At 65.2% G+C, this 57,671-nt stretch carries 44 protein-coding genes (1 of these 44 running past the window's edge); 32 read left to right on the forward strand and 12 right to left on the reverse strand.

The features are described from left to right. Positions 1-161 precede the first annotated feature (161 nt). Together GGR62_RS18805 and GGR62_RS18810 are read left to right on the forward strand one after the other, a co-directional pair. A complete protein-coding gene (locus GGR62_RS18805; protein ID WP_184409361.1) occupies positions 162-851 on the forward strand; it encodes a hypothetical protein in 690 nt (229 codons plus the stop codon). Positions 852-1,288: 437 nt separating this feature from the next. Further along, positions 1,289-1,894, forward strand: a complete 606-nt coding sequence (locus tag GGR62_RS18810; RefSeq protein ID WP_260306303.1) for a DUF4142 domain-containing protein — start codon at positions 1,289-1,291, stop codon at positions 1,892-1,894. A gap of 173 nt (positions 1,895-2,067) precedes the next feature. Here GGR62_RS18810 and GGR62_RS18815 read toward each other — a convergent pair whose 3' ends face one another. Then, positions 2,068-2,943 carry a hypothetical protein gene (locus tag GGR62_RS18815; protein WP_184409363.1) on the reverse strand — a complete coding sequence of 292 codons (876 nt, stop codon included), beginning with the start codon at positions 2,941-2,943 and terminating at the stop codon, positions 2,068-2,070. 365 nt (positions 2,944-3,308) lie between these two features. Here GGR62_RS18815 and GGR62_RS18820 point away from each other — a divergent pair, with 365 nt between their 5' ends. From GGR62_RS18820 to GGR62_RS18845, 6 genes are all read left to right on the forward strand, one after another. Further along, on the forward strand, positions 3,309-6,425 hold the full coding sequence (locus GGR62_RS18820) for a maltotransferase domain-containing protein (RefSeq protein WP_184409364.1): 3,117 nt from the start codon (positions 3,309-3,311) through the stop codon (positions 6,423-6,425). Continuing rightward, the gene (gene treS, locus GGR62_RS18825; RefSeq protein WP_184409365.1) at positions 6,422-9,772 is read left to right on the forward strand and encodes a maltose alpha-D-glucosyltransferase; all 3,351 of its coding nucleotides are present in this window, start codon (positions 6,422-6,424) and stop codon (positions 9,770-9,772) included. The genes GGR62_RS18820 and treS overlap by 4 nt, the downstream gene beginning before the upstream one ends. Positions 9,773-9,783: 11 nt before the next feature. Continuing rightward, a complete protein-coding gene (glgB, locus tag GGR62_RS18830; protein WP_221229384.1) occupies positions 9,784-11,967 on the forward strand; it encodes a 1,4-alpha-glucan branching protein GlgB in 2,184 nt (727 codons plus the stop codon). A gap of 178 nt (positions 11,968-12,145) precedes the next feature. Continuing rightward, entirely contained in the window at positions 12,146-12,640 is a 495-nt protein-coding gene (locus tag GGR62_RS18835) for a metallophosphoesterase family protein (RefSeq protein ID WP_184409367.1), read from the forward strand. A 231-nt stretch (positions 12,641-12,871) separates the two neighbouring features. Beyond that, positions 12,872-13,414, forward strand: a complete 543-nt coding sequence (locus GGR62_RS18840) for a hypothetical protein (RefSeq protein ID WP_184409368.1) — start codon at positions 12,872-12,874, stop codon at positions 13,412-13,414. 502 nt (positions 13,415-13,916) lie between these two features. Next, positions 13,917-14,282, forward strand: coding sequence for a hypothetical protein (locus GGR62_RS18845; protein WP_184409369.1), 366 nt, complete (start codon positions 13,917-13,919; stop codon positions 14,280-14,282). Positions 14,283-14,313: 31 nt separating this feature from the next. On the opposite strand, the gene GGR62_RS18850 is transcribed toward GGR62_RS18845, so the two are convergent. Together GGR62_RS18850 and GGR62_RS18855 are read right to left on the reverse strand one after the other, a co-directional pair. Then, complete coding sequence (locus GGR62_RS18850) at positions 14,314-15,936, reverse strand: carboxylesterase family protein (protein ID WP_184409370.1); 1,623 nt, start codon at positions 15,934-15,936, stop codon at positions 14,314-14,316. Continuing rightward, entirely contained in the window at positions 15,933-17,003 is a 1,071-nt protein-coding gene (locus GGR62_RS18855) for an alpha/beta hydrolase (protein ID WP_184409371.1), read from the reverse strand. Before GGR62_RS18855 ends, GGR62_RS18850 begins: the two co-directional genes overlap by 4 nt. A gap of 140 nt (positions 17,004-17,143) precedes the next feature. On the opposite strand from GGR62_RS18855, the gene GGR62_RS18860 reads away from it, so the two are divergent. From GGR62_RS18860 to GGR62_RS18905, 10 genes are all read left to right on the forward strand, one after another. After that, the gene (locus tag GGR62_RS18860) at positions 17,144-17,965 is read left to right on the forward strand and encodes a 2-keto-4-pentenoate hydratase (RefSeq protein WP_184409372.1); all 822 of its coding nucleotides are present in this window, start codon (positions 17,144-17,146) and stop codon (positions 17,963-17,965) included. Between the two features lie 37 nt (positions 17,966-18,002). Continuing rightward, a complete protein-coding gene (locus GGR62_RS18865) occupies positions 18,003-19,001 on the forward strand; it encodes a TRAP transporter substrate-binding protein (protein ID WP_184409373.1) in 999 nt (332 codons plus the stop codon). Positions 19,002-19,011: 10 nt separating this feature from the next. Beyond that, positions 19,012-19,533, forward strand: coding sequence for a TRAP transporter small permease (locus GGR62_RS18870; RefSeq protein ID WP_184409374.1), 522 nt, complete (start codon positions 19,012-19,014; stop codon positions 19,531-19,533). Next, entirely contained in the window at positions 19,533-20,816 is a 1,284-nt protein-coding gene (locus GGR62_RS18875; RefSeq protein ID WP_047695038.1) for a TRAP transporter large permease, read from the forward strand. The genes GGR62_RS18870 and GGR62_RS18875 overlap by 1 nt, the downstream gene beginning before the upstream one ends. A 234-nt stretch (positions 20,817-21,050) precedes the next feature. After that, a complete protein-coding gene (locus GGR62_RS18880) occupies positions 21,051-22,634 on the forward strand; it encodes a family 43 glycosylhydrolase (protein WP_184409375.1) in 1,584 nt (527 codons plus the stop codon). A 140-nt stretch (positions 22,635-22,774) separates the two neighbouring features. After that, positions 22,775-23,833, forward strand: a complete 1,059-nt coding sequence (locus GGR62_RS18885) for a LacI family DNA-binding transcriptional regulator (RefSeq protein WP_184409376.1) — start codon at positions 22,775-22,777, stop codon at positions 23,831-23,833. A gap of 394 nt (positions 23,834-24,227) precedes the next feature. Continuing rightward, the gene (gene kduI / locus GGR62_RS18890) at positions 24,228-25,082 is read left to right on the forward strand and encodes a 5-dehydro-4-deoxy-D-glucuronate isomerase (RefSeq protein WP_184409377.1); all 855 of its coding nucleotides are present in this window, start codon (positions 24,228-24,230) and stop codon (positions 25,080-25,082) included. 182 nt (positions 25,083-25,264) lie between these two features. Beyond that, positions 25,265-26,020 (forward strand): 2-dehydro-3-deoxy-D-gluconate 5-dehydrogenase KduD, encoded by a 756-nt coding sequence (gene kduD, locus GGR62_RS18895; protein ID WP_184409378.1) that lies wholly within the window; start codon positions 25,265-25,267, stop codon positions 26,018-26,020. A gap of 308 nt (positions 26,021-26,328) precedes the next feature. Further along, positions 26,329-26,985: an RpiB/LacA/LacB family sugar-phosphate isomerase gene (locus tag GGR62_RS18900; RefSeq protein ID WP_184409379.1), complete on the forward strand. Its 657-nt coding sequence runs from the start codon at positions 26,329-26,331 to the stop codon at positions 26,983-26,985. 793 nt (positions 26,986-27,778) lie between these two features. Then, positions 27,779-28,897 (forward strand): GDSL-type esterase/lipase family protein, encoded by a 1,119-nt coding sequence (locus tag GGR62_RS18905; protein WP_184409380.1) that lies wholly within the window; start codon positions 27,779-27,781, stop codon positions 28,895-28,897. 463 nt (positions 28,898-29,360) lie between these two features. On the opposite strand, the gene GGR62_RS18910 is transcribed toward GGR62_RS18905, so the two are convergent. After that, on the reverse strand, positions 29,361-30,005 hold the full coding sequence (locus tag GGR62_RS18910; protein WP_184409381.1) for a DUF4375 domain-containing protein: 645 nt from the start codon (positions 30,003-30,005) through the stop codon (positions 29,361-29,363). Between the two features lie 220 nt (positions 30,006-30,225). Continuing rightward, positions 30,226-31,116: a phenylalanine 4-monooxygenase gene (gene phhA, locus GGR62_RS18915; protein ID WP_184409382.1), complete on the reverse strand. Its 891-nt coding sequence runs from the start codon at positions 31,114-31,116 to the stop codon at positions 30,226-30,228. Positions 31,117-31,243: 127 nt separating this feature from the next. Between phhA and GGR62_RS18920 the strand changes: the two genes are divergently transcribed. Further along, the gene (locus GGR62_RS18920; protein WP_184409383.1) at positions 31,244-31,726 is read left to right on the forward strand and encodes an Lrp/AsnC family transcriptional regulator; all 483 of its coding nucleotides are present in this window, start codon (positions 31,244-31,246) and stop codon (positions 31,724-31,726) included. A gap of 224 nt (positions 31,727-31,950) precedes the next feature. Continuing rightward, the gene (locus tag GGR62_RS18925; RefSeq protein WP_184409384.1) at positions 31,951-34,164 is read left to right on the forward strand and encodes a TonB-dependent siderophore receptor; all 2,214 of its coding nucleotides are present in this window, start codon (positions 31,951-31,953) and stop codon (positions 34,162-34,164) included. Between the two features lie 309 nt (positions 34,165-34,473). Here the strand turns inward: GGR62_RS18925 and GGR62_RS18930 are convergent, their stop codons facing one another. The 3 genes from GGR62_RS18930 to GGR62_RS18940 all read right to left on the reverse strand — a co-directional run bounded on the left by GGR62_RS18930 (position 34,474) and on the right by GGR62_RS18940 (position 38,344). After that, positions 34,474-35,511, reverse strand: a complete 1,038-nt coding sequence (locus GGR62_RS18930; protein ID WP_184409385.1) for a patatin-like phospholipase family protein — start codon at positions 35,509-35,511, stop codon at positions 34,474-34,476. A 606-nt stretch (positions 35,512-36,117) separates the two neighbouring features. Then, complete coding sequence (locus tag GGR62_RS18935; RefSeq protein ID WP_184409386.1) at positions 36,118-37,128, reverse strand: TIGR00266 family protein; 1,011 nt, start codon at positions 37,126-37,128, stop codon at positions 36,118-36,120. Between the two features lie 370 nt (positions 37,129-37,498). Next, positions 37,499-38,344 carry an ATP-binding cassette domain-containing protein gene (locus tag GGR62_RS18940; protein WP_184409387.1) on the reverse strand — a complete coding sequence of 282 codons (846 nt, stop codon included), beginning with the start codon at positions 38,342-38,344 and terminating at the stop codon, positions 37,499-37,501. A gap of 156 nt (positions 38,345-38,500) precedes the next feature. On the opposite strand from GGR62_RS18940, the gene GGR62_RS18945 reads away from it, so the two are divergent. Genes GGR62_RS18945 through GGR62_RS18960 form a run of 4 tightly spaced genes read left to right on the forward strand, consistent with a single transcriptional unit; the run spans position 38,501 to position 42,346 of the window. Further along, entirely contained in the window at positions 38,501-39,706 is a 1,206-nt protein-coding gene (locus tag GGR62_RS18945) for a fatty acid desaturase (RefSeq protein ID WP_184409388.1), read from the forward strand. A gap of 49 nt (positions 39,707-39,755) precedes the next feature. Further along, complete coding sequence (locus GGR62_RS18950) at positions 39,756-40,091, forward strand: calcium-dependent protein kinase 21 (protein WP_184409405.1); 336 nt, start codon at positions 39,756-39,758, stop codon at positions 40,089-40,091. 48 nt (positions 40,092-40,139) lie between these two features. Then, positions 40,140-40,877, forward strand: coding sequence for an ATP-binding cassette domain-containing protein (locus GGR62_RS18955; protein ID WP_184409389.1), 738 nt, complete (start codon positions 40,140-40,142; stop codon positions 40,875-40,877). Beyond that, a complete protein-coding gene (locus GGR62_RS18960; protein WP_184409390.1) occupies positions 40,874-42,346 on the forward strand; it encodes a glycine betaine ABC transporter substrate-binding protein in 1,473 nt (490 codons plus the stop codon). Before GGR62_RS18955 ends, GGR62_RS18960 begins: the two co-directional genes overlap by 4 nt. A gap of 206 nt (positions 42,347-42,552) precedes the next feature. Here GGR62_RS18960 and GGR62_RS18965 read toward each other — a convergent pair whose 3' ends face one another. Next, a complete protein-coding gene (locus GGR62_RS18965) occupies positions 42,553-43,734 on the reverse strand; it encodes an aminotransferase class V-fold PLP-dependent enzyme (RefSeq protein ID WP_184409391.1) in 1,182 nt (393 codons plus the stop codon). Between the two features lie 65 nt (positions 43,735-43,799). On the opposite strand from GGR62_RS18965, the gene egtB reads away from it, so the two are divergent. Together egtB and egtD are read left to right on the forward strand one after the other, a co-directional pair. Continuing rightward, on the forward strand, positions 43,800-45,089 hold the full coding sequence (gene egtB, locus GGR62_RS18970; RefSeq protein WP_184409392.1) for an ergothioneine biosynthesis protein EgtB: 1,290 nt from the start codon (positions 43,800-43,802) through the stop codon (positions 45,087-45,089). Next, on the forward strand, positions 45,086-46,072 hold the full coding sequence (gene egtD, locus GGR62_RS18975) for an L-histidine N(alpha)-methyltransferase (protein WP_184409393.1): 987 nt from the start codon (positions 45,086-45,088) through the stop codon (positions 46,070-46,072). Before egtB ends, egtD begins: the two co-directional genes overlap by 4 nt. Before the next feature lie 47 nt (positions 46,073-46,119). Here egtD and GGR62_RS18980 read toward each other — a convergent pair whose 3' ends face one another. From GGR62_RS18980 to GGR62_RS18990, 3 genes are all read right to left on the reverse strand, one after another. Then, on the reverse strand, positions 46,120-47,439 hold the full coding sequence (locus tag GGR62_RS18980; protein WP_326520276.1) for a type II toxin-antitoxin system HipA family toxin: 1,320 nt from the start codon (positions 47,437-47,439) through the stop codon (positions 46,120-46,122). Between the two features lie 3 nt (positions 47,440-47,442). Beyond that, positions 47,443-47,703 carry a helix-turn-helix transcriptional regulator gene (locus GGR62_RS18985; protein WP_184409394.1) on the reverse strand — a complete coding sequence of 87 codons (261 nt, stop codon included), beginning with the start codon at positions 47,701-47,703 and terminating at the stop codon, positions 47,443-47,445. A 136-nt stretch (positions 47,704-47,839) separates the two neighbouring features. Beyond that, a complete protein-coding gene (locus tag GGR62_RS18990) occupies positions 47,840-51,547 on the reverse strand; it encodes an indolepyruvate ferredoxin oxidoreductase family protein (protein WP_184409395.1) in 3,708 nt (1,235 codons plus the stop codon). Positions 51,548-51,707: 160 nt separating this feature from the next. Between GGR62_RS18990 and GGR62_RS18995 the strand changes: the two genes are divergently transcribed. From GGR62_RS18995 to GGR62_RS19020, 6 genes are all read left to right on the forward strand, one after another. Further along, positions 51,708-52,346: a tetratricopeptide repeat protein gene (locus GGR62_RS18995; protein ID WP_184409396.1), complete on the forward strand. Its 639-nt coding sequence runs from the start codon at positions 51,708-51,710 to the stop codon at positions 52,344-52,346. 592 nt (positions 52,347-52,938) lie between these two features. Further along, a complete protein-coding gene (locus GGR62_RS19000) occupies positions 52,939-53,856 on the forward strand; it encodes an AEC family transporter (protein WP_184409397.1) in 918 nt (305 codons plus the stop codon). 283 nt (positions 53,857-54,139) lie between these two features. Further along, positions 54,140-54,772, forward strand: a complete 633-nt coding sequence (locus GGR62_RS19005) for a ParA family protein (protein WP_184409398.1) — start codon at positions 54,140-54,142, stop codon at positions 54,770-54,772. Positions 54,773-54,787: 15 nt separating this feature from the next. Beyond that, the gene (locus GGR62_RS19010) at positions 54,788-55,264 is read left to right on the forward strand and encodes a histidine phosphatase family protein (protein WP_184409399.1); all 477 of its coding nucleotides are present in this window, start codon (positions 54,788-54,790) and stop codon (positions 55,262-55,264) included. A gap of 3 nt (positions 55,265-55,267) precedes the next feature. Further along, a complete protein-coding gene (locus tag GGR62_RS19015; protein ID WP_184409400.1) occupies positions 55,268-55,840 on the forward strand; it encodes a YceI family protein in 573 nt (190 codons plus the stop codon). Then, positions 55,837-57,671: the 5' portion of a phospholipase D family protein gene (locus GGR62_RS19020; RefSeq protein ID WP_184409401.1), read on the forward strand. It continues 181 nt past the right edge of the window; the window shows 1,835 of its 2,016 coding nt (coding positions 1-1,835); the start codon lies at positions 55,837-55,839; the stop codon falls past the right edge of the window. Before GGR62_RS19015 ends, GGR62_RS19020 begins: the two co-directional genes overlap by 4 nt.

Consider the following 57,671-nt stretch of genomic DNA (forward strand, 5'->3'; position numbering starts at 1 on the left):
CCTCAGCGTCACCGAACGTCAGTTGCATGGATCACTCCTCAACATGAGGCGGGTAGTGTCGCGTATCTGTGGTGCGTTGTTCAGAGGTTCCTTAGGTGCGCCCACGTCGAATCGCGGATACTTTAATCTCTGAAGACATCTTCCCTTTCGTTGGAGGCTCCATGGGTTTGGAGATATCTGTTGGTTTGATTGCCGATCTCCGAGAGAGCGATCCGGAGAGTGCAGAAGAGTTCGCACAGGTTTTCTCGAACGTCGGGCGCGTACTGAAAGTGCATGGGTTGCCTCAGCACGTCGAGCCTTTGATGTGTGAATCACGGAGTTGGGGCATGTTTGGATATGCCGGATTGCACTACCTCAGGCGCATTGCTGCGCATCTGGATGCTGGATTGCCATTGCCACCGCCGGGGCAAGGAGGCGGCGCAAGTGATCCGCTGCTTCAGGCCTACGGCGAAGACGTACTGGGCAAGAAGCCGGCACTGATGCAACGACTATTCAATAAGCCCCCCCGGTTTGCTAGGTCGTTCGATCATCTGATCGTGCACAGCGATGCAGAAGGTTTCTATCTGCCGCAGGATTTTCCGAATGTGCTGTTTGCCGATGAGGCGCAAGTTCCAGGCGGTATACTTGGTTCCACGCCCAGGCTGTTGGCGGAGCTGGAGCGTCTGGCGCAGGTTATTGGCGTGCCTGAAAGTCTTCAGTCCGACTCGGAAGACCTCTGGGAAGCGGTGGACGCACACGGTGAAGGCGAAGCGCGCTGGCAGAAGTATGGAATCGAAAGTTACTCCTGCGTGGTCCTGCGCGAGGCGTGCAGAAAGAGTCTGGAGTCCGGCGCGGCCATCGTTTTTCATTGATCCTCTATGACGTCGACGGCTGCCGTTGAGGGTCAAACAATCGCCTCCGAAAAAAGATGCCAAGCCGCTACCGGGTGCGCCTAACGCGCTTTCATACGCCTCGGCGCGCTGCCGGTGATGGTCAGACCCTGCCTTTTCACGTGTAAGAGGCACAGGCTTGTACAGCGTGAACGCGTGACCACAGCCGCGCTTGTTTGATTTTCGTCAATTCCACCGACACATGAAATTCGCAGTGGGGGTGCTTGACTGCATCGGTCAAGAATCGTTGCGGAGTTGCGCATGAGTGCAGTCACGGTAGGAAAGGTCGGCCAGGCATCGGGTAGGCATCGGGTAGGCATGGGTCGGTCTGGACGGAAGTTGGACTGGTGTGTCGTGACCGAGCCAGGCAGATGCTGCTGTCTCCAATCGATAGGGAGTGGAGCATGAAACAGTCACTGTTGGTCCTGTCCATCGTCGCGGCACTGGCGCTCGCTGGCTGCAAGCCGAATGCCGACAAGGAGGCCGCAGCGCCTGCCGCGTCCACCGAGCCGACGCCGATCGGTGGCGCGGCGACCCCGACCACGCCGCCTGTCGGCGAAGCCAGCCCGGCGCCGGAAGGCGCGGCGCGCGCGAGTTCCGGAGACGACATCGCCCTTGGCTTGCTCGGGGCGGTGGACAACCACGAGATCGCCGCAGCGAAGCAGGCGCAGGACAAAAAGGTCACCGGCGCGGTGCTGGAGTACGCGAAGATGATGGAGAAAGAGCACACCGAGAACCTGGAAAAGACCAAGGCGCTGGGAACGCTGGCCGAAACCCCGGACGTCAAGAAGCTCGAGAGCAAGGGCGAGCAGGACCTGTCCGCGCTGGGGCAGAAGTCCGGCAAGGACTACGCGGCGGCCTACATCGATGCAATGATCGCCGGGCACAAGGATGCGCTGCAGCTGATCGAGACGCAGATGATGACAGTGGCGTCGACCGAGCCGGTCAAGCAGCACCTGACCGAGACCAAGACGCACGTCGAGCAGCACCTGGCGAAGGCGGAAGAGATCAAGAAGGCGATGTGAGCGTGGGCGTGGCAGATCGCCGGCCTGCCACGTCTGGTCTGCAAGCGGCGAGTGAGTGCGACGTCGCCATTTTGAGCTTCAGGGACCTGCGCGGACGTCGACCAAACGTTCTGTGGCGATGCGTTCGAGTCCACGTCGCATTGCCGTAAACGCGATGGCAATCGACTTTCCGCTCAGCGGCACCGATCGAAGGTTCTGACGCGCGTTTGCTCTGCAATGATCAGGCGATCTTCCATCTGGCTCAGGATGAAGACTGCAGGAACGTCCTTCTTCGGCGCGTTGGCAGACGCGGTAATGATGCGCCATGTCCAGGGTGTGCGTGCCAGCAGCATGACCGCGTTGGGCCAGAGGTCTTCGCCCTTGCCGGTCATGTGATCCCAGCCGAACTGGATGAGGTGCTTGGGGTCGGCTGTCTCGGTGTCGCGGCAGGCGATCCCTGCGGTGACCCAGGCGCCTCGCAGCTGCTCGGGGAAATGGGCCCTGGGTACATGTGATTCGTAGCTGCCAGCGTCGGTAATGCGCGTCAACGCGCCTGGCTTCCAGGTGTACGTCCAGCTGTAGTGGCCGGGGGCGGGACAGCGCTGCGACCCGTCCGGATTGGGTTGTTCCCGTTTGCAGATCGGCGAGTTTTCCTGCACGACGAACACGACCTCGATGCGATTGCCTTGGACTGCAAGAGTCATCACTTCGCCAGGAATCTGCTCGCTGGCGTCTGGCGTGTAACCGGTCTTGCGTGCCCTGGTTTCCCATTCGTCGATCGGAGCGCTGACGTTGGGTACCTTCCTGGGTGGGTGCTTGCGCAATACATCGATGCTGTTGGGGCAGTCGGAAGTGGAACCCGAGCAATACGAAGAACTCAGATAGACGATCTCATCGACTCCATCCTTGTCCAGGTCGACAACCTGCACGAAGCCGGCGTAGTCCTCCTTGACGATGTCGTCGTTGGCGCTGACATCTTGCCAAAGCCCTACGATGTCTCCGGCACGGCTCGGGCTCAGCCTCTGATCCTTTGCCGTTGCAACTGTGGCGATGGCCAGCAGCGCCGCCATGACGTAGCTCCGCATCGTTGCTCTCCCTGCAGGTTGAGGCCATAGCCTACAACCCTTGGGAGTTGGCCAGCGCTGCCTGAGCCCTCACCACAGCCGCGCTTGTTTGATTTTCGTCAATTCCACCGACACATGAAATTCGCAGTGGGGGTGCTTGACTGCATCGGTCAAGAATCGTTGCGGAGTTGCGCATGAGTGCAGTCACGGTAGAAAGGGTCGACCAGGCCTTGAGTAGGCAGGGGTCGATCCGGACGGGAGTTGGGCTGGTGCGTCGTGAACGAGCGCCGGTGGATTTGCGGGGTGGGTCGACCCGCGTCGTCTCCTTCGTCACGGTGCGTGCGCGCGCCGTAGTCTGCTGAGGGGGCGCCATGCGGATCTGTGTTCTCAATGAGGCAACCGGCGAGCAGGCCGGGCTAGAGCAGCGCTGCAAGTCGGCGCGTGAGGCGGGCTTTGACCATGTCGTGCTCGCGCCGCCGTTTGCACGCGACGCGGAAGGCCGGCTGAGCGAGGTCGCCACCACCTGCGAGGAAGACGCGCAGCGTCTGCGCGATGCCGTTCAGGCCGCGCACCGGGCCGGCGTGAAGCTGCTTATCGATCTGCGCCTGGATGAAGTGGGTGGCACGAGCGCGGTGGTGCGCGAGAACCCGCAGTGGTTTCGTGCGCGCAGCACGGCGGTGCCGGACCCGCGTCAGCCGCGCGCTACCCCGGAAGTGGCCGAAGCCCGCTTCAGCTACGCGCAGGAAGGTGCGGCGCTGGTGGAGTGGTGGAGCGCGCGCTTGCTGGCATGGGTGGAGCAGGGTGTTGGCGGCTTTCGCCTGTTGCAGCCGCAGCACGTGCCGGTGCAGCGCTGGCGCGAGTTGATTGCACGCGTGCATGCGCAGGCGCCGGAGGCGGTATTTGCGGCGTGGACGCCGGGCCTGGGGCTGGAGGCGTTGCAACAGTTGAGCGGTGCCGGTTTCGATGCGGCGTTTTCTTCGCTTGCGTGGTGGGATGGCCGTGGGAGCTGGTTCTTCGACGAAGACACTGCGCTGCGGGCGATGGCATCGCAGATCGTGGCGGTGCTGGATGCGCCCGATGGCAAGCGCGCGGCAGCCCCGGAGCAGCACTGGCAGTTGGCCTTGGCATTGGGCGGCGCCTGGTTGCTGGACGAGGCGCATCTGCACGCGTTGCCGTTGTCGATCCGCGCACCCGCTGGGGTGCCGGCCAGTAACGCCGGTCTGCGGTTGCGTCCGCTACTGCGTGAAGCCACCGGCCTGACGGCAGTGGCGGTGGAACCGCTGGGCGGGTTGCCGTCGTTGCTGCTGCTTAATGGCGATGCCAACCACGTGGTGCCGGTGCCTGCGTCGGATTTGTTGCGCTTGCTTGGCGATGCCGAAGCGCTGGTGGGCGGAGATGGCAGCACGCTCTCCGGCACGACGCTGGAAGCATTGGAGCCGGGCGAGGTGCGGGTGTATCGCAGTGTGCCGGCCCGGCATGTGCTGGCAGTGCCGCGCATGCGCCCGCGTGCGCAGACCGCCGCGGCCTGGCCGCGGGTGTGCATCGAGTCGGTGACGCCGTCGGTCGATAACGGCCGTTTCCCCGTCAAGCGCACGGTGGGCGACCGCATCTGCGTGGAAGCCGATGCGTTCTGCGATGGGCACGATCGCATCGCAGTCGCAGTGCTGTGGCGCCCGGCCGATGCCAAGAGTTGGGCCAGCGCGCCGATGCGTGCGCTCGGCAACGACCGCTGGCGTGCAGAGTTCCCGCTCGAGCGCATCGGCACCTATGAGTTCCGTGTGGAAGGCTGGCGCGATGTCTTCGCCACCTTGCATGCGGATCTTGAAAAGAAGCGCGCCGCCGACACGGTGTTGCCGGTGGACGTGCAGGAAGCAGTGGCCGTGGTGCAAGCCGCACATGCGCGCAGCGACGGGGCGTTGGCCGAGCGGCTGCAGGCCATCCTGACCCGCATCGGCGCGCAGAGCGAGCCGTTGCAGCAGTTGGCGATCGTGCTGGAGCCGGACACCGCGCAGGCAATGGCATTGGCCGACGACAAGCCGTTCCGCTCCGAAACTCCGGTGACGTTCCGGGTGGAGTCGGAGCGGCGCGCGGCACATTTCGCCAGCTGGTACGAGTTGTTCCCGCGCTCGCAAAGCGGCGATGTGCAGCGCCACGGTACCTTCGACGATGTGATCGGGCGGCTGGCGCATATCCGCGCGATGCACTTCGACGTGCTGTACATGCCGCCGATCCACCCGATCGGCGCGAAGAACCGCAAGGGCCGCAACAACTCGGTCACTGCGGTCGATGGCGAGCCAGGCAGCCCGTATGCGATCGGTGCGGACGATGGCGGGCACACCGATGTGCATGCCGAGCTCGGTGGACTCGACGGTTTCCGCCGGCTGATCCAGGCCGCGCGCGCGCACGGGTTGGAAGTGGCGCTGGATTTCGCCATCCAGTGCGCGCCGGATCACCCGTGGTTGCGCGAGCACAAGGACTGGTTCACCTGGCGCGCGGATGGCTCGATCCCGTATGCGGAGAATCCGCCGAAGAAATACCAGGACATCGTCAATGTCGACTTCTACGCCAGCGGCGCGGTGCCGGAGTTGTGGAACACGCTGCGCGACGCGGTGCTGTTCTGGGTCAACGAGGGCGTCACGCTGTTCCGCGTGGACAACCCGCATACCAAGCCGTTCCCGTTCTGGGAATGGTTGATTGCCGATATCCGTGGGCGTCGGCCGGACGTGGTGTTCCTGTCCGAGGCGTTTACCCGGCCGAAGATGATGTATCGCCTGGCCAAGTGCGGCTTTTCGCAGTCGTACACCTACTTCACCTGGCGCAACCACAAGCACGAGCTGCGGGAGTACCTGGAAGAGTTGAACCAGGGCGTGCCGCGCGACTGTTTCCGCCCGCATTTCTTCGTCAATACGCCGGACATCAACCCGTTGTTCCTGCAGACCGGTGGGCGGAACGGGCATCTGATCCGTGCTGCGTTGGCGACGACGCTGTCGGGCCTATGGGGCATGTACCAGGGCTTTGAGCTGTGCGAAGCCACGCCGCTGGCGCCGGGCAAGGAAGAGTATCTGGACTCGGAGAAATTCCAGCTGCGTGCCTGGCCCGAGCGCGCGCCCGGCGACATCGTCGATGAGATCACCCGCTTCAACCAGCTGCGCCGCATGCATCCGGAATTGCAGTCGCATCTGGGTACGCGCTTCTATCAGGCGCACAACGATCAGGTGCTGTACTTCGGCAAGTTCCTGGATGCCGGATATCTGTCGCGCAGCCGCAGCATGGTATTGGTGGCCATCAATCTGGACCCCCACGCGGCGCAGGATGCCGCCATCGAAATTCCGCTGTGGGAGTTGGGCCTGCCCGATCACGCCAGTGTGGCGGTGGACGACCTGTGGGACGGCCATCGCTTCACATGGCATGGAAAACAGCAACACATCCGCTTAGAGGCGACGCGGCCGTTCGCGTTATGGCGCATCCGCGCAGGAGAGGTCGCATGAATGCAGTCCCATCGTTACAAGCCGACGCGGAACAGTCCGCGGTGGTCGCAGATCAGCTCTGGTACAAGGACGCGATCATTTATCAGGTGCACGTCAAGTCGTTCTTCGACTCCAACGACGATGGCATCGGTGATTTTCCGGGGCTGATCTCCAAGCTGGATTACATTGCCGAACTCGGCGTGGACACCATCTGGCTGCTGCCGTTCTACCCCAGCCCGCGCCGCGACGATGGTTACGACATCGCCGAATACATGGCGGTGCATCCGGACTACGGCACCATCGCCGACTTCGAGCAGTTGGTCGCGCAAGCGCATGCGCGCGGCATCCGCGTGGTCACCGAGCTGGTGATCAACCACACCTCCGATCAGCATGCATGGTTCCAGCGTGCGCGCAATGCGCCAGCCGGCTCGCCGGAGCGCGACTTCTACGTGTGGTCGGACACCGACCAGGAATACGAAGGCACGCGGATCATCTTCTGCGATACCGAAAAGTCCAACTGGACGTGGGATCCGGTGGCCGGGCAGTACTTCTGGCACCGCTTCTATTCGCATCAGCCGGACCTCAACTTCGACAACCCCGCCGTGCTGGAAGCGGTGCTGGAAGTGATGCGTTTCTGGCTGGATCGCGGCGTGGACGGCCTGCGTCTGGATGCGGTGCCCTACCTGATCGAGCGCTCCGGCACCTCCAACGAAAACCTGCCCGAGACCCACGCGATCCTGCGCAAGATCCGCGCCACGCTGGATGCCGAATACCCTGACCGCATGCTGCTGGCCGAAGCCAACATGTGGCCGGAAGACACCCAGCAGTACTTCGGCCAGAACGCCGACGAATGCCATATGGCATTCCACTTCCCGCTGATGCCGCGCATGTACATGGCGATCGCGCGCGAAGACCGCTTCCCCATCACCGACATCATGCGCCAGACCCCGGAGATTCCGGAAAGCTGCCAGTGGGCGATTTTCCTGCGTAACCATGATGAGTTGACGCTGGAAATGGTCACCGACTCGGAACGCGATTACCTGTGGCAGACCTACGCCTCCGATCGCCGAGCACGCATCAATCTGGGCATCCGTCGCCGTCTGGCGCCGCTGCTGGAGCGCGACCGCCGCCGGATCGAATTGATGACCTCCTTGTTGCTGACCATGCCCGGCACGCCGGTGCTGTATTACGGCGATGAGATCGGCATGGGCGACAACATCCATCTGGGTGACCGCGATGGCGTGCGCACCCCGATGCAGTGGTCGATCGACCGCAATGGCGGCTTCTCGCGCGCCGATCCCGCGCAGTTGGTGCTGCCGCCGGTGATGGACCCGCTGTACGGCTTTCAGGCGGTGAATGTGGAAGCGCAGATCCGCGACCAGCATTCGCTGCTGACCTGGACCCGCCGCGTGCTCAGCGTGCGCAAGCGCTACCAGGCGTTCGGCCGCGGCACGCTGCGCTTTTTGTACCCGGGCAATCGCCGCATGCTGGCGTACCTGCGCTGCTATCAGGACGAAACCGTGCTGTGCGTGGCGAACCTGTCGCACACGCTGCAGGCGGTGGAGCTGGATCTGTCCGAGTTCGATGGCCGCGTGCCGGTGGACATCATTGGCGGCGGCAGCTTCCCGCCGATCGGCCGGCTGACCTATCTGCTCACGGTGCCGCCGTTCGGGTTCTACGCGTTCCAGCTGGTCAGCGAAGGCACCTTGCCGGACTGGCACGTGCCCAGCCCGGTGCCATTGCCGGATTACCGCACGCTGGTATTGCGCAGCGATACCGACGAGGCCAACGCGCTGCTGCCGCATCTGCCCACGCTGGAAGCGGAAATCCTGCCGGCCTGGTTGTCGGCACGGCGCTGGTTCTCGGCCAAGGATCAGGCGCTGAAGCACGTGCGTATCTCGCGTCGCACCCCGTTGCCGGGCGATGAGCCGATGAGCCTGCTGGAGCTGGAAGTGGAGCTGGAAGATGGCCGCCACGAGAGCTACATGCTGCCGATCGGCATCGTGTGGGAGCGCGACCAGCCCAGCACCCTGGCCGAGCAGTTGGCACTGGCGCGGGTGCGTCAGGGCCGCGAGGTGGGCTATCTCACCGATGCGTTCGCGCTCAAGCCGATGGTGTGCGGGGTGATCGATGCGTTGCGCAGCAACGCATCGCTGGAATTCCGCGATGGCGACGATGCCTCGCAACAAGGCCAGGTGCGCTTCGAAGCGACCCCGGCGCTGGCCACGCTGGAGATTCCGCAAGACCCGGAGATCCGCTGGTTGTCGGCCGAACAAAGCAATAGCTCGCTGGTGGTCGCCGACAAGGCGGTGTTCAAGCTGCTGCGGCATGTGGCCAACGGCGCCAACCCGGAGATCGAGATCGGGCGTCGCTTGACCGAGATGGGCTACGCCAACGCCGCGCCGTTGCTGGGCAGCGTCAGCCGCATCGACGCGCAGGGCACCATCACCACCATTGCGCTGCTGCAGGGCTTCATCCGCAATCAGGGTGATGCGTGGCGCTGGACGCTGGACCATCTGGCACGCAGTTTCGACGAGTACGCCACCGCGCAGACCGACGAATCGCGCGCCGAAGTCATTGCCGGTTACGACCCGTTCGCTGCGGTGGTCGGCAAGCGCCTGGCCGAGCTGCATGACGCCTTGTCGCGCGAGACCGACGATGCCGACTTCGCCCCGCAGCGCATCGACCCGACCGCCGCCAACGATGTGGTGGCCGGCGTCGCGCGTCAGGTCGAACAGATGTGGGAGACGGTCAATGCGCGTCTGGCCAGCAGCGACGATCCGGTCGAACGCGAAGCGCTGGACGCGGTACTGGCGCAACGCCCGCAGCTGGAGGCCTTGCTCGCCCAGGCACCGGGCGTGCTGGCCGATTCGTTGCTGACGCGGGTGCACGGCGACTTCCACCTGGGCCAGATCCTGGTGGCCTTCGACGATGTGGTGTTGATCGACTTCGAAGGCGAGCCGGCCAGACCCTTGTCCGAACGCCGCGCCAAGGCCAGCCCGTTGCGCGATGTGGCCGGTTTCCTGCGTTCGCTCGACTACGCCAGCGAAGTGTCGGCACGCGGCGAAGAGGGGACGGCCGCGCGCGCGGGCGTGGGTGTGGATACGCATCTGGACGAATTTCTGGCCCAGTTCCGCCGTCGCTCCACGGAAGCCTTCCTGGACGCCTACCATGCCGTGCTCGATGCCAGTGTGCATCCATGGATTGCGCCGGCCGCGTTCAATGCCGCCACCTTGTTGTTCCTGGTGGAGAAGGCCTGTTACGAAGTGCGCTACGAAGCCGCCAACCGCCCTGGCTGGTTGATGGTGCCGGTGGAAGGGTTGCGCCGTATCCTGCACCGCGCGCGCGCTGGTGCGGGAGACACATGATGAGTGGAGTGATGACAGCAGTGAGCAATCGATGGGATCCCGGCGCGACCCGCGCCCTGGCCGAGGCACGCCATGGCGATGCATTCGCCCTCCTGGGCGCGCACCCGACCGACAGCGGTCGGGTGTTGCGGACCTATCAACCAGGCGCCGACTACGTCAACGCAGTACTCGACGATGGCCAGGTCATCGCACTGGACGCCGGCCCGGAACCGGGCCTGTTTGCCGGCGACTTGCCGGCCCAGGGCGGGTATCGGCTGCGTATCGGCTGGCCCGGTGGCGAGCAGGACACCGCAGATGCCTACGCCTTCGGACCGCAGCTGAGCGACTTTGATCTGCACCTGATCAGCGAAGGCCATCATCTGCAACTGGCCGATGCCCTCGGCGCCAATGTGATCGACATCGATGGCGTGCACGGCACGCGTTTTGCGGTGTGGGCGCCCAATGCCACACGCGTGGCGGTGGTCGGCGACTTCAATAGCTGGGACGCGCGCCGCCACCCGATGCGGTTGCGGCATCAGTCCGGCGTATGGGAACTGTTCGTGCCCGATGTCGGTCCCGGAGCGCATTACAAGTATCAGCTGCGCGGCCCGCACGGACAGGAGCTGCCGGCCAAGGCCGACCCGGTGGCGCGCCGCGCAGAGCTGGCGCCGGGTACCGCCTCGATCGTGGCCGACCCTACGCCGCATCAATGGAGCGATGACGGCTGGATGGCCACGCGTGCGCGACGCCAGGCGCACGACGCACCGATGAGCATCTACGAGATCCACGCCGGCTCCTGGCTACGCGAGGAAGGGGTGGACCTGGATTGGGATGGCCTGGCCGATCGCCTGATTCCGTACGTGGCCGATATGGGCTTCACCCATGTCGAGCTGATGCCGGTGACCGAGCATCCGTTCGGTGGCTCATGGGGCTATCAGCCGCTGGGCCTGTTCGCACCGACCGCGCGCTTCGGCTCGCCGGATGGCTTCGCCCGCTTCGTCGATCGTTGCCACCGCGAAGGTATCGGCGTGATCGTCGATTGGGTGCCGGCGCATTTCCCCACCGATGCGCACGGGTTGGCGCATTTCGATGGCACCGCGTTGTACGAACATGCCGACCCGCGCGAAGGCTTCCACCGCGACTGGAATACCTTGATCTACAACCACGGGCGGCGTGAAGTGTCCGGGTTCCTGATTGCCAGCGCGCTGGAGTTCCTGCAGCGTTTCCATGTCGATGGCCTGCGCGTGGATGCGGTGGCCTCGATGCTGTACCGCGACTACAGCCGCAATGCCGGCGAGTGGGTGCCCAATATCCACGGCGGACGCGAGAACTACGAAACCATCGCCTTCCTGCGCCGGCTCAACGAAGTGGTGCGCGAGCACACGCCGGGCGCCGTGATGATTGCCGAGGAATCCACCGCATTCCCCGGTGTCACCGCCGATGTGGCGCATGGCGGCCTGGGCTTCCACTACAAGTGGAACATGGGCTGGATGCACGACACCCTGCATTATGCCGCGCTGGATCCGATCTATCGCCGTTACCACCACGGCGAGCTGACCTTCAGCATGGTCTACGCGTATTCGGAGCGCTTCGTGCTGCCGATCTCGCATGACGAGGTGGTGCACGGCAAAGGCTCGTTGCTGGGCCGCATGCCCGGCGACGATTGGCAGCGCTTCGCCAACCTGCGTGCCTATCTGGGTTTCATGTTTACCCATCCGGGACGCAAGTTGCTGTTCATGGGCTGCGAATTCGGCCAACCCACTGAGTGGAATCACGATGGCGGCATTCCCTGGCATCTGCTCGACGATGCGCGCCATCGCGGTGTGCAGACGCTGGTGCGCGACTTGAATCGCTTGTACGTCGAGTATCCCGCACTGCATGCCTACGACGACGATCCGTCCGGGTTCGCCTGGGTGGTTGGCGATGATGCCGGCAATAGCGTGCTGGCGTTCCTGCGCAAGGGCAAACGTGGCGATGCACCGGTGCTGGTGGTGATCAATTTCACCCCGGTCGTACAGCATGGGTATCGCATCGGCGTGCCACAGAGCGGGCAGTGGCGCGAAGTGTTCAACAGCGATGCCGGCATCTACGGCGGTGCCAATCTTGGTAACGGCGGTGTGGTGACCGCCGAGCATCAATCCATGCATGGGCATGCGCAGTCGTTGCCGCTGTTGTTGCCGCCGCTGGGCGTCATCGTGCTCACCCCGCACGGGTGACGCGTCCTGCGCATACCACCGGGCAGCTGGCCCGGTGGTATGCGGCAGCTAAAGTCATGCATCACGCCATCGTTGACAAGGTGGGTCATGCGCCAGCCTCCGTTGCATCCCGGTGCCCCGACTCGACCGGGACCAGGTTGATTTCTCCAGGTCGAAACTATCGCAGTGGGCCATCCAGGTGGTCGTGCGCAAACGAGGTAATGGCGAGATGGGCACTGGCACGCGTATCGGTGTGATCTCCGACACGCACGGGCTGTTGCGGCCCGAGGCGCTTGCCGCGCTCGATGGCTGCAACCACATCATCCATGCCGGCGATGTGGGCAAGCCGGAGGTGCTTGAGGCGTTGCGGGCACTGGCATCGCTGCATGTCATCGCAGGCAATATCGACGACAAGCCGTGGGCCGCGGGTTTGCCGCAGACGCTGGATCTGCTGATCGGTGGCGTGCGCCTCCATGTGCTACACGATCTGAAAACGTTGGCAACGGGCGTGGCGGCAGATATCGTCATCAGCGGGCATTCGCACAAGCCCTCGATCCAGACGCGCGATGGCGTGCTGTATATCAATCCCGGCAGTGCCGGTCCGCGTCGTTTCAGCTTGCCGATCAGTGTGGCAACGGTGTGGTTGGGCAATGGACCGCCGCGCGCGGCATTGCAGGTGTTCGAACCGCATTGATTCCATGGGCGACTGCAACAAGTGGCGGATTGGCAAGCCATGGCAGCACGCGCACGCTGCGCCGGTCTGCTGCTGTGCTATCCGAAGATGATGCGCTTGCGCAAGCGCAAACAGTGGTCTGCGACGCAAGCGCAACCGCGCCAGCCAATTCGACGCCGCTCAAAAGCCCGGCCGCTAGCGTGGCGAGCGCGGCCATGCGATGGTAATCGCCATCGCATGGAGGGGTGATCGATGCACAGTCTGATCAAGCTATTGAAGCGTCTTGTGCTGGTATGTGGGATCGTCGCAGCAGCGGGTGTGAATCTGTGGATGGTCTTAGGACTACAGCAGCGCCTTGATGCCATCGTCAGCATGCACGAACAGTTGCAGCGCAGTGGGCTCGGGCAGGTCACGTCCTTGCGCGGGATACCGCAAGTCTGCGGGAAAACCGATTACTTTTTCGGAGACATGTACTACTTGTACGCTGTCGATGTGGCGAGGATTCCAGACACGTTCTGGGAAAGTCGTGCGGCGCGCGGGATCTGGTACCGAGGTCCTGACAGGTATGATGAATTTCATGTATTTAAATTCGAAATGCCGCCAGATGACCTACAGGCGTGTCCTGTCTCCCCTGGAATAAATTCCTCGCGCTTTTTCTTCGCCTTGGTGTCGAACCCAGCGGATGATCTTGGTCCGAACACTCCATCTTCTTTAAAGGCAATCAACGTCATGGCGTACGACACCGAGACGTCAAGGCTTTACTGGGTGTACCAGCGTTTCTCCGGTTTTCCTTAGCACTGCAGATTTGGGATCCATTCCCTAGTCGGGAAGGGTTGACGGCGAAGATGGATTTTCCTAACAAGAAAATCATCGGTCTCCCGCGTGAAACCCTAAGCAGGCGCCGCGAGCAGGAATCTTTGCCATCGACTTGCTGACAACTTGATGGAGATTGTCTCGGTTGTCGGTTGAACGCTCGCGGGGGCGTTGCTCAGCTCCTTCCTGGAGCGTGTTATGAAGGTGTCAGCCGCCAGCGGCGCAGCTGCACCAGGCAACGCGACGCTGACCGACGACACCGGCCGCTAACGTGGCCGGCGCCATCATGCGATGGGAATGCAGGTGACTCTCGTCTGGCCGAGGTGATCAATGCGCGGTCTGGTCAAGCTGTCGAAACGTCTGCTGCTGGTGTGTGTGATTGCGGCATTGGCGCTGTTGCATCTGCAGATGGCATTCAAAATAGAGCGGATTCTTTATGCCTTCGGCAGTATGCGTGAAAAACTGAAGCGCAGTGGATTGGAGCATGTCACCGCTGTGCGCGGGATACCCTCAATCCTGCCGGGAAGAGGGATTGTTGGGTGGGGTTTACTACGCCTACGCCGTCGATGTAGCGAAGAGTCCCGATGCGGGTTGGGTCAGCGAAGATGCATGGCGACGACACTGGCACCATGCTCCATTCGATGCCTCGCAGAGTGAAAAGTTCGAGTGGTTTATCGAGAAAAGCCAGCGTCTGGGATGCCCGGAACTTCCTGTGCTGGGATCCCCGCGCTTCGTGGCCACCGTCCTGTACAGCGAAGCGGGCGATCTTGGTCGGAAAACCCTCTCCTCCAATGGAGAGGGCTTCATGGCCTACGATACCCAGACGTCCAGGCTCTACTCCGGCAACTGAGGTGTCGCGCGCTGCGGCTGGCTGCGCCGCCTCAGAATGTCCCGCGCTGCACGAACGGCACCTGCTGATAGAGACGCCGTTCGCCGCCGCGCGGATCGTGCGCCAGCCGACTGGTCGCGTCGAACAGCATGGTCTGGCGCTCGGCGAGCGAATACGGTTCCCAGCGCGGCAGTCCGGCGTGGTTGGGATCGCCGTGGCGGGCGAAGGCGAGCAGCGCCTGGCTCATCGCATCGGCCACGCGCTGCGCATCGGCGCCCTCGCCGGTACGTGAACCCGGCTGGCGGATGTTGTCGAACACCAGCGGGATGTCCAGGGTGTGGAAGGCGCCGAACTTGCCGCCGTCCAGCGGCGAGCCCCAGTCCAGCTGATAGGCCCAGGTCGGGGCGCCCTGCCGCGCGCGCGCCTCGGCCTCCTCGATCGCACCGCGCCACGAACGCCCGGCAGTGGTCGCGGCGAAGAACACCTCGCTCGGCGAATAATGCGGATACAGCCGCCGGTATTCGGCGATCACCACCTGCGGCAGCAGATCCACGTATTGCTCCTGCTCCAGCCTGGCCGGCAGGGTGTCCCAGGTCAGGGCGAAGTTGGCCGGATCGTTGCCAAGGAAGGCGCGGGTTTCGTCGTGGGTGTTGCCGATCACCATCGGGATCTGTGCCGACTGCGGCGGCGCGTCCGGCCAGAACGGATGCCGGTGCAGCACCTGTGCGTCCAGCACCGGCCCCAGGTACAGCCCGGTATTTTCCACCCGCGATGGGTCGCGGGTGCGGGTGGCGTCGACCAGGCGCTGCAGCGGTAGCGTCCGCAGCGCCGGCAGCTGTGCGGCGTCCAGCTGCAAGGCCTGCAGCAGCACGTGCGCGCGCTGGGTGGCCGCGCGTGGCCCGGCGGCGGTGACCTGCTGGCCGCTCATGGTCCAGGCGCGATGGAACAGGCCGCGTGCGGCCGGCATCGCCATCAACGTGGCGATCTTGGCGCCGCCGCCGGACTGGCCGAACACGGTGACATTGCCGGCATCACCGCCGAACTCGGCCGCGTGCGCGCGGACCCACTGCAGCGCCTGCACCAGATCCAGCTGGCCGACATTGCCGGAGGCGGCGAATTCGGCGCCGCCGAGTTGCGCCAGATACAGATAGCCGAAGGCATTGAGGCGGTGGTTGACGCTGACCACCACCACGTCGCCGCGCCGGCACAGGCGCACGCCGTCGTAGAGCGGGTCGCTGCCGGAGCCGGTGGTGTAGCCGCCGCCGTGGATATAGAACAGGATCGGGCGCCTGCCGCCATCGCGCAGGCCTGGCGTCCACACGTTGAGGAACAGGCAGTCCTCGCTGGTGGGTTCGCTGGCCTTGGGTTGCGGCGCAGCGGCGCCGACGCTGACGGCATCGCGCACGCCGGTCCACGCTCTCTCCTGCACGGGCGCCTGAAAGCGCCGCGCGGCGGTGTCGCCGCCGTAGGGAATGCCCTTGAACACGCAGATGCCCTGCTCGCGATAGCCGCGCAATGCACCGCTGCGTACGGTGGCCAGCGGTGCGGCCGCATCGCGCGGTGGCGGTGGCGTGGTCGCCGTGGCAGTACCCGGCAAGACGGCGGCGACGGTAGCGAGCAGGCCGCCGCGCAACAGCGTGCGGCGGCGTGCGTCGGGCGTGGACGGTGGTGTCATCGCGCCACGTCCCGCGCCGCGACAGGTGCAGATGCCGGCGTCTGCGCCTTGGTGACATGCGCGATCCAGGCCTGCGCCAGCTGCGGCCACGCAGCCACGGTCAGCCCGGTGGCACTGGCGGTGCCGAAACCGTGCCCGCCCTGCGGAAAGACATGCAGCTCGCTGGGGACGCCTGCGCGCAGCAATGCGTCGTGCATCAGCAGGCTGTTACGCACCGACACCACGGTGTCGTCCTGTACGTGCAGCAAAAATGTCGGCGGTGTGTGCGCATCCACGTGCAACTGCGGGGAATACGCGCTGACCTGTGCCGCGCTGGGCGTCTTGCCGAGCAGGCGTTCGCGCGAGCCCATGTGCGCATTGGCGCTGTCCATGTCGATCACAGGGTAGATCAGCAACGCGAAGTCCGGCCGCGCACTCAGCGCATCGGTGGCGTCCTGCGCCGGGTACACCTGCGCGGCATAGCGCGTGTCCAGGCTGGCGGCGACGTGGCCGCCGGCCGAAAAGCCCATCACCCCGACCCGCTGCGGGTCGATGCCATAGCGGGCGGCATTGGCGCGGATCAGTCGCAGCGCGCGTTGTGCATCGGCCAGCGGCACGTCGGCGCCATCGGGGTGGCCTTCGCCGGGCAGCCGGTAACGCAGCACGAACAGGGTGATGCCGGCCGGGTCGACGAAACTGGGCACCAGTGCGCTGCCTTCGTTGTCCAGCACGATGCGCTGGTAACCGCCGCCGGGCGTGACCAGCAAGGCGGTGCCATTGGGCCGCTTGGGGCGGTAGACCACCAGGTAGGGCGCGCTGATCTGCTGGATGTAGCGGTCGGGGTCGGCAGGGTCGTTGCTGCGGTCGACGATCCGCTGCGGCGCTTTCAGGCGCGAGTCCCCCGGGGCGATGCCCTTGGGCCACAGCTGGATTCTGCTGGCCTGTTCGGCGGCAGTGTCGGCGCTGGGCAACTCGGCGGCGGCCACTGGCGCGCCCACCAGCGAGAGGGCGATCAACAGCGCCGGCAGGCACCGGCGCACGGCATGCGAAAACGCAGCAAGAACCCGCGTCTGGCTTGTCTGTTTCATCCACCCCTCCCAGGGTTACTTCGCTTTGTAGACCAACTTTGCCGCACTGCACATTGCCAATGACACCGGTTTACCATATACAGCACACCGTGCCACTGTCGATTGGCAGTGCAACAAAAACATCTATCAGGGAGACACCCTTGAGCAACGACGCCGCCGCACCACCCTCGTCCACGTCCACGCTGTCGCAGATCGCTCAGCGCTTTGTGGAGGCACGCCGTGCCGGGGCATCGCTGCCCGACTTTCCCGGGCAGATCCCCGACGATCTGGTCACCGCCTATCAGGTGCAGGACATCGCCATCAGCCAGTGGGACGATCAGGTGGTGGGCTGGAAGGTGGGCTATATCGCCGCCGAGCGCCGCGACCTCTCCGGCGACGAGCGTCTGCTCGGTCCGATCTTCGCGGGCAAGCTGTGGAATGCTACCGGTGGAACAACCGAGTTCCCGATCTACCAAGGCGGCTTCGGCGCGGTCGAAGCCGAGTATGTGCTGCGTCTGGACGCGGACGCGCCGGCCGGGCAGACCCACTTCACCCCGGACGAGGCGGCGCAGCTGCCGGCCACACTGTATATCGGCGTGGAAATCGCCAGCAGTCCGCTGGCGACCATCAACCAGCTGGGCCCGCGTGTGGTGATCTCCGATTTCGGCAACAACAACGGCCTGATTCTGGGGCCGGAAGTGACCGATTGGCTGGCACGCGACGAGTCCGCACTGACGGTCGAGACCCTGATCGACGATCAGCTGATCGGCACCGGCGGTGCGACCACGTTGCCCGGTGGCTTGCGCGCTGCCTACGCTTTTGCGCTCAGCCGTTCGGCGCAGCGCGGGCGTCCGCTCAAGCGCGGTGATCTCATCGCTACGGGCAATGCCACCGGTATCCATGACATCGAGGTGGGGCAGCGTGCGCTGATTCGCTTCGCCGGCATCGGTGCCATTTCCTGCAAGGCTGTGTCCGCCAACTAACACGCGGGCCGGTGACCAGACGCTTGGGAGGGCGCCAATGATCACACGCAGACATTTCCTCGGTGCCGGGCTCGGCGCCGCCGCCGCCAGCCCGTGGTTGGGTGCGGGCGCCATCACGCCGATCCCCGGCGGGCAGTTGCTGACCGCCACCGACGTGCACGTTGGCGACTACCCCACCGTGGAAGCGGTGCGGTGGTTCGGCAAGCAGCTCGAAGCGCGCACCAATGGCCGGCTCAAGCTGCGCCAGTACCACTCCGGCCAGCTGGGCCGCGAGTCGGAGGCGATCGACATGGCGCGCTTTGGCGCCATCGACATCACCCGCGTGTATTCGGGGGCGTTGAACAACACCTTTCCGCTGACCCAGGCGCTGTGCCTGCCGTACGTGTTCGACTCGGTGCCGCATCTGCGCCGCACCATCGACGGCCATGTCGGCGACAGCATCCTGCGCAGCTTCGAGCAACGCGATCTGGTCGGCCTGGCGATCTACGATTCGGGCGCGCGTTGCTTCTACAACACCAAGCACCCGCTGCATCGCCCGGAAGATCTCAAGGGCCTGAAACTGCGCGTGGCCTCGTCGGACATCTTCCTCAAGCTGATGCGCATGCTGGGCGCCAACCCCACCCCGATGTCGCTGGGCGAGACGTTTTCGGCGATGGAAACGCACATGATCGACGGTGCGGAAAACAACATGCGCAGCTTCCAGTCCAGCCGTCATTTCGAGGCCGCGCACTACTGGTCGCAGAGCGAGCATTCCTATGCGCCAGACATCCTGGTGATGTCGCGCAAGAGTTTCGAAGCGCTGACCCCGGCCGATCGTGCACTGGTGGTGGAACTGGCGCGCGCCTCGGTGCCGGTGATGCGCAACCTGTGGGATGCCTCGGAGGTGATCGCGCGCAAGCAGGTGATCGACTACGGCGTGAAGCTCAACCAGGTCGACATGCCGGCGTTCCGCGCCGCCGCCGCCCCGCTGCTGGCCGAATACCGCAAGCAGCCGGAGATCGAAGCGCTGTACCGCCGCATCCGCGATTTCGCATAGAGGTATCCCGATGACCGAACCCGAGACCGTCGCCGTCCCGGTCGCGCCGTTGCAACGCGCGCTGGACCGCGTTTCCGATGTTGCCGTTGGCGTGGCATCGCTGGCACTGCTGGGCCTGGTGGTCGTGCAGGGCTGGCAGGTGTTCACCCGCTACGTGCTCAACGACTCGCCCAGCTGGACCGAGCCGGTGACGCTGCTGCTGCTCAGCACGGCGTTGAGTCTGGGCGCGGCCGCCGGGGTGCACACCAACCGCCACTTCGGCTTCTATCTGCTCGGCGAACACGTGCCGCCGCTGGTGCGCAAAGTGTTCGACCTGATCCGCCCGTTGATGATCATGGCCATCGGTGCGGTGCTGGCGTGGTGGAGCGCGGCGCTGCTGGTCGACGGCCTGGACATCAAGATGGCCGGCGCGCAGATGCCGCAGAGCATCAACTACCTGCCGCTGTCGATCGGCGGCGCGCTGATGGTGCTGTTCGCCTTGTACAAGTTGTGGCGTGTGCTGCGCCCGATCCACACCGGAGGAGTGCGCTGATGGGCATCGCCATGTTGTTGGGAACCTTCGTGGTGCTGCTGCTGATCGGCGTGCCGGTGGCGTATGCGCTGGGCGCGGCCGCACTGGCCACGCTGCTGTACCTGGACCTGCCCACGGTGGTGCTGGTGCAGCAGATTTCCGCAGGCAGCGGCTCGGCGTCGTTGATTGCGATTCCGCTGTTTATCTTTGCCGGTGAGCTGATGTTGCGCGGTGGTATTTCCGAACGCTTGATCGCGCTGGCGTCATCGTTGGTCGGGCGCGTGCGTGGCGGCCTGGGCCAGGTCAGCGTGCTGTCGTCGCTGTTCTTCGGCGGCGTGTCCGGCTCGGCGATCGCCGACGTGTCGGCGGTCGGCGGCACCATGATTCCGCAGATGATCAAGCGCGGCTACGACCGCGATTACGCGGTGAACGTGAGCATGACCGCCGCGCTGGTGGCGCTGCTGGTGCCGCCCTCGCATAACCTGATCCTGTTTTCGGCTGCGGCCGGTGGCGGCTTGTCGATCGCCGATCTGTTTGCGGCCGGCATCTTCCCCGCGCTGCTGATGACTGCGGCGATGATGGTCACCGGTTATGCGGTCGCACGCCATCGCGGCTACGGCACCGAGCCGTTCCCGGGCTGGCGTGCGGTGGCGCTGCGCTTGTTCGGCGCGCTGCCGGGCCTGGGCCTGGTGGCGTTGATCTTCATCGGTATCCGCGCCGGCATCTTCACTGCGGTGGAGAGCGCCGCGATTGCGGTGGTCTACGCCTTGATCGTCACCGCATTGCTGTATCGGCAGTTGCGCTGGGCCGAGTTCTTCGCCGCAGTCACCCATGCGGCGCGGACCACCGGCGTGATCCTGTTCGTGATCGCTACCGCTGCGGTATTCGGCTGGTTGCTGGCGTACCTGCAGGTGCCGGCGGCGGCGGTGAAGTTCCTGCAGGCCATCGCCGACAGCAAGAACATGGTGCTGTTGATGATCGTGGTGATGCTGCTGTTGCTGGGCATGTTCATGGACCTGGCGCCGAAGATCCTGATCTGTACGCCGATCTTCCTGCCGGTGGTCAAGGCCTACGGCATCGACCCGATCCACTTCGGTCTGGTGATGGTGCTGGCCGGCGGTATCGGCCTGATTACTCCGCCGATCGGCTCGGTGTTGTTCATCGGCACCTCGATCGGGCAGATCACCATCGCCCAGAGCATGCGCACCATCTGGCCATTCTGGTTGGCGGCCTTGTGCGTGCTGCTGATCGTGGCGTTCTTCCCGGAACTGTCGCTGTGGTTGCCACGGGCGTTGCGCGCGTAAGCGACCAATCCCGACGGCGTCTGTCAGGCGGGCGCCGTCGGTGCGCTCGGTCGGCCTGCACCCCGGGTGGCAGGGGCGATGGCCTCGTGCGGACCGTCGCCTGATCGCTGTTTGCACCGCTACATGAGTGTTTCCGGCGCCGCTGCTGGCGGATGTTTTCGCCGTCATTCAAACGGCCGACGCTGCAGGCGCCGGCCGCCGCACTGCCCCGCATCGCGGGGACTAGGAGAGGGCATGGGTGTGCGTATCGCTTCAACCCGTTGGCGCTGGCTACTGGCCGGCAGCCTGCTGCTGTGCGCCGGGCTGAGCGCTGCGGCCGACTGGAAGCGTGGCATCGAACACCAGCGCATCGCCGACCAGGGCAACGGCACCTTCCTCAACCCGGTACTGGCCGGCGATCACCCCGATCCATCGGTGCTCAAGGACGGCGACGATTACTACCTCACGCTGTCTTCGTTCGATGCCTATCCGGGCCTGCCGATCTGGCATTCGCGCGATCTGGTCAACTGGCAGCCGCTGGGCCACGCCATCAGCCAAAACGTCGGCGCGATCTGGGCACCGGACCTGATCAAGCACGGCAAGCGCTATTACATCTACTTCCCGGCCCGTCGCGGCGACCAGGGCGAGCGCAGCAACTTCGTGGTCTGGGCCGATGACATCAACGGCCCGTGGAGCGCGCCGATCGACATCGGTCTTGGCAAGTACATCGACCCCGGCCATGCAGTGGGCGAAGACGGCAAGCGGTATCTGTTTCTGAGCGGCGGCGATTATGTGCAACTCTCCAACGACGGCCTGAAGGTGGTCGGCACGCCCAAGCATGTCTACGACGGCTGGAAATACCCGGAAAGCTGGGACGTGGAAGGCTACGCCCAGGAAGGCCCCAAGATCACCCGCCACCACGGCTGGTACTACATGACCACCGCCGTCGGCGGTACCGCCGGCCCGCCGACCGGGCACATGGTGATCACCGCGCGCTCGCGCTCGATCCACGGCCCCTGGCAGAACGCGCCCAACAACCCGATCACCCGCACCAAGAGCGCCGACGAGCCGTGGTGGTCGCGCGGCCACGCCACCCTGGTGGAAGGCACCGACCAGCGCTGGTGGATGCTGTACCACGGCTACGAACACGGCTACTGGACGCTGGGCCGGCAGGCGCTGCTGGACCCGATCGAATGGACCTCGGACGGCTGGTTCGTGGCCAAGGGCGGCGACCTCGGCACGCCGCTGAAAAAGCCCAGCGGGCAGGCCGTGCCGCATGGCCTGAGGTTGTCGGACGACTTCCGCGCCAACACGCTCGGCCCGCAGTGGGCGTTCTTCAACCCGGCCGCCGACGAAGCCAAGCGTCTGCAAGTAGGTGATGGCGTGTTGCGCCTGCAGGGCAAGGGCAGCGCACCGCGCGATGCCTCGCCGCTGACCGTGATCGCGCCCGACCAGGCCTATCAATTCGAGGTGCAGATGACCGTGGCACCCGGCGGGCAGGGCGGGGCGCTGCTGTTCTACAGCGACAGGCTCTATGCCGGGGTGGGGAGCAACGGCGAGAACTTCGTCATGCACCGCTATGGCGAAGAACGGCCGGCCAAGCTGGCGCCCAGCGGCAAGGGCGGCGCGCTATGGCTGCGCGTCACCAACAACCGCCATATCGTCACCATTCACAGCAGCACCGACGGCACCACCTGGACCAAGTACCCGGTGCAGATGGAAGTGTCCGGCTATCACCACAACGTGGCCGGCAAGTTCCTGGCACTGAAACCGGCGCTGTATGCAGCCGGTAACGGCCAGGTGGAGTTCCGCAACTTCCGCTACCGCGCCCTGGACTGACCGCTCTGCACTGCCGGACAGACTGCGGCACACCGGCCGTCGTCTGTCTCGACGGTGCGGATGCGGGACATCGGCAGGCCTGAGAGGGCTTGTCGGCCCACTGGCCGGTAGAATCCATTCAATTCGAACGGTTGACCGCTATGCCCGCCCGCAAGATGCCCGAAGAGGGAATGCCCGGCCTGCCGAAGGGCAAGGTAGCCACGATCAACGACATCGCCCGGATGTCCGGGGTCTCCAAGAAGACCGTCTCGCGGATCATCAACAATTCGCCACTGGTGCGGCAGGACACCCGCGAGAAAGTCGAGGCGCTGATGCGCGAGGTCGGCTACGCGCCCGATCCGCTGGCGCGCGGGCTGGCGTTCCGGCGCTCGTTCCTGATCGGCATGGTCTACGACAACCCCACCGCGCAATACATCGTGGACATGCAGTACGGCGCGCTGGACGCGCTGCGCGGCTCCAGTTTCGAGCTGGTGGTGCACCCCTGCGACAGCCGCAGCCCCGGTTACATCGAAGGCGTGCGCCGCTTCGCCCAGGCGCAGAAGCTGCACGGGGTGATCCTGGTGCCGCGTGCCTCCGAGGACCAGGCGCTGGCCGACATGCTGGCCGAGATCGGCTGCCGCTACACCCGCATCGCCTCGGTCGCCCTGGATGCCACCTCGCAGACGGTCATCACCCACGACCGCGACGGCGCCGCCGAAGCGGCCGATTACCTGCTCTCGCTCGGCCACCGCGACATCGCCCTGGTCACCGGCCCCAGCGCCTACCGCTCCTCGATCGAGCGCACCTCCGGCTTTGCCGACGCGCTGACCCGGCGCGGCATCGAATTGCCGCCCGAGCGCATCGTCGAAGCCGGCTATACCTTCGAATCGGGCGTGGCCGCCGCCGAAAAGCTGTTGCTCGGCAAGAAGCGCCCCACCGCCATCTTCACCGGTAACGACGAAATGGCGGCCGGTATCTACAAGGTCGCCTTGCGCGCCGGCATCAGCATCCCGCGCCAGCTGTCGGTGATCGGCTACGACGACAGCTCGCTGGCCTCGCGCCTGTGGCCACCGCTGACCTCGGTGCGTCGCCACACCCGCGACACCGGCCGCACCGCTGCCGCGATGCTGATCCAGCCCGACAACGCCCCCCAACTGCCCACCGCCAGCGTGCGCCCGCACCTGATCGTGCGCGACTCCTGCCAACCGCCGGAAGATTGAGCCACCGCTAGCTGCGGCCCCATGCGGCGCGGGCCTTCCGCTCCACCTTGCAGGACGTTGTGCCGGTAGCTGCCTTGATCGGCCAACGGCTGGCCCCATCCGCCCGTCGCTGCTGTGAAGCTCCTCTCCCGCCTGCGGGAGAGGGGTTGGGGTGAGGGCACGGCGGAAGACGCACCACTCACCACTCAAGCCGTGCACCGCGACACTGCGCGTGGCCTCGCACCCTCATCCGGCGCTTGCGCGCCACCTTCTGCCGGTGGGAGAAGGACGCAGGCAACCGCCACCCCCACCCACCGGCCACTATCGTGCACTGCGCAATGACACCGGTTAACCAGAGCCGGTAGAATGTCCCGGTGCAAGCCAATCCCCCCGCGCTTGGCCCCGGAGATCGCGCATGTCCCTGTACTGCAAGACCCACTACGCCACCCACCCGGATGCCATCAAGGGCGCCAGCAACGACGACCTGCGCGAGCTGTATCTGCTCGACGGCCTGTTCGTCGGCGAGGCGGTGACCCTCAAGTACACCCACTACGAGCGCTTCGTGCTTGGCGGCGCAGCGCCCGTCGGCAAGACGCTGGAACTGCCCAGGCAGACCGAGCCGGCCTCCGCCGCCGGTCACCCGTTCCTGGAGCGCCGCGAGCTGGGCGTCATCAACGTCGGCGCCGGCAGCGGCACCGTGACCGTGGATGGCACCGCCTACACGCTCGGCCCCAAGGACGGCCTGTACGTGGCGATGGGCAGCACCGATGTCGGCTTCGCCTCGGACGATGCCGCCAACCCGGCCAAGTTCTACCTGGCCTCGACACCGGCGCATGCGCGCTTCGAGACCAAGCAGCTGTCGATCAAGGACGCGGTGGCACTGGAGCGTGGCGCGCTGGAAACCAGCAACGCGCGCACCATCTACCAGTACATCGTGCCGGCCACTTGCCAGTCCTCGCAGCTGCTGCTGGGCCTGACCGTGCTCAAGCCAGGCAGCGTCTGGAACACCATGCCACCGCACCTGCACGACCGTCGCAGCGAGGTGTATTTCTATTTCGACCTCGGCACCAACGACCGCGTGTATCACTTCATGGGCGAGCCCGACGCGCAGCGCCACATCGTGATCCAGAACAACGAAGCGGTGGTGTCGCCGCCGTGGTCCATCCATATGGGTGCAGGCACCAGCAACTACGCCTTCATCTGGGCGATGGGCGGGGAAAACCTGGATTACACCGACATGCACGTGCTGGATATCTGCCAGCTCAAGTAAGCCCGGTTTCTCTCCACCGTTCGCTGCGGTGACGCCTGCGACCCAGGCCGTCACCGGCAACGTCGGCGCGCTCCACCTCAGGCGTTGGCGACGCAGCAGTCCAAACCCTATCAACGCACTCTGCCGCGCGCTGCGCGGCTCCCTCATCACAACGTGGCACACCCAGCAGGAGCGATAAGGTAATGAGCAATCCGTTCAGTCTCGAAGGCAAGGTCGCACTGGTCACCGGTGCCAACACCGGCTTGGGCCAGGGTATTGCGCTGGCATTGGCGCAGGCCGGCGCCGACATCGCCGCCGCCGGCATCCAGGCGCCCACCGAGACCGAAGAAAAGGTCAAGGCGCTGGGCCGCCGCTTCCTGGCCATCGAAGCCAACCTGATCAGCATCGAACCGGTGCAGCGCATCGTCGACGCCACCATCGCCGGCCTGGGCGGGCTGGACATCCTGGTCAACAACGCCGGCCTGATCCGTCGCACGGACGCGGTCGATTTCAGCGAGCAGGATTGGGACGACGTGATGAACGTCAACCTGAAATCGGCCTTCTTCATGGCGCAGGCCGCCGGCCGCCATTTCATCGCCCAGGGCCGCGGCAAGATCATCAACATCGCCTCGATGCTGTCGTTCCAGGGCGGCATCCGCGTGCCCTCGTACACCGCCAGCAAGTCGGGCATCGCCGGCATCACCCGCCTGCTCGCCAACGAATGGGCCAGCAAGGGCGTCACCACCAACGCCATCGCACCTGGCTACATGGCGACCGACAACACCGCGCAGCTGCGTGCCGATGCAGACCGCAACAAGTCGATCCTGGACCGCATCCCGGCCGCGCGCTGGGGTGTGCCGGCCGACCTCGGCGGCACCGCGGTGTTCCTGGCCAGCAGCGCTTCGGACTACGTCAACGGCGCGATCATCCCGGTCGACGGCGGCTGGCTGGCACGCTGATCCAGATCGCACGGCGATGGCGTGCACCGTCCGACGCATGCAGCCGCCCCTGGTATCTCGCGATGCCACGTCCTTCTCCCGCGCGCGGGAGAAGGTGCCCGAAGGGCGGATGAGGGTCGGTCAACACGCACATCGATCAGACGCATGCTGCCTGCCGAGTCATCTGCTTTCCGTCCTGCATCAGCGCGTTGGTCGTATCAACGAACAACGCGCTCGCACTGGAAAAGATCGTCAACCAAGCACACGCTGTTCAACGCTATTTAGAAAGTACTTCTTAAACAACTTCCCCAACCAATCGGAGCATTCCCATGAAAATTGCACTCATGAATGAGTTCAGTCAGGCTGCCAAGAACCCGGTGATCCTGCAGCAGCTCAACGACGTGGCCGGCGAACAGGGCCATAGCGTGTTCAACGTCGGCATGGACGGCGACAACGACCACCGCCTGACCTACATCCACCTGGGCATCGCCGCCAGCCTGCTGCTGAACGCCAAGGCCGTGGACTTCGTCGTCGCCGGCTGCGGCACTGGCCAGGGCGCGATGATGTCGCTCAACGCACATCCGGGCGTGTTCTGCGGCTACTGCATCGAGCCGACCGACGCCTACCTGTTCGCCCAGGTCAATAACGGCAATGCGCTGGCGCTGGCCTTTGCCAAGGGCTACGGCTGGGGCGCGGAAATCAACGTGCGCTACATCTTCGAAAAGGCCTTCAGCGGCGAGCGCGGCCTGGGCTACCCGGCCGAGCGTCGCGAATCGCAGGCCGCCAACGCCGGCATCCTGACCCAGGTCAAGCAGGCCACCGCCAAGTCCTACCTCGACGGCCTGCGTGCCATCGACCCGGAGCTGATCAAGCAGGCGGTTGGTGGAGAGCGTTTCCAGCAGTGCTTCTTCGACAACGCCCAGGACGCCGAGATCCGCGCCTTTGTCGCTGGCGTGCTGGGCAAGCCGGAAGCGGCAGCTGCCTAATGGCCAAAACCCTTCTCCCGCACGCGGGAGAAGGCACGTTTCATGCGGGAGAAGGGATATCTCACGCTGGAGCAGTGATGTGGATTGAACGCCAACTAGCCCCTCTCCCGCGTGCGGGAGAGGGGTTGGGGTGAGGGCCACAGGCGATGCAGCCGATACGTTCCTTCAGAAGGCGCGCGGCGGCGCGTTTGTCATAACGGGCAGTTGCAGACTGCTGAGGCGCACCCTCATCCGCCCTTCGGGCACCTTCTCCCGCATGCGGGAGAAGGGATGTTTTTCATGCAAGAGACGGGACGTGGATTGAACGCGCACTAGCCCCTCTCCCGCGTGCGGGAGAGGGGTTGGGTGAGGGCAGGAGCGACGCAGCCGATACGTTCCTTCTGCAGGCGCGCGGCGGCGCGTTTGTCATAACGGGCAGTTGCAGATTGCTGAGGCGCACCCTCATCCGCTCTTCGGGCACCTTCTCCCGCATGCGGGAGAAGGGATGTTTTCATGCGCGAGACGGGACGTGGATTGAACGCGCACTAGCCCCTCTCCCGCGTGCGGGAGAGGGGTTGGGGTGAGGGCAGGAAACGACGCAGCCGATGGGTTCTAAGCGATGGTCTCCTTAAATCGAGAGGTCTGTGGCAAGAGCGGACTACGGCCAACTTGAATGCAGAGCACTCAGTCAGGTGCCAACACGATCTATAGCACTGCGTGCCGGCCTCACCGCGACGCGCAACCGCACTGCGGTCAGGCGTGTCTTTTCTAAGCAACAGTAACACCGCAAAACACACATTCCCCGGAGCCCACCATGCGTCCACTGCTCTTCGCATTGCTGCTGCTCCTCGCAAACCTCGCCAACGCCGCCCCACAGCGCATCTTCATCGCCGGTGATTCCACCGCCGCCGAATACGACGCTACGCGTGCGCCGCAAGCCGGCTGGGGCCAGATGCTGCAAGACTGGTTCGACCCCACGCAATGGCAGGTCCGCAACCACGCCAAAGGCGGGCGCAGCACCCGCAGTTTCATCGCAGAAGGGCGCCTGGACGCCATCGCCAAGGAACTGCAGCGCGGCGACATCCTGCTGATCCAGTTCGGTCACAACGATGCCAAGCGCGAAGACCCCACGCGCTATACCGACCCGCAAGGCGACTACGTGCAGTTCCTGCGCCGCTTTATTGCCACCGCGCGCGACATCGGCGCCACGCCGATCCTGGTCACGCCTGCCGCACGTCTGCTCTACGACTTCGGAGCACTGCTCGACACCCACGGCCGCTACACGCTGGCCATGCAGCAACTTGCCGCGCAAGAACGCGTCGGCCTGATCGATCTCAATGCTAGTTCCAGCGACTGGATCCGCGCGCTCGGCGAACAGGCGGCCCAACCGTACTTCCTGTTCGTGCCCGAACAAGGCAAAGCCGACGGCACCCACTTCAGCCGCGCCGGTGCCACCGCCATCGCTTGCCTGGTCGTCAACGGCTGGGTACGCCTGCAGCCGGAGTTGAAACCGCAGCTGCGCCGCGACGCCGACTGCGGTGCGGCCCCCGAAACCGCCATCCAACGCCACGCGCAGGCGCACCCGTCGCTGGTGGCGCACGAACGCGACCTCGCCCGCGCGCAACCCGGCCCGCACGGCGGCGCCGGCCCCACCACGGCGTACCCGTTCTTCGCAGACGCCCCTGATCTGAAATTCGTGCTGCGCAAGCGCGTGTTGCACAAAGGCGCAGGCATCGGCCTGCATCTACACGACAAGGACGAGATCTATTACATCGTCAGCGGGCGTGGGCTGTATGCGCTGGATGGCAGGCAGTACGAGGTCAATGCGGGCGACGCGCTGTTGACACGGCCGGGCAGTACGCATGCGTTGCAGCAAACCGGCGAAGAGCCGCTGGTGCTGCTGCTGGCCTACACGGTGGCGCCGAAGATGTAGGCATGCGTGAAACGCAGGAAGCAATGCTTCTCCTGCGATTCAACGATGTGCTTTGGATACTGGTGGGCGAAAAGCAGCGGTACGCATCTGCTGCGGCGATCAACCAAGAGTCCGCAAGAAAATGGTGACGCCCACAACGCAACGCAGCTCTGGAGTGATATCGCGCTGCCAGCGGGCAAACCGATTCTCGCGGTCGCCCAACCCATTGGGCGGATCGCCGCCGTTGATCGCAACGCCTGCCGCATGCGCGTCCTGCGGCGACACGACGATTCTTGCGAGCTCACTGCATCCCACGATTCGGGAGCCATTGATTACCAGGACTCCATGCCGATTGCATCGCTGGCGTCGTCCCCAACCGCTCGTTGCCGCCCTCCTGCAGCCGTAGCACGCAGGTCTTCCCGGTGCCGATCGCTGCGCAGGCAAAACGCACCTGCACCGCCGCGCACCGAGCGCCACGGCAATCTCAGGCCTTATCCACGCCGTAATGGGTCAACCCCAAGCGCGCCAATTCACCCGCGCGGCGGTAATACACCTCCTCCCAGCCATCCACGCGTTGGCGATCGGTGTCGTTCATCGCGTCGAGGATGTCTTCGATGCTGAGCAGGTTCGGGTCTTCTTCCAAATGCTCGAACACCGCGCCCAGGCCTTCGATCGCCTGCCGTGACTGTGCGGCGCCCGTCGCGGCCAGGGCGGCCAGTGCGTCCCTGCGGGTGGCGGCATCCCAATGGTCGAAATAGCGGGCGTAGCCACTTTCGTTCATGTCTGCGTCCAGCCGCGCCAGCGCGATCAGCTCGCGCTCGCCCGGCGACAAGGCATCCAGGCGTCCACGCAGCGTGGCCAGCTTCGCCTGCACGCGTGCGAGGCGGCGCTGCCACAGCAGTGCGGGCATGTTGAGCAGGCCTTCGGCGACGGGCGGCGCCACGGCGGGCCAGTTCACGCCAAAACCGTCTTCGGTGAGTTGCCACTGCGCGCGCTGCGTTGGCGATGCCTTGATCAACAAGCGTTGTGTCTGAATGGGCTCGTCGATGCGCATGCCGTTGGCCAGGGTGAACAGCAGGCGTGTGTCGTCCAGCTCCAGGCGCCGGATGCGCAGATGCGTCAGGTCCATTGAACGAAGGCGTGATGGAGAGGCTTGACCTTAGTCCGCGTGAGCGACGGTGTCGAGTCGGTGTCGCCTCACCTCACCGCCGGGATGCTCTACCTGGCAGTGCGACGACCGTCATTGCCCAGGTCGGAGTCGTGACGGCATGCCCGTAGCGTGGCGGACCAGTGTGGCGGCCGCGCACGCTGCGCATGAATGAGGCGATTCATCGCCGCGCCATGCCCAGTCACACATCGCCCTCGCAACTCCAACCTTCGCCGGTACCGCGCTGGAGCACCCGATCGGTGACCAGCACATCGCCGGCAGGCACCTGCGCTTGCAGCGCAAGATCGGCATAGATCGGGGTGAAGTCCGGCGCGGTGGCGGCCATCAACTGCGCGAAGCTGTCGATGACGAAATAGGTCTTTTGAAAGCTGTCGATGCGGTAGCGCGTGCGCATGATGCGTTGCAGGTCGAAGCCGATCCGGTTGGGTGCCGGCGATTCCAGCGAGTAGAGCGACTCGCCCTTTGAGGACACGATACCGGCCCCAAAGATGCGCAGCCCGTGCGGGGTGGCGATCAGGCCGAATTCCACCGTGTACCAATACAGGCGGGTGAGGTTCTGCAGCGCGTCCGCACCGATGCCATGCGCCTTCACCCCGCCACGGCCGTAGGCCTGCATGAAGTCGGCAAACAGCGGATTCATCAGCAGCGGCACGTGCCCGAACAGGTCGTGGAACAGGTCCGGTTCGGCGATGTAGTCGATCTGATCCGGGCGACGGATCCACCAGGTCACCGGGAAACGCTTGTTGGCCAGGTGCTCGAAGAAATCCAGCTCCGGCAGCAGGCCCTGCACGCCGACCAGGGTCCAGCCGGTGGCCGCCTGCAGCACCGTATTGAGCGCATCGAAGCGTGGAATGTGCGTGTCGCCCATGCCCATCGCGTCTTGCGCCTGCAGGAATTCATCGCAGGCGCGCCCCACCAGCAGCTCGCGCTGGCGGCGGTACAAGCTGCCCCAGGTGGCATGGTCGTCGGCGCTGTAGCCGTCCCACGGCTGCTCGACCACGGCCGTGGTGTAGACCGGCACATAGCCCTTGTCGGTGAGCTGATTCTCGACGCGTTGCGGTGCGATGTTCATGCGGCGGCACTTCCCGATGATTAGCGCCCACCTTAGCCCGAGCGCCACGCAACGGGATTGCGAATCTTGCGCAGCCAATGTCCAATGGCGCAAGATTGTTGCGTCTTACACTGCTGCTGCGCAACATATGGACCAGCCAATCGCTTTGGACCGCACCGATCTGCGCTTGCTCGCCTTGTTGCAGACGCAGGGGCGCAGCAGCAATGCGGAGTTGGCCGTGCAGGTCAATCTGTCGGCCTCGGCCTGCCTGCGCCGCACCCAGCGGCTGGAGGCCGCCGGCATCATCGCCGGCTACGGCGCGCGCCTGGACGCCCGCGCGCTGGGATTGGGACTGCAGGCCTTCGTGCGGGTGCAGCTTGAGCAACACGGCCAGGCCGATATCGAACATTTTGCCGACGGCGTGCGCGGCTGGGACGAGGTCGTGGCTTGCTGGGCGCTCACCGGCGACATGGATTACCTGCTGCAGGTGCAGGTGCGCGACCTGGAGCATTTTTCGCGCTTTCTGCTCGATCGCCTGCTCAACGCCACCGGCGTGTCCGACGTCAATTCCAGTTTCGTGCTGCGCACGGTCAAGGCGCCGGAAGGTTTGCCGTTGTCGCATCTGGGGTAAGGCGGCGAGCTACAAGAGAACCACGCGTGCCACGTGACTTGCCTCTCAAACGGTAACGATTTACATTTGCATGACATCCGGCTGCGTCCGGCATGTCTTCTCGTCGATCCGCCAGCCCGGCAGGGCCAGCCAGCTCGTCGCCAGAGTGGGACGCGCCGCGCATGCCTGCGCTTTCCTGCCCCGTGACGCCAAGCGTCCCGCACCGATCGATGAGAAATCCTCCAATGCCCCCCATCTCCGTTCCTCTGGCCACGTTGTCCGCTGCCTTGTTGTGCGCATTGGCGCTGATGCCCTGCGCCGCCCGCGCTGATGCGGCCGCCGATGCGGGCAATGCCAAGACGCTGGATCAGGTCAACGTCAACGGCACGGTGAGCCGCGCGCAGCCGGCCACCACCACGCGCCTGCCGCTGACCCTGCAGGAAACGCCGCAATCGGTGAGCGTGATCGGGCTGCAGCGGCTGGAAGAGCAATCGCTGTTCAGCATCGACGATGTGATGCGCAACGTCACTGGCGTCAACGTGTCGTTCTACGACACCCAGCGCCCGCTGTATTTCGCGCGCGGCTTCCAGATCACCGACTTCCAGGTCGATGGCTTGCCCACCTACAGCGGCGCGACCAATCAGGAATACGACACGGTCTTCTACGATCGCATCGAAGTGATTCGCGGCGCCAACGGCCTGCTCACCGGCGCAGGCATTCCCTCGGCCACGGTCAACCTGCTGCGTAAGCGTCCGGGCAAGGACTTCGATGCCTCGTTTGCGGTGAGTGCGGGTACCTGGGATTTTCGCCGCATGCAGGCCGACGTCAATGCGCCGCTGACCGACGACGGGCGTTGGCGCAGCCGTGTAGTGGCGGCCTGGCAGGATCGCGATTACTACTACGACCGTTACCACGACAACAAGATGTCGGGCATGGCGGTGCTGGAAGGCGACCTGACCGACAGCACCACGCTCACCGTCGGCTATCAGCGCCAGGACAACACCCCCGTCGGCTCGACCTGGGGCACGGTGCCGTTCTTCGCCGCCGATGGCTCGCCGGCCAACCTGCCGCGCTCGACCAACATGGCGCCCAAGTGGAGCCGCTGGCAGCGCGAAACCAGCACCGCCTTCGCCAACCTCGAACAGCGTTTCGGCGAGGACTGGTTGCTGCGCGTCAACTACGCGCATACCAAGGGCGATGTGCAGAGCCTGCGCGTCTACGGCACCGGCTATCCGGCCGCCGACGGCAGCGGCATCTTTCTGCGCACCGGCGTTGGCGAAACGCAGGACAGCCGCGATGGGGTGGACGTGTACCTGTCCGGCGGTTTCTCGTTGTTCGGCCGCCAGCACGATGTGGTGGTCGGCGGCAGCTGGCAGGATCTGCAATCGACCACGTATGGCCTTGCCCAGCAGTACCCCAGCGGCTGGGGAACGTGCATCAACGAAAGCGGCGGCTCCGAGCGCTGCTATCGGATTCCCAACATCCGCAACTGGGATGGCGATGCACCCGAGGTGACCTACAGCCGCACCGGCTCCCGGAGCGAAGGGCGCACCACCCAGCGCGGCGTGTATGCCTCGACCCGCTTGCGTCTGGCCGACCCGCTGTCGCTGATCGCCGGCGCGCGCCTGAGCTCCTGGGAAACCCGCACCCAGGCCTTCGATGCCAGCGGCGCCTACACCGGCACCAGCGGCCGGTATGAGGTGAGCGACGAAGTCACCCCGTATGTGGGACTGGTCTACGACATCGTGCCGGATGTGTCGCTCTACGCCAGCTATACCGAAATCTTCAATCCACAGGATTACCGCGACAAGGACAACAACCTGCTCGCCCCGGTGGAAGGCTCCAACCTGGAAGCCGGCATCAAGGCGCAGTTGTTCGACGGCCACGCCATGGCGACTGCCGCCGTGTTCGAGGCCAAGCAGGACAACTTCGCCGTGCGCGACATGACCCAGCCGGAATCCTCGCTGCCGGACGGCAATTCGGCCTACATCGGCATCAACGGCACCAAGAGCCGTGGCTGGGAAATGGATGTCAACGGCGAACTCCTGCCCGGCTGGACCGTCAATGCCGGCGTTACCCATGTCAAGGTGACGCGCCCGCCCACCGATGCGATCTACGCCAATCTGCCCGAGGATTATCTGCAGCTGTCCACGCAGCTGCGCCTGCGCGGTGCCTGGGAGCGCCTGAGCATCGGCGGTGGCGTCAGCTGGCAGAGCGCGGTACGCGGTTTCAACATCGAGCGCCCCACCGGCGACGGAACCGGTGCCACCTCACCAGTGACCGTGGTGCAGAACCCGTACGCACTGGTGCACTTCAACGCCAACTACCGCATCAGCAATCAGTGGACCGCCACGCTGGCGGTGCGCAACGCCTTCGACAAGACCTACTGGGCAAACCTGGATTACCAGAACTACGGAGAACCGCGTTTTGTCAGCGTGTCGTTGCGTTGGCGCTATTGAGGCGCTGCCGATGAAGTCCGGGATCGAGGCGTTGCCCGTGAAGTCCAGGCGTTACTACGGGTAAGGCCTCGCGGCCAGGGCCGCTCCTACAAGAGCGGTGCTGGCCGTGCCGACGTTGGCCAATGCACCCGAAGACCACCCCGCCTCGTAGCAGCGGCCCCGGCCGCGACCCGTCCGGCACACGCGCGGTGTATCAACACAAGGCATCAACAACGCAGTCGCCCTACACATCGGCTTTAAAGAAGCGCGCGCCTCGAAACAGACGCGCCGCACCTGCTCAGCTCCGCATGGTCTTGCACTGCATCCGCATCACGGCGCCACGCAGGCCTCGTCCCTGCCACGCAGTTTCTGCCAACGCGAGCGCTCTTCCAGGCAGCGCCGATAGGCCTCTGCCTTGGCGGCGGCAGCCTGATCGGCGGCGATGCGGATGGCGCTGCTGCGTTGTGCCTGCAACTGCGCGATCTTGGCGCGGATCTGCGGCATCGCCGCCATGGCGGCGCGCTCGCCTTCCAGGATGGCGGCGGCACGTTGGTTGAAATCGGCCGAGCCGATGTCGCTGACCTTGGGCCGGATCACCACGTCGGCACGCTTGAGTTCGGCTTCGCCCAGGCGCTGGCCCATGATCGAGATCGACTGGTTGACGGTGCCGAGCAGATCGCCAGGATTCTTGCCGCTGGCCTTGCTGGAAATATCCACCGCCACCACGAACTCGGCGCCGAGCTGGCGCGCGGCGTCCACCGGCACCGGGCTGACCACGCCGCCATCGACGTAGTGATACTGGCCAATGGTCACCGGCTCGAACACGCCGGGAATGCTGCTGGACGCGCGCACCGCTTGACCGGCATTGCCGCGCACGAACACGGTGCGCTCGCCGTCTTCCAGCCGCGTGGCGACCGCCGCAAACGGTTTGCGCAGTTTGTCGATCGGCTTGCCGCCGAGCTGTTCGTTGACGTAGTCCTGCAGCTTCTGGCCCTGCACCAGGCCGCCGGAAAACAGCCGCACGTCGCGGATGCTGGTTTGATCGAGCGCGACGGCTTTTTCCTGCATCTGGAACGCATCCATGCCGCTGGCATACAACGCGCCGACCACACTGCCGGCGCTGGTGCCGGACACCACCACCGGCGCAAAGCCGTTGGCTTCCAGCATCTTGATTACGCCGATATGCGCAAAGCCCTTGGCCGCACCGCCACCGAGCGCCACGCCGATCTTCACCGGCTTGGCCGCGCTCGCAGAAGGCGCCTGCACGAGCGGCGCCGGGGTGGCGGGGCGCGGTTCGCCCCCGCAGGCGCAGAGCAGACCGAGCAACGACAGCAGGGCGAGGAAACGTGGGCGACGGAGCGCGGTCATGGCGACGGAATGTTGGATGGACGGCGAGGGAGAATACACGCGTGCTGTCACGGTCGCTGCCGCGACGGTGGCTGGTCGATGGTGGAGGTGATCGAGAACTTGCACAGGCTGTTGGTGGTACAAGTTGCTGCTGCTCTTTCTCCCGGCGGGGAAAGCTGGTGCGCAGTGCCGGATGAGGGTGCGCGAAGCTTGGTGTCATGCCATTCCAGGTATGGCTTCGCGCCGTCCCCTCACCCCAACCCCTCTCCCGCACGCGGGAGAGGGGCTAGTACGCGTGCGCTGGCGACGTTCCTACGCCGGAGTGCGACATCCCGATTCCCCGGAGCAACGTCCCGACTCCGCGCGCGACATCCTTTCTCCCACGTGCGGGGGGGTGCCGGCAGGACGGATTTCCCCCGTAGCAACGTCCGGACTTCCGCGCGCGATGTCCCTTCTCCCGCGTGCGGGGGAAGGTGCCCGCAGGGCGGATGGGGGAGGGGCGCCGGCAGTCGATCAGGACAGGTGTTCCTCCGAAGCGAACCGAACCCGGTTGCCGCTGGCGGATGTTCATCGCATGGATCCTGCGCCCCCTACCGGCCGCCGGACGCGGCCAGACCGCGTCCACCATCAGAACCGGTTATCCCCATCCAGCAATCGCCCCAATCCGCCCAGTACCGAGCCTTCGCCGCGTTGCTGACCACCGGCTTGCGGGGCGGCCTGCAGCATGCGGCCGGCCATGCGCGAAAACGGCAGCGATTGCAGCCAGACCTTGCCGGGCCCGGTGAGGGTGGCCAGGAACACGCCTTCGCCTCCGAAGAACATGCTCTTCAGGCCGGCGACGCGGCGCACGTCCATGTCCACGCCCGCGTGATAGGCGACCACGCAGCCGGTGTCCACGTCGATGCGTTCGCCGGGCCCAAGCTCGCGTTCCACCACGGTGCCACCGGCATGCACGAACACCCAGCCGTCGCCTTCGAGTTTCTGCATGATGAAGCCCTCGCCGCCGAACAGGCCGGTGAGGATTTTCTTCTGGAACGCAATGCCCAGCGACACCCCGCGCGCGCCGGCCAGAAAGCTGTCCTTCTGGCAGATCAGCTGCCCGCCGTGCTCGGACAGGCGCAGCGCCAGCACCGTGCCCGGATACGGCGCGGCAAACGCCACCTTGGCCTTGCCGCTGCCGGCATGGGTGAACACGGTGGTGAACATGCTCTCGCCGGTGACCACGCGTTTGCCAGCCGACAACAGCTTGCCCATCAGCCCGCCGCCGCCCGATTGCCCCGTGTGCGAGCCGTCGCCGAACACGGTGTCCATCTGCACCGCGGCGTCCTTGTACATCAGCGCGCCGGCCTCGGCGATGGCGCTTTCGCCCGGATCCAGCTCGACCTCGACGAACTGCATGTCGTTGCCGACGATGCGGTAGTCGATCTCATCGGCGCGCCCGGCCGCACCGGTCAGCGGCGGCGGCAGGCTGCTGCCACCCTGTAGCTCGGCCAACTGGCGGGCCGGCGTCCAGCCGTCGAGTCCGTCGCGCCAGGCCAGCGCATCGGGCTGGCGCTGGGCGTGCGCGCGGGCGCTGGCGTCGTCGAGTGGGCCGATGCGCTCGGCCTGTCCGGGAACATGGAAATACCACTGGGCCATCGGGACGACTCCTGTCTGTGCGTGGGTCGAGTCTAAGCCGAGTGCCCACGCCGGCGTCCCGTGTCCAAGGTCATGCGCCGCTACGCGAGTCTGGCGCGGCGGCAGCGTGGCGTTGCGGCACTGCGCCGCGCACCTGCATCGCGGCGGTGTGATGGCCGGCGAGTGCGGCCGACGCCCGGCGGCGTCTGGGCATGTCACCGCGAGGATGCCGCCCTGCCTGCGGTGCATGATGCGGCCGGCATCGCGCAGGTGGCGGGTGGCGGCGGTGTTGCGTGGCCGGCGCGGGTGCTGCAACGTGAACAAGCAGCGCTTCCAGTGCTGTCTGCATCCTGACGAAAACGCACGGTGTGCAGACGACCGCTCTTCCGGCTCACTCGCCGACGGTTGCCCAATAGCGTTCGCCATCGCGTTGCACCCGCACCGGGCCGCCGAACACGTCCGACAGGCTGGCGTCGGTGAGCAGTGCATCGCGCGGGCCGTCTGCCACGACGGTGCCGGCGCGCAGCAGGATCACCCGCGCGATCTCCGGCACGATCTCCTCGATGTGGTGGGTCACCAGCACCAGCGTGATGCCTTGCTGGGCCAGGTGACGCATGCTGTCGAGCAGGTGCTGCCGCGCCACCAGGTCCAGGCCGGTGGAGGGCTCGTCCAGCAGCAGCGCCTGCGGGCGGTTGACCAGTGCGCGCGCGATCAGCACGCGGCGGCTTTCGCCGGCCGACAGTTCGGCAAATTGGCGGTCCAGTAACGGCAATGCGCGCGCCAGTGCCAATGCCTCACGTGCCCGCACGCGCATCTCGTCGCTGATCTCGCGGTGCGGTGGCACCACATAGCTGGCGAAGAAACCGGACAGCACCGCACTTTCCACATCCAGCCCCGGCATGTCGGCCAGGTTCACGCTGAGATCGCTGGTGACGATGCCCAACTGCGCGCGCAGGCGATCCACCTGCCAGCGCGTCTGCCCAAGCACTTTCACCGCCGCCTGGCCATCGGCACGCACCAGCGGATACAGCTCGCGCGTGATCAACTTGATGAAGGAAGACTTGCCGCAGCCATTGGGCCCGAGGATGGCGGTGTGCTGTCCCAGCGCAATGCGCAGGCTGAGCGCATGCAGCACGCGCACCTGGCCGCGCATCACGCTGGCCTGGTCGAGTTCGATCAACGGGGTGGCGTTCGCAACAGCGACACGGGTTTCAGCAGAATCGGCAGCAGCAGTCATACGGGTGACATCAAGCGCAGTCTAAGGAAAGGGAGCGAGTGAACCGCTTTAGAAATGTAGAGCGCACCCTACGCATCCGAAGGGTGAAGTTTGCCGCCATCGCCCCCATCATGTCTCTACCTACCAAAAACAAATGGCGCTGCTGTGGAAATGCCGATGTTGTCCGAACCGATCATCGACCTGCTGACCTCCGGCGTGGCCGGGCTGGGCGTATGGGGCATGCTGGCGGTGCTGCTGGTGTTCACCCAGCTGACCATCTTTGCGGTGACCTTGTACCTGCATCGCAGCCAGGCCCATCGCGGTGTGGATTTCCATCCGGTGGTGGCGCATTTCTTCCGCTTCTGGACCTGGCTCACCACCTCGATGATCACCCGCGAATGGGTGGCCATCCACCGCAAGCATCACGCCAAGGTCGAGACCGAGGAAGACCCGCACAGCCCGCAGACCAAGGGCATCCGCCAGGTGTTCTGGCGCGGCGTGGAGCTGTACCGCGAAGCGCGCGCGCAGCGCGCCGACATCGAGCAGTACGGCAAGGGCACACCGACCGACTGGATCGAACGCAAGCTCTACACCCCGCACGCCAACGCCGGCCCGGTCGTGTTGTTGATCGTCAACGCGGTGGTGTTCGGACTGCCCGGCATCGCGCTGTGGGCGATCCAGATGGCGTGGATTCCGTTCTGGGCGGCCGGCGTGGTCAACGGCCTGGGCCACTGGTGGGGCTATCGCAATTTCGAATCGGCCGACACCTCCACCAACCTCACGCCGTGGGCGCTGTGGATCGGTGGCGAAGAACTGCACAACAACCATCACGCCTTTCCCAGCTCGGCACGGTTTTCGATGCGGCGCTGGGAGCTGGATATCGGCTGGATCGCCATTCGCGGGCTGCAGGCGATCGGTCTGGCCAAGGTGCTGCGCGTGGCGCCGTCGCTGGATATCCGCCCCAACATCGCCGTACCCGATGCCGACACGCTCAAGGCCTTGCTCTCGCATCGTTTCCAGGCGATGACCGACTACCAGCGCAATGTGTTCACCCCGGCACTGCGCGAAGAAGCCGCAGCCACCGGCGCCAAGTTGCGCCAATTGCTGCCGCGCCGCCTGCGCAAGGGCCTGGTCGATGACGGGCGCTGGCTCAAGCCCGATGCGCGCGCGCAGTTGCAGCGCTGGGTGGCCGAGCGCCCGCGCATGCGCACGCTGGTGGACTACCGCGCGCGATTGACCGCAGTGCTGGAAGCGCGCAGCCACGATGCATCCGAACGGCTCAAGCAGCTGCAGCAGTGGTGCCACGAAGCCGAAGCCAGCGGAAATGCCGCGTTGCAGGCCTATGCGGCGCGCCTCAAGGGTTATGCGCTGAGTGGGGCGTAAGCGCGGCGGCACGCGTGCGCTCGTGCCGACGAACAACGTACGTGGCGTGATGATGCGCGGGGTGCTGATCGCATGCAGTGCATGCGCCCCGCTGCTTTCCGCGCAGGCCCAGGTGCAGGACAGCCAGCAGTATCTGCAACGCATGGACACCGATGGCGATGGCCGGGTCAGTCGCGACGAATATCTGGCCTGGATGAGTTACGCCTTCGATCAGCGCGATCTGGATCACGATGGCGTGCTGCAGGGCGACGAACTCCCTGGTCGTCGCGGCAAGCCGATCACCCGCGCCGCGCATCGCGCCACGCTGAGCGAACGCTTCGCGCGCCAGGACGCCAATGGTGACGGCTATCTGAGCGCACGCGAATTACTGGCGCCGCCGCGCTGATGCGCGCCTTCGCGCTCATCTGACGCGGCGTTCGGCAAGCTCGAGCGCATGTTCACTCTCGATCAGGTCAGCCGTCGCTACGGCCAGGCCATCGCCCTCGACGCGGTTTCGCTGGACTTCGCCAGCGGCATTACGACCGCGTTGATCGGCCCCAGCGGCGCCGGCAAGTCCACGGTGCTGCGCATGCTGGTCGGGCTGGAATGGCCCGATAGCGGCGTGGTCGCCTTCGATGGCGCGCCGCTGCAACGCGCCAGCCTGCTGGCGCAGCGCCAGCGTATCGGGTACGTGATCCAGGAAGGCGGGCTGTTTCCGCATCTGGATGCGCGCAGCAATGTGGTGTTGCTGGCGCAGACGCTGGGCTGGACGCGGCCACGTATCGATCAACGTCTGGAGGCCTTGTGCGCACTGTGTCAGTTGCCGCCGGCGCTGCTGGCGCGTTATCCGGCCGAGCTCTCCGGTGGCCAACGCCAGCGGGTGGGATTGATCCGGGCGCTGATGCTGGATCCACCGGCCCTGCTGCTGGACGAGCCGCTGGGCGCGCTCGACCCGATCGTGCGTTACGACCTGCAGGCGCAGATGCGCGAACTGTTCGCCCAGCTCGGCAAGACCGTGGTGCTGGTGACGCACGACGTTGCCGAAGCGGCCTACCTGGCTGACACCTTGGTGCTGATGCGCGCAGGCCGCGTGGTGCAGCAGGGCAGTGCGCGCAACTTGCTGGAACAACCGGCAGATCCGTTCGTCCGGCGCTTTCTCACCGCGCAGCGCAGCATCGGCGACGCCGCATGATCGCGCGCCTGCTGTGCGCAATGGCAGTGCTGATCTGCAGCGTCGGCGCGCAGGCCGCGCAGGTGACGATCGGTTCGAAGAACTTCACCGAAGCCGTCCTGCTGGGCGAGATCGCCACCGCCGCAGGTCAACGTGACGGCGTGGATGTGCAACATCGCGCGCAGCTCGGTGGCACGCGCATCCTGTGGCGCGCGCTGGAGACCGGCCAGATCGATGCGTACGCCGAATACACCGGCACGCTGGCGCAGGAACTGCTGCAGTTACCCAAGGCCAGTCAAGCCGAACTGCGCGCCGCACTGGACGCGCGCGGCCTGGCGATGACCGACTCGCTCGGCTTCCAGAACACCTATGCCTTCGGCATGCGTGCCGAACGTGCGCAGGCGCTTGGCATCGCAACGCTCTCGGATCTGGCACGGCATCCGTCGCTCACCATCGGCCTGAGCAACGAATTCATGCAGCGCGCCGATGGTTGGCCGGGCGTGCGCGCCGCCTATGCATTGCCGCAGACCGCGACCGGGCTGGATCACGATCTGGCCTATCGCGCGCTGCAGAGCGGGGCGATCGAGGTCACCGATCTGTACAGCACCGATGCGGAAATTCCGTATTACCAGCTGCAGGTGCTGCGCGACGACCGCCGGTATTTTCCCGAGTATCAGGCAGTGTTTCTGTATCGCAAGGACCTGGCGCAACGTTCGCCAGCGATGCTCAAGGCACTGCAGGGGCTGCAAGGCCGCATCGACGAGGCGACCATGCAGCGGCTCAATGCCCAGGTGAAGCTGGAGCGTCAGTCCGAGGCGGCCGTGGCTGCGCAATGGCTGGGCGTTGCACCCGCTTCTGCAGCCGACTCGCGTTTCGCGCGTTTGCTGCGGCATACGCGCGAGCATCTGGCGCTGGTCGGCATCTCGTTGGGGTTTGCGTTGTTGATCGCATTGCCGCTGGGCGTGCTGGCGGCACGGCGGCCACGGCTGGGGCAGGTGGTGCTGTCGTTGACCGGCGTGCTGCAGACCTTGCCCTCGTTGGCGGTGTTCGTCTTTATGATTCCGTTGTTCGGTATCGGCGCCAAACCGGCGATTGCCGCGTTGTTTCTCTACAGTTTGCTGCCGATCGTGCGCAATACGCATGCGGGCCTGACCTCGATCCCGCGCGAGTTGCGCCAGACCGCCGAAGCGATCGGGCTGCCGGCGTGGACGCGCTTGTGGCGGGTGGAGTTGCCGCTGGCACGTCGCACGATCGTGGCCGGCATCCAGACCGCAGCGGTGATCAACGTGGGCACTGCCACGCTGGGCGCCTTGATCGGCGCCGGTGGCTACGGCCAACCGATTCTCACCGGCATTCGCCTGGATGACATCGGCTTGATTCTGGAAGGCGCGATTCCTGCAGCGGTGCTTGCACTGATCGTGCAGGCGGTGTTCGAAGGGGTGGAACGCTGGGTGACGCCGCGCGGGTTGCGGCTCAGCCAGCGCGGCTGATGCGCTGCTGCAGGTGTGTGGTGCGCGCGCACTCAAGCCGGATGCGATGAGTCATCCGCGTGCCATCACCCGCATGCCAACCACGCAACGCGTGCCATGAACCGTAGCAGCGCTGGCGCGCGATGAGGCCTTGAAAGCTCAATGGCCGGCCATCGCCGCAACGGATGCTGGGCGACACCGCGAGCGAGCGGCGGTGCCGCTCAGCATCACTCACCCGGCAGCGCTGCAATCAAGCCGGCGAGCGCCTGCTCGGTGACCGTCAGGTGCGGTGCGATGCGTAGACGTCCGTGCCGCTGCGTGCAGATCGCCGCATGTTTGCCGAACGTCGCCGCCACAGCATTCAGCTGGGCTGCTGGCGGCTGCAAGGCTGTCAGATGCGCTGCGTGACCGGGCGTACACCAGCTGCCCAATCCACGTGCATGCAGGGCCGCGTCCCAACGCGAGGTCAGCGCCCCCAACGCAGCGGCAATGCGCGATGGCTGCCATGCAGTGACTTGTTGCAACGCGGCGGTCGCCATCGCAATCCGCAACGGATCCGCAACGCCGCCCGCATCGAACCGCCGTGCACCGCTGCGGTAGGGCGGTGCGTTGGTGGCGGGAAAGTCCCAGCTGCTACCGGCATCGCGCCCGATCCAGTGTTCTTCGATCGGCACGCCGTGCGCACGCCATTGCGGCGCCACCCACAGCCAGGCCAGTCCCATCGGTCCCAGCAACCATTTATGGCCGACGCTGACCACAAAGTCCGGCTGCCAGCGCGGCAGGTCGGTCGGCAGCACGCCCAGACTCTGGCTCAGATCCAGCACCAGCGCCGCGCCGCGTGCATGCACCGCTGCGCTGATGCGGTCCAGGTCGAGCTGTCGCCCGTCGAGCCAGTACGCATGCGGCAAGGTCACGATGCGCAATGCCGGCGTGTCGGCGATGGCCTGCAGCACCGTCTCGGTCAACGCCGGGCTCGCTGTCGTCGGCACTGCCACGATGCGCGCACCCACCTCGGCGCAGCGGCGTTGCCAGATCAACAGGTTGGACGGGAACTGGCCTTCCAGCAGCAGCACCGCCTCGCCGCGTTGCAACGGCAGATTGCGTGCGGCGGTGGCCAGACCATGCGCTGCCGAGGGCAGCATCGCCACGCCGTCGGCATCGTTGTCGAACAGGCCTGCGGCCAGCGCGCGCAATCCTTCGATGTCCTGCAGCCAGGCATCGAACGGCAGCTGCCACGGCGTGGCCAGCGCATCCACCGCTTGATGCGCGATCGTTTGCACCGCGCGTAGCAGCGGACCGCGCGAGGCAGCATCCAGATACGTGATACCGATAGGCAATGCGAATGCCTGATGGCGTTGCTCCCATTCGATGGGCAACGCAAGCAGGCTGGACAAAGTAAAAGATGACATGCCAACAGCTTACCGCTGGCTGCCACGCTGCCGACACGGCGCGTTCACGGGCGCTCCTCAAGCATATGGGAATGTCTGCACTCTCCCCTCTGCTGGGCCACCTCCAGCAACAGCAGTTGACGCTGCTGGAACGCTACGCGCAGACCCGCGCGCTGAGCGATCGCCTTGCCGCACCCTTGAGCGCAGAAGACGCCATGGTGCAGAGCATGCCCGATGCCAGCCCGAGCAAATGGCATCTGGCGCACACCACCTGGTTTTTCGAACGCTTCGTGCTGCAGACCGATCCGGCCTACCGCGTGTTCGATCCGTCCTGGGATTTTCTGTTCAACAGCTATTACCAGAGCGTGGGACCGATGCATGCGCGCGCGCGTCGCGGCGTGTTGTCGCGCCCGTCGTTGCAGCAGGTGCGCGACTACCGTGCGGCGGTCGATACGCAGATGCGGCAGCGTTTGCGCGATGGGTCGCTGGATGCCCAAGCCTGCACCATCGTGCAACTCGGCATCCAGCACGAACAGCAGCACCAGGAACTGCTGTTGACCGATATCAAACACGCGCTGTGGAGCAATCCGCTGCAGCCGGCGTATCGCGATGCGCCGGCACCGCCTGCTGCCATCGCCAGCACGCTGCGCTGGCAGGCGCGTGACGAGCAGATCGTGGAAATCGGTGCTGCGGCCTGGCCGCAGTCCGATGCGTTTGCCTACGACAACGAATCGCCGCGTCACCGTGTCTTGGTCGGCGCACATGCGTTGGCGCATCGCGTGGTCACCAATGCCGAATTCCAGGAATTCATCGACGCTGGCGGCTACCGCAGTGCCGGTGCCTGGCTCAGCGACGGCTGGGCGATGGTGCAGGCGCAAGGCTGGCAGCGCCCGTTGTATTGGGATGCACAGGGGCGCGAGTTCACCCTCGACGGCTGGCGCACGCGCGATGCGCACGCGCCGGTATGCCATCTGAGCCTGTTCGAAGCCGATGCCTTCGCGCGCTGGGCCGGCGCGCGCCTGCCCACCGAGGCCGAATGGGAGCAAGCCGCCACCGGCGTGCCAGTGCAGGGCAATCTTGTCGATGCCGATGCGCTGCATCCACGCGGCGCCGAAGCGGTGGATACCGGCTTGCAACAGCTGTTCGGCGATGTCTGGGAGTGGACCGGCAGCGCCTATCTGCCGTATCCCGGCTTTGCGCCGTGGCCCGGCTCGTTGGGCGAATACAACGGCAAATTCATGAATGCGCAATGGGTGCTGCGCGGTGGCAGCTGTGCCACGCCGGCCAGCCACATCCGCGCCAGTTACCGCAACTTTTTCCCCTCCGATGCGCGCTGGCAGTTTGCCGGCGTGCGCCTTGCCAAGGATCTGTCTTGAACGCCGCCGCCCATGCCACCCAACGCGCGCATGCCGCGCTGACCGATCTACGCCCGCAGCCGGACGACATCACCGCCGATGCGTTGGCTGGTCTGTCGCAGACGCCCAAGACCCTGCCGTCGAAGTATTTCTACGATGCACGCGGTTCGCAGCTGTTCGAAGCGATCACCCAGCAGCCGGAGTACTACCTCACCGGCACCGAACTGGCATTGCTGGAGGCCAGCATGGCTTCGATCGCGCAGGCGATCGGGGCCGGCGTGCATGTGGTCGAATACGGCAGCGGCAGCGGGCGCAAGACCGAGTTGCTGCTGCAGGGCCTGCGCGATGTGGTGGCCTACACGCCGCTGGAAATTTCGCGCACTGCCCTGCTCGACAGCACCGCACGGCTGGCGCAGCAGTTCCCGCAGATCCAGATGCTGCCGGTCTGCACCGACTTCACCAAGCCGCTGCGGTTGCCCGATGCGCAGCGCCCGGCGCGCCGGCATCTGGTGTTCTTCCCCGGTTCGACGCTGGGTAACTTCACCGATGCTGCCGCCATCGAGTTGATGGATGCGATGCGCCAGACCATGGGCAGCGATGGCTGCGCGTTGATCGGGATTGATCTCGACAAGGATGCCGCGCTGATCGAGGCCGCCTATAACGATGCGGCTGGTGTCACTGCCGAATTCACCTTGAACCTGCTGGCGCGGCTGAACCGCGAAATCGGCAGCGATTTCGATCTTGAGGGCTTCCGCCACCACGCGGTGTATGCGCGCGAGCGCGGCCGTATCGAGACGTTTCTGATCAGTCAACGCGCCCAGCACGTGCACGTAGGCGGCCAGGACGTCGATTTTGCCGATGGCGAAGCGATGCAGGTCGAATACAGCTACAAATACACCGACGCCCGCTTCGCCGAACTTGCTGCGGCTGCCGGGCTAAAAGTTACCCACGGTTGGAACGATGCGAAGGACTGGTTCGGTCTGCGCTTGTTGCGTCCGTTGTAAGGTTGCAGCGCAAAGTCCGAACAGCCAAAAGGTGTGTTCGGCTGCGCTTAGCGATCAGGTGGCATCTCACGCAGATGCTTGGCCGCTTCTCTCATGCCGCTGAAGACAGTCTCTGCCAGGGACATCGGAAACTCTGCCGGAAGCGTGTTTGCAACAAGATCCAATGCGCTTTCCAGCTGTTCCAATAGTTCTTCGATCCAGGGTTCGGCACCAGCACGCACCCCACAGGCACGTGCAGTGTCGTTCCAATGGCGACGGCGGATATCTTTCAAGCGACGATGCCGGTTTTTGCCAGCCACGGCCATCGCCAATGCCGCGCGATGTGGATCCAGCTGCTGTGCGCCGCGTCCAAGGATGGGATAAACGGATAAAACGTCGTAGAGCGGCGTCATGCGGAAACGTCCGCCTGACTCGATCATCAGACTGAAATTCTTGGCATGTCCGTCGGTGGCTGCCATCAGCCAGAACAGGATCTGCGTCTTGAAGAAGATTTCACGGTCGGAAGGCTGACTCGACTGCCGGAGTAACTCCATGATCGCCACGATGCCGGGGCCGCCGTCGCTCTCGTACTTTTTCGACGAAGACACACCGAATGCCTGGCACAGGTCTTCCTGGGGAAGGCGCATCCACCACTGTCCGTCCGGCGATAGACGCCGGTCGAAACGTTCAACAATCAGGGCGCGCTGTTCCTGGAATCTTCCCATCGTGGTGACAGCCACGGGCATACCAAATGCGGCGAGCAGTTGCGCGCACAGCCATTCGTTTTCGACTGAGGCCTGCATGTCCGTGCGCATGTTGCCGACCAGCCCCAGCGGTAGCTTGAAGATATGCGTACTCGGTGTGCTTCCCAGGGGCACGCACCACTGATGCTGATGATGTAATAGCGCGGTTTTTTCCTGGGCGCCTGCCAATGACAGCCGGAAGTCGTCGTTATCGCCATGCTGGCCCGGTAGCAGGGGCGCGGTGACGCCGCGCAGCACAGCGGCAACCTCGGTATCGGTCAGTGCTCTGTTCTGGATGCTGCGCAGATGCTCGGGTTCGGCATCAATTGCAAGCAACTGGATTGCGCCGACACAATCGCGGCCGACAGCCTGCAGCAGGTCAAACGTGCTGGCCGAGTCGGTTTTGAAACGTTCCCGCATACGACGACGGATGTCTGTGCTATCGGGCAGCAGATTGTCGAAATAATGGGTGACTACATCGCCGCGATGCGATTGCCCTTCGGGCAACAATGGAAGTGATAGGGACAGTGGCCGTGCCTGGGGCGAGTGGAGCCATTCGGAGAGGTAGGTCAGCCGCGCTCCCTGCACATCCTCTCGCCAACGCGCGACGCGCAATCCATTCATCCATACGCACAGTTCGGCCACGGCTTACCAAGCCTCTTCGGAAGGATTCGAGGTGCTGTCGTTGCGCGGGTTCAGCGAAACCTCCACGTTTAGAATCGCCCATACGCGCATCAGGCGTTCGAATGTGGCGGCCTCAGGCTTGCGCTCCAGTGCGCTGACTGCTTGCCGGGTGATACCCAACTGTTCGGCCAACTGATCCTGGGTCAGGCCTTGCTGCTTGCGCAGCGCCCTGAGCACAGGACCCAGTTGCTGCGCTTTCTGGATGGGGAAAGCGGTGATAGCCATCGTTGCTGGCGCATGATCGTCGGATTAAGCAAGCTATGGCTTTCCTTATCGAAGTGCAAGCTATAAGTTGCTTTTTATAAATGCAATCTATAAGTTGCCTATCTGGAGAGGTAACCGACCAGGCTTTACGTCTTGATCAAGCTGCCTGCACCACATGCAACGCCTTGGGATTGCGCCACTGCGCCAGCAGCGCGGCTTCGCGCGCCTTTGCTTCGCGCAGATGCGCTTCCTTGATATGGCCATAGCCGCGGATATGTTCGGGAATGCTGGCGATCTGCGCGGCCAGGCTGACGTTGTCGATATCCAGGCGTTCCAGCAGGGTGTCCACTGTCGCCAGGTAGTCGGCAATCAGCTGGCGCTCGCCACGCCGTTCGGCGCTGTAGCCGAACACATCCAGCTTGCCGCCGCGCAGGAATTTCAGCCGCGCCAGCAACTTGAACGCAGTGAACATCCACGGCCCGTATTCGCGCTTGATGGCATGGCCATGCGCATCCTTCTTGGCCAGTAATGGCGGCGCCAGATGGAAGCGCAGTGTGTAGTCGCCCTCGAACTGTTGCTGCAGCCGGCGCTGGAAGTCGCCGCGCGTGTACAGCCGCGCCACTTCGTATTCGTCCTTGTAGGCCATCAGCTTGAACGCATAGCGCGCCACGGCTTCGGTCAACGCGCTGCTGCCGGGCGCGCGCTGCGTTTCCTGCGTGCGCACGCGCTCGACCAGCGCGCGATAACGCTGCGCGTAGCCGGCATCCTGATAGTCAGTGAGGAAGGCGACGCGGCGCGCGATGGCATCGTCCGGCGACTGCGCCAGCTGCTCGTCGTCGAGCGGATGGGTCGGTGCATCGACATCGTCATGCAGCGGATTGCCGTTGTTCTGCGGCAAGGCACGTGGCGCCCGTTGACCGCCAAGATCGTGTCCTTCCCAGCTGCCGGGCAGGCGCGCCTGCGGCGTATCGGCATGCGCATGCGCAAGCTCGCCCGCGTCGCGCAAGCCCGCCGCACGCCGCACCGCCGGCAGATCGATCGCGGCCAGGCGCCCCCACGCAAAAGCCTGCTGGTTCATCGCCACCGCCGCGCCATTGAGCTCGATCGCGCGCATCAGCGCCGCATGCGATAACGGCACCAGCCCGTGTTGCCAGGCGTAACCGAGCACGAACAGATTGCTGGCGATCGCATCGCCCAGCAGCGCGGTTGCCAATTGCGTGGCATCCAGCAACAGCGGCTCCTGGCCGCCGAGTGCGGTACGCACGCCGGCGATGATCTGGGCGGCGGGAAACTGCAGATCCGGTTGGGTGGTGAAGGTGCCCGGCATGGCCTCGTACGTATTGAGCACCACCTGCGTGCGGCCGTCGCGGACCTTGGACAATGCCCAGTAATCGTTGACCACCACCATGTCGCAGCCCAGCACCAGATCCGCTTCGCCGGCGGCAATGCGCACCGCGTGGATCGCGTCCGGTTGGCGTGCAATGCGGATATGCGTGGTCACCGCGCCGCCTTTTTGCGCAAGGCCGGTCTGATCCAGCACCGTGGCGCCCTTGCCTTCCAGATGCCCGGCCATGCCGAGCAACGCGCCGATGGTCACCACCCCGGTGCCGCCGACGCCGGTGATCAGGATATTCCAGGGCTGTTCCAGCGTGGTGCGTTGCGGCGGCGCCGGCAGGTTGTCCAGCAATGCGCTGGTATCGCGTTGTTTGCCCTTGCGCGGCGCACCACCGTGCACGGTGACAAAGCTGGGGCAAAAGCCCGACACGCAGGAATAATCCTTGTTGCAACCGGACTGATCGATCTGCCGCTTACGCCCGAATTCGGTGTCCTTGGGCAGCACCGAAACGCAAAAACTCTTCTCCCCGCAATCGCCGCAGCCTTCGCACACCAGCGAATTGATCATCACCCGTTTGGGCGGGTCGACCAGCTTGCCGCGCTTGCGACGGCGGCGTTTTTCGGTGGCGCAGGTCTGGTCGTAGATCAGGATCGACACGCCCTTGATCGTGCGCAGGTGCTGCTGCACCGCGTCCAGTTCGCTGCGATCGTGGAAGGCGACCTCGCTGGGAAAACGCTCGCGCCGGCGCGTCCATTTGCCGATGTCGTCGCTGACCACCGCAATGGTATGGATGCCTTCGGCGTGCAGTTGATGGGCGATGTCCGGCACGCTGAGCGTGCCGTCCACCGGCTGGCCGCCGGTCATCGCCACCGCATCGTTGTAGAGGATCTTGTAGGTGATGTTGACGCCGGTAGCGACCGACTGGCGGATCGCCAGCGAGCCGCTATGGAAATAGGTGCCATCGCCCAGGTTCTGGAACACGTGTGGTGTGTCGGTGAACGGTGCCTGCCCGGACCACGTCACGCCTTCGCCGCCCATGTGGGTAAAGGTGTCGGTGGCACGGTTCATCCAGGTCACCATGTAATGGCAACCGATGCCGCCGAGCGCACGCGAGCCCTCCGGCACTGCGGTGGAAGTGTTGTGCGGGCAGCCGGAGCAGTAATGCGGCACGCGCGGAAACAGTGCGCGCGGCAAAGCCATTTCCGCTTCCTTGGCCTCCATCCAGCGCAGCCGCTGTTCGATCGAGTCGGTCATCGCGCTGGACGGCAGCGCAAAGCGCTGGATGCGCTTGCCGATCACCGCCGCGATCGTGGCCGGGGTCAGCTCGCCGGTGGAGGGCAGGATCCACGCGCCATGCTCGTCGTACTTGCCGACGATGCTCGGCCGCGCACCGGCACTGGCCGGCCAGTTGTAGAACAACTCCTTCATCTGGCGCTCGATGAAGGCCTTCTTTTCTTCCACCACCAGGATGTCTTCGAGCCCGTGCGCGAACGCGCTGATGCCCACCGGCTCCAGCGGCCAGGTCATGCCGACCTTGTACACGCGGATGCCGATCTGCGCGCAGGCCTGCGCATCCAGTCCCAGGTATTCCAGCGCCTGCAACACGTCCAGGTAGCTCTTGCCGGTGGTGACGATGCCCAGCCGTGCATGCGGCGAATCCAGCACCACCTTGTCGATCTGGTTTGCCCGCGCGAAGGCCTGCGCGGCGGCGATCGCATAGCGGTGCAGGCGCATTTCCTGATCCACCGGCGGATCGGGCCAGCGAATGCTCAAGCCACCCGGCGGCAGCGCGAAGTCCTCCGGCAGCACGATGCTGCGTGCGAACGGATCCACCTCCACCGACGCGGACGATTCCACCGTCTCGGCGATGGTCTTGAAGCCGATCCAGCGCCCGGTGTAACGGCTCATCGCCCAACCGAGCAGGCCCATGTCCAGGATGTCCTGCACCCCGGCCGGGTTGAGGATGGGCATCATCGCGCTGACGAATTCTTCTTCCGAGCCATGCGGCAGCGTCGAGCTGCGGCAGGCATGGTCGTCGGCGGCCAGCGCCAGCACGCCGCCATGCGGCGAGGTGCCGGCGGCATTGCCATGCTTGAACACATCGCCGCTGCGATCCACGCCCGGGCCCTTGCCGTACCACATGCCGTACACGCCCTGCACGGTGGCGCCGGGGAACAGGTTGGTCTGCTGGGTGCCCCAGACCATGGTCGCGGCCAGGTCTTCGTTGAGGCCGGGGGTAAAGGTCACCTTGGCCGCGTCCAGATGCTTGCGCGCGCGCCACAGCTCCAGATCGAAACCGCCCAACGGGCTGCCGCGATAGCCGCTGATGAAACCGGCGGTCTTCAGGCCGGCGGCATCGTCGCGCAAGCGTTGCATCAGCGGCAGTCGCACCAACGCCTGCACGCCGGACAAGTAGATGCGTCCATCGGCACGCGTGTACTTGTGCTCAAGTGAGTAGTCCGCATCCAGCTGGCCGAGCTCCGGCGTGTTGGCAGCGTCGGGGGAAGAAAGTGCGGCGGTACTGGTCATGGCGTGCCCGGAAAGGGTGGCTGGAACCCGGGGCTCCAAAGGCATCGCAAGTGTAACAGCCGCTATTCACGTCCTTGGCCGGCGAGTGTGCATCGCGGCGATACTGAGGTTAGGATGGGACCGGGTTGGGGTTTGTCGTGTGTCGCAAGGGGAAAAACCGGTGAGAACGAAGTTCGCATGGGCCATTGCGTTGGCCCTGCTCGGAGGCGTTTGGTCGTTGGCGCAGGCGCAAACCCTGCCCAAGCCCAAAGAATTTTATTTCGACGAAGACCGCAGTACGACCAAGGCCGTGGTCGCCGTGCAGGGTCAGGGCGATGCGGTGGTCGACCGGTTGGCGGCGATGGTGCAGCGCGAGGCGCGCGCGGCCGAGCCACGCGCGCAGCTGGCATCGCTCGCCTACGCCGGGGGCCGCACCCAATTGGGTGACGAGCTCTACCAGGGCGCATTGGCATTGGTCTCCAACGGTGGCCAGCAATATCGCACCATCACCTGGAATTACGGCTGGGATCTGTTGCGCGCCGACAAGCCCGACAAGGCGCTGCAGCAGTGGGCTACGCTGGCCAACGGCCGCCCGCTCGCCCCGGAATGGCTGCCGACCACCGCCGCATTGGCACTGTGGCGCGCCGATCGCAAGCAGGAGGCGGTCCAGTGGTATGCCGCCGCTGTGCGCACCTGGCCGGATCGCTGGAGCAGCCCCGCCAACTACGCCAGCCAATTGCCGGACTGGCGCGAGGCAGAGCGCGCCACGCTGGCCGAGGTGTTCGCCGCCTGGAAAGCCAACCCGCCTGCGTTCCCGTAAAGCGGCATCGCATGGAGGGAAACCACCGCAGCGCGATGGGTGCATCGGCAGCATCTGCGGTGGGCCATCTGCCGCAATGGTTGCGTTCGCGTAGAAGCGGCCTGCGCAACGTGCGTCGTCCTCGAAGCGAGCGGTATGGACGTCGTTGGCGACCGACCGCTCCACCTATCGTGCGGCTGTCGCGACTGCGCACCCAGGGACGCGCCCATTCGCCATCACCGGCCGTCGCAAGTCCCCCTTTGCTCTATTAGGGCATCACTAGACGGTGTGGATGACGCCGCGACGGAGCGACGTATGCTGCCTGGTACCCGCCACCATCACACGACACGTGGTCACTACACCGTTGTGGGCGCTTTTGTGGGCGCTTTGTCGGCATCCATGTCGCCAACGGTGCCGCGGCGGTGAACGGACAAGGGCCGTGCAGATGGTCGGTCTGCATGGTTGACCCCGGCTTGCGTCTATAGCGGCTGCGGGAAACCGCACAGGGCGGCTGCATGTGCAGGTGCGCGTCAGGCCAACGCGCCGCAGATCCAGGCCTGCCACGTGCGCCGTGCGATCCTGTGCGTCGCTTTCCGACGGACCTGATCACGCCATGGCGGTGGATGCATTTGCATTGATTCTGACGATGCTGGGGCTCGGCCTGCTGTTCGCCCGCCTGCGGGTGCTGCCAGATAACAGCGCCGAGGTGCTCAATCGCATCGTCTTGTATGTCTGCCTGCCTGCCTCGGTGCTGACCTATGTACCGCGCCTGCATCTGGATGCCTCGCTGGGCGGTGTGATCGCCACCCCGTGGTTGCTGACCGCCATCATCGTGCCGCTGCTGTGGGGCTGCAGCCGTGTGTTCCGGTTCGGCCGCGAGGAATACGCCGCGCTGCTGATGTGCGTGGTGTTCACCAACTCCAGCTTCATCGGTTTTCCGATGGTGCGTGCGCTGATCGGCGACCAGGCCTTGCCGTATGCGGTGGTCTACGACCAGTTCGGCACCTTCGTGCTGTTGTCCACCTTCGGGCTGTACGTGCTGGCGCGCTACAGCGGCGACACGCCGCCCACCACGCGCATCATCCTGCTGCGGATGCTGCGGTTTCCGCCGCTGTGGGCGCTGCTGTTCGCGCTGACGTTGATGCCGGAACACCCGCCGACCTGGATCGGCTCAGGACTGAAAAGCCTGGCCGATGCGATGCTGCCGCTGGTGATGCTGGCAGTGGGCTTCTCGCTACAGTTGCGTCTGCCGGCGGAGGAACTCAAGCCGCTGGCGGTGGGTCTGGTCTTCAAGTTGGCGCTGATGCCGGTGCTGGCGCTGCCGCTGTCCTGGGCGCTCGGCCTGCACGGGCAGGTGTTGCAGACCAACGTGCTCGAATCGGCCATGCCGACCATGATCACCGCTGCCGCATTGGCCATCTCGCATCGGCTTGCACCGCGTCTGGCCGCAGCAATGGTCGGTTACAGCATCCTGCTGTCATTGCTGACCCTGCCTGGGTGGGCCTGGCTGTTGGCGCGTTTGGCGGCGTGATGCGATGCGGTTCAGCAGCATGGACAGCAGTGCACGCATGCGCAAGCGAGCGCATCGAGGTGCAATGCTGCATTGCGATGACAGCACCGCCAATGCAACGCAGGGCAACTGACGACACGCTGCAGGCACCCGCCAGGCACACGCCGCGCACGCATCTTCGCCCGCCGGCCGCACGCGCATGACCCTGTCACCTGCAGTGCGTTGTCGCGTTTAACACGTTTCGACTACTTCCTCACCCGCGCGCGGTGTACGCTGCCGGCTTGCTCCCGGAAGCGAGGCGTGCATGAAGACAGTCCTGGTGGCCAGCTCCAAAGGCGGCGTCGGCAAGACCACGATCGCCACAAATCTGGCCGCACATGCGGCGTTGCAGGGCCAGCGCACAGTGCTGGCAGATGCTGATCCGCAAGGCTCGTCCACGCGTTGGGCGCAGCGCCGCGCCAGTCTCGAAAGTGCGGTGCTGCCCATCGATGCCACCCGTCGCCGCAGCTGGCAGGCCGCCGTGCCCGATGGCACCGACCAGCTGATCATCGATGCCCCGGCCGGGGCGATGGCCGATGATCTCAGTGGGTTTCTGGACCACGTCGATGCCATCGTGGTGCCGGTGCTGTCCTCGGCGCTGGATATCGAAGCGGTGGTCGGCTTCCTCAACACGCTGGCCAAGGTGCCGCGCGTGCACCAGCGCAAATTGCCGGTGGGCCTGGTGCTCAATCGCGCCCGCCCCTGGACCCAGACCTCGCAACAGGCGGCCGACATGATCGGCACCTGGCCATACCCGCTGGTGGCCCAACTGCGCGATACCCAGGCCTATGTGGTCATGGCCGGGCTGGGACGCAGCCTGTTCGACTACCGCTCGGCGCAGGTGCGCGACCATCAACAGGACTGGGAGCCGCTGTTCAAGTGGCTCAAGAAATCCTAGAACCGGATAGATTCCATGCGCGAATTGATCTTGCTGCGACACGCCCACGCCGAACCGGCCGACACCGGCCAGGCCGATTTCGATCGCCCGCTGTCCCCGCATGGCATCGCCGAGGCCGAATCGGCTGGCCGGTGGCTGCGCGAGCAGCACCTGGTGCCGGACCGCGTGTTGTGCTCCCCGGCGCGGCGCGCCCGCGAAACGCTGGAAGCGGTGCTCGAGCTCACCGGCTATATCGAGCAACGCCTCGATCAGCGCATCTACGAGGCCACACCCGGGACCCTGGCGAGCCTGGTGGACGAACACCGCGAGGCCGAGCGCCTGCTGCTGGTCGGCCACAACCCCGGCCTGGAACGCCTGGCCGCGCTGATGCACAGCGGGCAGACCGGCGATTACCGAGGCATGCCGACCGCCTCCATCGCCTTGCTGGCATTGCCGCTGGACGCTGCCATCGAGCCAGGCATCGCGCGCCTGACCGCCTTCTGGTGGCCCTGATCCGTGACCCCATCGCTGCGCTGGTACGCCTGGCTCGTCCTCTGGGTCGCGCTGCCCTGCATGGCGCAGCATAAGCTGCATTCCATCGATCCGGTGCAATCGCGCTTCGGATTCGAAATCAAGACCCGCTTCGGCATGAAGATCGAAGGGTTGTTCCCGCGGTTTTACGGTGAAGTGGTGGAGTCGCCCGACGGACGTCAGCAGGTGCGCTTCCGTCTGGATGCCACGCAGGTGGAAATTCCCGGCAAGGACCGCTACACCTCGTGGATGCGCGGCGAGGATTTTTTCGATGTGGAACAGTATCCGGTGGTGGAGTTCGAGTCGTTTCCCTATACCGAAGAAGCGGTAAAAAAGGGCGGCGACATCACCGGCAACCTGACCATTCGCGGAATCACCCATGTGGAGACCCTGCATGTGGCGGCGGCTGAATGCGCACGTCCGGGCTATGATTGCGATGTGATCAGTCGAGGTACGGTGCTGCGTGGACGGTACGGAATGAATGCGTGGCAGATGGCCCTGGGCGACAGGGTGACGTTCATTCTGCGTGGCCGGCTGCAGGAGGCGCGGCGCCCGTGACGCTCCTGTTGAGGGTGCTTGTGCTGGCAACGCTGTTGCTCGGCACCGGATGCGCCGGCCTGTCGCAAATCGAACGCAACCGTGCTGCCGGCATCGCGGCTGCCGCACGCAGTACCGCAGTCAATTGCACCCAGGCCAATCATTGCGCCCAGGTCTCGCCCTTGCGCACGCTCGGCGGCGATGCGATCACCGCCTCGACGCCGGCCGCACCACGGCACTACGCCACCATCGTCGATCACGGCGAGGAATCGCTGGTTGCGCGGCTCAACCTGATTCGCAGCGCCACCCGCAGCATCGATCTGCAGACCTACATCTTCGACAAGGACGACAGCGCGCGCATGGTGCTGGATGCGTTGGTGGACGCCGCCCAGCGCGGGGTCAAGGTCCGCATCCTGATCGACCAGCTGTCGGCGATCGCCGATCTGCAGATCCTCGGTGCGCTGGCCAGCACCCACGAAAACCTGCAGCTGCGCATCTACAACCCCACCTTCGGCAAGGTCAAACTCAATTACTTCGACTATGTCGGCAGCGTCGCGTGCTGTTTCCGCCGCTTCAATCAGCGCATGCACAACAAGTTGCTGGTGGTGGACGATGTACTCGGCGTGGTGGGCGGGCGCAATTACCAGGACGACTATTACGACTGGGACAGCGAATACAACTTCCGCGACCGCGACGTGATTCTGGCCGGGCCGGAAGTGCGTGCGATGGCGGCCAATTTCGATGCGTTCTGGCGTGCGCGGCGCAGCGTGCCGGCCGAGCGGCTCAACGATGTCGGACGCCTGTTGCTGCAGCAGGGCGCCCCGACGATGCCGGCGGCCGACGTCCAACGCCCCGATCGGGTGGCGCGCGTGGACCGCGAGGCCCGCGACCCGCAATTCGTGCGCGATGCCTTCGTCACGCCCGCCATGCCGGTCCAGCGCGTGCTGTACGTAGCCGATCTGCCGCAGAAACACCGCAAGGAACACGCCGCCAAGGCGGTGTCCACGGCGCCGGAGCTGGACAGCCTGATCGCCGGCGCGCAACAGGAAGTGTTGCTGCAAACGCCGTATCTGGTGCTGTCCGATGCGGCCCAGGCGATCTTCCGCGACCTGCGCAAACGCCCGCAACCGCCGCGCATCGTGGTTTCCACCAACAGCCTGGCCGCCACCGACAACCCGATCGTCTATGCGCTTTCTTACAAGTTCAAGCGCCGCAACCTGCGCGAGTTGGGCTTCAACATCTATGAGTACAAGCCGTTTCCGCTGGATGCGCCGGTGGACTACGCCAACCTGGTGCCGGACCCGCTCAATGCCGAGTCCGAGCCTGCCAGCGGCGATGGTCGCGTCAATCGCCTGATCGGCGGCAGCGCGGCCGGTAACGCGATGCGCGGGAGTGGCGGCGGTGGCGCCGATGCGACGGCGCGCACTGCGAGGCGCGGTGCGACAGGTGGGCGTGTGCCGGGTGGCAGCGAAGTCGATCGACGCGTGCTGCGCACCGAGACGCGGCCCTCGTTTCTGGGCACGCGTGCGGTCAACAAACCCTTGCCGGTGACCCGTGCCGGTGCGCGTATGGGCCTGCACGCCAAGTCGCTGGTGGTGGATCGCCGCATCGGCGTGATCGGCACCCACAACTTCGATCCGCGCAGCGAGAACTACAACACCGAAGCGGCGGTGGTCATCGACGATGTGCGCTTCGCGCAGGCGCTGGCAGCCAGCATCGAGCGCGACATCGCCCCGGAAAACGCCTGGACGGTGGCTTCGCGCGAAAAACCGCCGGTACTGAGCGGATTGAACTACAGCGTGGGCAAAGTGTCGGAAGCCTTGCCGGTGCTGGATTTCTGGCCCTGGCGCTA

The organism is Xanthomonas sp. 3075 (genome assembly GCF_014197275.1).
GTDB classification, from domain to species: Bacteria; Pseudomonadota; Gammaproteobacteria; order Xanthomonadales; family Xanthomonadaceae; genus Xanthomonas; species Xanthomonas campestris_B.

Coding starts and splice junctions, on each gene's coding strand:
- GGR62_RS18805 (WP_184409361.1), top strand. CDS start 162: ATGGGTTTGGAGATATCTGTTGGTTTGATTGCCGATCTCCGAGAGAGC.
- GGR62_RS18815 (WP_184409363.1), bottom strand. CDS start 2,943: ATGGCGGCGCTGCTGGCCATCGCCACAGTTGCAACGGCAAAGGATCAG.
- GGR62_RS18820 (WP_184409364.1), top strand. CDS start 3,309: ATGCGGATCTGTGTTCTCAATGAGGCAACCGGCGAGCAGGCCGGGCTA.
- treS (WP_184409365.1), top strand. CDS start 6,422: ATGAATGCAGTCCCATCGTTACAAGCCGACGCGGAACAGTCCGCGGTG.
- glgB (WP_221229384.1), top strand. CDS start 9,784: ATGACAGCAGTGAGCAATCGATGGGATCCCGGCGCGACCCGCGCCCTG.
- GGR62_RS18840 (WP_184409368.1), top strand. CDS start 12,872: ATGCACAGTCTGATCAAGCTATTGAAGCGTCTTGTGCTGGTATGTGGG.
- GGR62_RS18845 (WP_184409369.1), top strand. CDS start 13,917: ATGTCACCGCTGTGCGCGGGATACCCTCAATCCTGCCGGGAAGAGGGA.
- GGR62_RS18850 (WP_184409370.1), bottom strand. CDS start 15,936: ATGACACCACCGTCCACGCCCGACGCACGCCGCCGCACGCTGTTGCGC.
- GGR62_RS18855 (WP_184409371.1), bottom strand. CDS start 17,003: ATGAAACAGACAAGCCAGACGCGGGTTCTTGCTGCGTTTTCGCATGCC.
- GGR62_RS18865 (WP_184409373.1), top strand. CDS start 18,003: ATGATCACACGCAGACATTTCCTCGGTGCCGGGCTCGGCGCCGCCGCC.
- GGR62_RS18870 (WP_184409374.1), top strand. CDS start 19,012: ATGACCGAACCCGAGACCGTCGCCGTCCCGGTCGCGCCGTTGCAACGC.
- GGR62_RS18875 (WP_047695038.1), top strand. CDS start 19,533: ATGGGCATCGCCATGTTGTTGGGAACCTTCGTGGTGCTGCTGCTGATC.
- GGR62_RS18880 (WP_184409375.1), top strand. CDS start 21,051: ATGGGTGTGCGTATCGCTTCAACCCGTTGGCGCTGGCTACTGGCCGGC.
- GGR62_RS18885 (WP_184409376.1), top strand. CDS start 22,775: ATGCCCGCCCGCAAGATGCCCGAAGAGGGAATGCCCGGCCTGCCGAAG.
- kduI (WP_184409377.1), top strand. CDS start 24,228: ATGTCCCTGTACTGCAAGACCCACTACGCCACCCACCCGGATGCCATC.
- kduD (WP_184409378.1), top strand. CDS start 25,265: ATGAGCAATCCGTTCAGTCTCGAAGGCAAGGTCGCACTGGTCACCGGT.
- GGR62_RS18900 (WP_184409379.1), top strand. CDS start 26,329: ATGAAAATTGCACTCATGAATGAGTTCAGTCAGGCTGCCAAGAACCCG.
- GGR62_RS18905 (WP_184409380.1), top strand. CDS start 27,779: ATGCGTCCACTGCTCTTCGCATTGCTGCTGCTCCTCGCAAACCTCGCC.
- GGR62_RS18910 (WP_184409381.1), bottom strand. CDS start 30,005: ATGGACCTGACGCATCTGCGCATCCGGCGCCTGGAGCTGGACGACACA.
- phhA (WP_184409382.1), bottom strand. CDS start 31,116: ATGAACATCGCACCGCAACGCGTCGAGAATCAGCTCACCGACAAGGGC.
- GGR62_RS18920 (WP_184409383.1), top strand. CDS start 31,244: ATGGACCAGCCAATCGCTTTGGACCGCACCGATCTGCGCTTGCTCGCC.
- GGR62_RS18925 (WP_184409384.1), top strand. CDS start 31,951: ATGCCCCCCATCTCCGTTCCTCTGGCCACGTTGTCCGCTGCCTTGTTG.
- GGR62_RS18930 (WP_184409385.1), bottom strand. CDS start 35,511: ATGACCGCGCTCCGTCGCCCACGTTTCCTCGCCCTGCTGTCGTTGCTC.
- GGR62_RS18935 (WP_184409386.1), bottom strand. CDS start 37,128: ATGGCCCAGTGGTATTTCCATGTTCCCGGACAGGCCGAGCGCATCGGC.
- GGR62_RS18940 (WP_184409387.1), bottom strand. CDS start 38,344: ATGACTGCTGCTGCCGATTCTGCTGAAACCCGTGTCGCTGTTGCGAAC.
- GGR62_RS18945 (WP_184409388.1), top strand. CDS start 38,501: ATGTTGTCCGAACCGATCATCGACCTGCTGACCTCCGGCGTGGCCGGG.
- GGR62_RS18950 (WP_184409405.1), top strand. CDS start 39,756: ATGATGCGCGGGGTGCTGATCGCATGCAGTGCATGCGCCCCGCTGCTT.
- GGR62_RS18955 (WP_184409389.1), top strand. CDS start 40,140: ATGTTCACTCTCGATCAGGTCAGCCGTCGCTACGGCCAGGCCATCGCC.
- GGR62_RS18960 (WP_184409390.1), top strand. CDS start 40,874: ATGATCGCGCGCCTGCTGTGCGCAATGGCAGTGCTGATCTGCAGCGTC.
- GGR62_RS18965 (WP_184409391.1), bottom strand. CDS start 43,734: ATGTCATCTTTTACTTTGTCCAGCCTGCTTGCGTTGCCCATCGAATGG.
- egtB (WP_184409392.1), top strand. CDS start 43,800: ATGGGAATGTCTGCACTCTCCCCTCTGCTGGGCCACCTCCAGCAACAG.
- GGR62_RS18985 (WP_184409394.1), bottom strand. CDS start 47,703: ATGGCTATCACCGCTTTCCCCATCCAGAAAGCGCAGCAACTGGGTCCT.
- GGR62_RS18990 (WP_184409395.1), bottom strand. CDS start 51,547: ATGACCAGTACCGCCGCACTTTCTTCCCCCGACGCTGCCAACACGCCG.
- GGR62_RS19000 (WP_184409397.1), top strand. CDS start 52,939: ATGGCGGTGGATGCATTTGCATTGATTCTGACGATGCTGGGGCTCGGC.
- GGR62_RS19005 (WP_184409398.1), top strand. CDS start 54,140: ATGAAGACAGTCCTGGTGGCCAGCTCCAAAGGCGGCGTCGGCAAGACC.
- GGR62_RS19010 (WP_184409399.1), top strand. CDS start 54,788: ATGCGCGAATTGATCTTGCTGCGACACGCCCACGCCGAACCGGCCGAC.